This window comes from Luteimonas sp. TWI382 (assembly GCF_039674545.1).
Classification (GTDB): domain Bacteria; phylum Pseudomonadota; class Gammaproteobacteria; order Xanthomonadales; family Xanthomonadaceae; genus Luteimonas.
In genome coordinates this window covers 1-57,671 of the sequence record NZ_JBDJNS010000022.1, presented here as the reverse complement: position 1 = coordinate 57,671, position 57,671 = coordinate 1, and the positions used below count along the sequence as shown (strand labels likewise).

The 57,671-nt window shown below is 68.6% G+C and carries 44 protein-coding genes, 1 other RNA gene and 1 pseudogene (1 of these 46 running past the window's edge); 14 read left to right on the top strand and 32 right to left on the bottom strand.

The window, feature by feature from the left end; all coding sequences use genetic code 11:
- From ABE505_RS13255 to ABE505_RS13240, 4 genes are all read left to right on the top strand, one after another.
- Positions 1-560: the 3' end of a methyl-accepting chemotaxis protein gene (locus tag ABE505_RS13255; RefSeq protein WP_346452875.1), read on the top strand. The gene continues 1,804 nt to the left of window position 1, outside the view; 560 of the gene's 2,364 nt are visible here — the last part of the coding sequence; its start codon lies beyond the left edge, outside the window; it ends in the stop codon at positions 558-560.
- A 134-nt stretch (positions 561-694) separates the two neighbouring features.
- The gene (locus tag ABE505_RS13250) at positions 695-1,564 is read left to right on the top strand and encodes a CheR family methyltransferase (protein WP_346444853.1); all 870 of its coding nucleotides are present in this window, start codon (positions 695-697) and stop codon (positions 1,562-1,564) included.
- A gap of 2 nt (positions 1,565-1,566) precedes the next feature.
- Positions 1,567-2,154 carry a chemoreceptor glutamine deamidase CheD gene (gene cheD / locus ABE505_RS13245; RefSeq protein WP_346444921.1) on the top strand — a complete coding sequence of 196 codons (588 nt, stop codon included), beginning with the start codon at positions 1,567-1,569 and terminating at the stop codon, positions 2,152-2,154.
- The gene (locus ABE505_RS13240) at positions 2,154-3,230 is read left to right on the top strand and encodes a chemotaxis response regulator protein-glutamate methylesterase (protein WP_346444923.1); all 1,077 of its coding nucleotides are present in this window, start codon (positions 2,154-2,156) and stop codon (positions 3,228-3,230) included. The genes cheD and ABE505_RS13240 overlap by 1 nt, the downstream gene beginning before the upstream one ends.
- 105 nt (positions 3,231-3,335) lie before the next feature.
- Here the strand turns inward: ABE505_RS13240 and ABE505_RS13235 are convergent, their stop codons facing one another.
- The 11 genes and pseudogenes from ABE505_RS13235 to ABE505_RS13185 form a co-directional block, all read right to left on the bottom strand.
- On the bottom strand, positions 3,336-4,304 hold the full coding sequence (locus tag ABE505_RS13235) for a DUF1684 domain-containing protein (protein WP_346444855.1): 969 nt from the start codon (positions 4,302-4,304) through the stop codon (positions 3,336-3,338).
- Between the two features lie 5 nt (positions 4,305-4,309).
- Positions 4,310-7,303, bottom strand: coding sequence for a TonB-dependent receptor plug domain-containing protein (locus ABE505_RS13230; RefSeq protein WP_346444857.1), 2,994 nt, complete (start codon positions 7,301-7,303; stop codon positions 4,310-4,312).
- A 130-nt stretch (positions 7,304-7,433) separates the two neighbouring features.
- Positions 7,434-8,612 carry an OsmC family protein gene (locus ABE505_RS13225; protein ID WP_346444859.1) on the bottom strand — a complete coding sequence of 393 codons (1,179 nt, stop codon included), beginning with the start codon at positions 8,610-8,612 and terminating at the stop codon, positions 7,434-7,436.
- Positions 8,613-8,822: 210 nt separating this feature from the next.
- Positions 8,823-11,415, bottom strand: a pseudogene (locus ABE505_RS13220) (bifunctional aconitate hydratase 2/2-methylisocitrate dehydratase).
- Between the two features lie 41 nt (positions 11,416-11,456).
- On the bottom strand, positions 11,457-11,858 hold the full coding sequence (locus ABE505_RS13215; protein WP_346444863.1) for a type II toxin-antitoxin system VapC family toxin: 402 nt from the start codon (positions 11,856-11,858) through the stop codon (positions 11,457-11,459).
- Entirely contained in the window at positions 11,855-12,109 is a 255-nt protein-coding gene (locus ABE505_RS13210; RefSeq protein ID WP_346444865.1) for an AbrB/MazE/SpoVT family DNA-binding domain-containing protein, read from the bottom strand. Before ABE505_RS13210 ends, ABE505_RS13215 begins: the two co-directional genes overlap by 4 nt.
- A gap of 148 nt (positions 12,110-12,257) precedes the next feature.
- Positions 12,258-13,685, bottom strand: coding sequence for a porin (locus tag ABE505_RS13205; protein WP_346446275.1), 1,428 nt, complete (start codon positions 13,683-13,685; stop codon positions 12,258-12,260).
- A 225-nt stretch (positions 13,686-13,910) separates the two neighbouring features.
- Positions 13,911-14,687, bottom strand: a complete 777-nt coding sequence (locus ABE505_RS13200) for an ABC transporter permease (protein ID WP_346444869.1) — start codon at positions 14,685-14,687, stop codon at positions 13,911-13,913.
- Complete coding sequence (locus ABE505_RS13195) at positions 14,671-15,462, bottom strand: ABC transporter ATP-binding protein (RefSeq protein WP_346444925.1); 792 nt, start codon at positions 15,460-15,462, stop codon at positions 14,671-14,673. The genes ABE505_RS13200 and ABE505_RS13195 overlap by 17 nt, the downstream gene beginning before the upstream one ends.
- Positions 15,463-15,518: 56 nt before the next feature.
- A complete protein-coding gene (locus ABE505_RS13190) occupies positions 15,519-16,544 on the bottom strand; it encodes an ABC transporter substrate-binding protein (RefSeq protein ID WP_346444871.1) in 1,026 nt (341 codons plus the stop codon).
- A gap of 55 nt (positions 16,545-16,599) precedes the next feature.
- Positions 16,600-17,709, bottom strand: coding sequence for a 4-oxalomesaconate tautomerase (locus tag ABE505_RS13185; protein ID WP_346444873.1), 1,110 nt, complete (start codon positions 17,707-17,709; stop codon positions 16,600-16,602).
- Positions 17,710-17,817: 108 nt separating this feature from the next.
- Here ABE505_RS13185 and ABE505_RS13180 point away from each other — a divergent pair, with 108 nt between their 5' ends.
- From ABE505_RS13180 to ABE505_RS13165, 4 genes are all read left to right on the top strand, one after another.
- The gene (locus ABE505_RS13180) at positions 17,818-18,735 is read left to right on the top strand and encodes a LysR family transcriptional regulator (RefSeq protein WP_346444874.1); all 918 of its coding nucleotides are present in this window, start codon (positions 17,818-17,820) and stop codon (positions 18,733-18,735) included.
- Between the two features lie 149 nt (positions 18,736-18,884).
- A complete protein-coding gene (acnA, locus tag ABE505_RS13175) occupies positions 18,885-21,644 on the top strand; it encodes an aconitate hydratase AcnA (protein ID WP_346444876.1) in 2,760 nt (919 codons plus the stop codon).
- 172 nt (positions 21,645-21,816) lie between these two features.
- Positions 21,817-23,496 carry a long-chain fatty acid--CoA ligase gene (locus ABE505_RS13170; protein ID WP_346444878.1) on the top strand — a complete coding sequence of 560 codons (1,680 nt, stop codon included), beginning with the start codon at positions 21,817-21,819 and terminating at the stop codon, positions 23,494-23,496.
- Between the two features lie 168 nt (positions 23,497-23,664).
- Entirely contained in the window at positions 23,665-24,582 is a 918-nt protein-coding gene (locus tag ABE505_RS13165) for a crotonase/enoyl-CoA hydratase family protein (protein ID WP_346444880.1), read from the top strand.
- Positions 24,583-24,600: 18 nt separating this feature from the next.
- Here ABE505_RS13165 and ABE505_RS13160 read toward each other — a convergent pair whose 3' ends face one another.
- From ABE505_RS13160 to hrcA, 16 genes are all read right to left on the bottom strand, one after another.
- On the bottom strand, positions 24,601-26,733 hold the full coding sequence (locus ABE505_RS13160; protein WP_346444882.1) for an ATP-binding protein: 2,133 nt from the start codon (positions 26,731-26,733) through the stop codon (positions 24,601-24,603).
- 1 nt (position 26,734) lies between these two features.
- Positions 26,735-27,826: a two-component system response regulator gene (locus tag ABE505_RS13155; RefSeq protein ID WP_346444884.1), complete on the bottom strand. Its 1,092-nt coding sequence runs from the start codon at positions 27,824-27,826 to the stop codon at positions 26,735-26,737.
- Positions 27,827-27,922: 96 nt separating this feature from the next.
- Entirely contained in the window at positions 27,923-29,443 is a 1,521-nt protein-coding gene (gene lysS / locus ABE505_RS13150) for a lysine--tRNA ligase (RefSeq protein WP_346444886.1), read from the bottom strand.
- Positions 29,444-29,672: 229 nt separating this feature from the next.
- Positions 29,673-30,801 (bottom strand): peptide chain release factor 2 gene (gene prfB / locus ABE505_RS13145; protein ID WP_346444888.1). Its coding sequence is split into 2 segments (ribosomal slippage): positions 29,673-30,725 and positions 30,727-30,801, totalling 1,128 coding nucleotides; the frame shifts between segments, so codons are not numbered across the junction.
- Between the two features lie 93 nt (positions 30,802-30,894).
- Positions 30,895-32,229, bottom strand: a complete 1,335-nt coding sequence (locus ABE505_RS13140) for a hypothetical protein (protein WP_346444890.1) — start codon at positions 32,227-32,229, stop codon at positions 30,895-30,897.
- A 314-nt stretch (positions 32,230-32,543) separates the two neighbouring features.
- Complete coding sequence (gene recJ, locus ABE505_RS13135; RefSeq protein WP_346444892.1) at positions 32,544-34,271, bottom strand: single-stranded-DNA-specific exonuclease RecJ; 1,728 nt, start codon at positions 34,269-34,271, stop codon at positions 32,544-32,546.
- Entirely contained in the window at positions 34,268-35,227 is a 960-nt protein-coding gene (locus ABE505_RS13130) for a phosphoglycerate mutase (protein WP_346444894.1), read from the bottom strand. The genes recJ and ABE505_RS13130 overlap by 4 nt, the downstream gene beginning before the upstream one ends.
- A 4-nt stretch (positions 35,228-35,231) precedes the next feature.
- Complete coding sequence (greA, locus tag ABE505_RS13125) at positions 35,232-35,708, bottom strand: transcription elongation factor GreA (RefSeq protein ID WP_183426838.1); 477 nt, start codon at positions 35,706-35,708, stop codon at positions 35,232-35,234.
- Complete coding sequence (carB, locus tag ABE505_RS13120) at positions 35,705-38,989, bottom strand: carbamoyl-phosphate synthase large subunit (RefSeq protein WP_346444896.1); 3,285 nt, start codon at positions 38,987-38,989, stop codon at positions 35,705-35,707. The genes greA and carB overlap by 4 nt, the downstream gene beginning before the upstream one ends.
- A 1-nt stretch (position 38,990) precedes the next feature.
- The gene (carA, locus tag ABE505_RS13115; protein ID WP_346444897.1) at positions 38,991-40,112 is read right to left on the bottom strand and encodes a glutamine-hydrolyzing carbamoyl-phosphate synthase small subunit; all 1,122 of its coding nucleotides are present in this window, start codon (positions 40,110-40,112) and stop codon (positions 38,991-38,993) included.
- Between the two features lie 131 nt (positions 40,113-40,243).
- Entirely contained in the window at positions 40,244-40,978 is a 735-nt protein-coding gene (gene dapB / locus ABE505_RS13110; protein ID WP_346444899.1) for a 4-hydroxy-tetrahydrodipicolinate reductase, read from the bottom strand.
- 1,182 nt (positions 40,979-42,160) lie between these two features.
- Positions 42,161-42,715: a hypothetical protein gene (locus ABE505_RS13105; RefSeq protein ID WP_346444901.1), complete on the bottom strand. Its 555-nt coding sequence runs from the start codon at positions 42,713-42,715 to the stop codon at positions 42,161-42,163.
- Between the two features lie 171 nt (positions 42,716-42,886).
- Positions 42,887-44,014 carry a molecular chaperone DnaJ gene (gene dnaJ / locus ABE505_RS13100; protein ID WP_346444902.1) on the bottom strand — a complete coding sequence of 376 codons (1,128 nt, stop codon included), beginning with the start codon at positions 44,012-44,014 and terminating at the stop codon, positions 42,887-42,889.
- A 114-nt stretch (positions 44,015-44,128) separates the two neighbouring features.
- Entirely contained in the window at positions 44,129-46,054 is a 1,926-nt protein-coding gene (gene dnaK, locus ABE505_RS13095) for a molecular chaperone DnaK (protein ID WP_346444904.1), read from the bottom strand.
- 122 nt (positions 46,055-46,176) lie between these two features.
- Positions 46,177-46,707, bottom strand: a complete 531-nt coding sequence (gene grpE, locus ABE505_RS13090; RefSeq protein WP_346444906.1) for a nucleotide exchange factor GrpE — start codon at positions 46,705-46,707, stop codon at positions 46,177-46,179.
- Between the two features lie 105 nt (positions 46,708-46,812).
- Complete coding sequence (gene hrcA / locus ABE505_RS13085) at positions 46,813-47,898, bottom strand: heat-inducible transcriptional repressor HrcA (RefSeq protein ID WP_346444908.1); 1,086 nt, start codon at positions 47,896-47,898, stop codon at positions 46,813-46,815.
- Positions 47,899-48,015: 117 nt separating this feature from the next.
- Here hrcA and recN point away from each other — a divergent pair, with 117 nt between their 5' ends.
- A complete protein-coding gene (recN, locus tag ABE505_RS13080; RefSeq protein ID WP_346444910.1) occupies positions 48,016-49,683 on the top strand; it encodes a DNA repair protein RecN in 1,668 nt (555 codons plus the stop codon).
- A gap of 124 nt (positions 49,684-49,807) precedes the next feature.
- Here recN and fur read toward each other — a convergent pair whose 3' ends face one another.
- Complete coding sequence (gene fur, locus ABE505_RS13075) at positions 49,808-50,212, bottom strand: ferric iron uptake transcriptional regulator (RefSeq protein ID WP_241946076.1); 405 nt, start codon at positions 50,210-50,212, stop codon at positions 49,808-49,810.
- 126 nt (positions 50,213-50,338) lie between these two features.
- On the opposite strand from fur, the gene bamE reads away from it, so the two are divergent.
- The gene (bamE, locus tag ABE505_RS13070; RefSeq protein ID WP_346444912.1) at positions 50,339-50,722 is read left to right on the top strand and encodes an outer membrane protein assembly factor BamE; all 384 of its coding nucleotides are present in this window, start codon (positions 50,339-50,341) and stop codon (positions 50,720-50,722) included.
- A gap of 8 nt (positions 50,723-50,730) precedes the next feature.
- On the opposite strand, the gene ABE505_RS13065 is transcribed toward bamE, so the two are convergent.
- A complete protein-coding gene (locus ABE505_RS13065; RefSeq protein ID WP_346444927.1) occupies positions 50,731-51,009 on the bottom strand; it encodes an RnfH family protein in 279 nt (92 codons plus the stop codon).
- The gene (locus tag ABE505_RS13060; protein ID WP_346444914.1) at positions 51,006-51,440 is read right to left on the bottom strand and encodes an SRPBCC family protein; all 435 of its coding nucleotides are present in this window, start codon (positions 51,438-51,440) and stop codon (positions 51,006-51,008) included. Before ABE505_RS13060 ends, ABE505_RS13065 begins: the two co-directional genes overlap by 4 nt.
- Positions 51,441-51,478: 38 nt before the next feature.
- Here ABE505_RS13060 and smpB point away from each other — a divergent pair, with 38 nt between their 5' ends.
- Positions 51,479-51,979 (top strand): SsrA-binding protein SmpB, encoded by a 501-nt coding sequence (gene smpB, locus ABE505_RS13055; RefSeq protein WP_047135116.1) that lies wholly within the window; start codon positions 51,479-51,481, stop codon positions 51,977-51,979.
- Positions 51,980-51,991: 12 nt separating this feature from the next.
- Here smpB and ABE505_RS13050 read toward each other — a convergent pair whose 3' ends face one another.
- Entirely contained in the window at positions 51,992-54,103 is a 2,112-nt protein-coding gene (locus tag ABE505_RS13050) for a CHASE domain-containing protein (RefSeq protein WP_346444929.1), read from the bottom strand.
- A gap of 329 nt (positions 54,104-54,432) precedes the next feature.
- Here ABE505_RS13050 and ABE505_RS13045 point away from each other — a divergent pair, with 329 nt between their 5' ends.
- Positions 54,433-54,708 carry a hypothetical protein gene (locus ABE505_RS13045; RefSeq protein ID WP_346444917.1) on the top strand — a complete coding sequence of 92 codons (276 nt, stop codon included), beginning with the start codon at positions 54,433-54,435 and terminating at the stop codon, positions 54,706-54,708.
- Between the two features lie 437 nt (positions 54,709-55,145).
- On the opposite strand, the gene ssrA is transcribed toward ABE505_RS13045, so the two are convergent.
- Positions 55,146-55,498: a transfer-messenger RNA gene (gene ssrA, locus ABE505_RS13040) on the bottom strand.
- 375 nt (positions 55,499-55,873) lie between these two features.
- On the opposite strand from ssrA, the gene mntP reads away from it, so the two are divergent.
- A complete protein-coding gene (gene mntP, locus ABE505_RS13035; protein WP_346444930.1) occupies positions 55,874-56,464 on the top strand; it encodes a manganese efflux pump MntP in 591 nt (196 codons plus the stop codon).
- 109 nt (positions 56,465-56,573) lie between these two features.
- Complete coding sequence (locus ABE505_RS13030; RefSeq protein ID WP_346444919.1) at positions 56,574-57,071, top strand: hypothetical protein; 498 nt, start codon at positions 56,574-56,576, stop codon at positions 57,069-57,071.
- Positions 57,072-57,671 lie beyond the last annotated feature (600 nt).

The following is a 57,671-nucleotide window of genomic DNA, read 5'->3' as shown; positions in this document are numbered from 1 at the left end:
TCAACGCCGCCGTCGAGGCCGCGCGTGCCGGCGAACAGGGCCGCGGTTTCGCAGTCGTCGCCTCGGAGGTCCGCACCCTCGCCCAGCGCAGCGCCAATGCCGCCAAGGAGATCAAGGGCCTGATCGACGACTCCACCGGCAAGGTCGCCAGCGGCGCCGCGCTCGCGGGCCAGGCCGGTCGGACCATGGCCGAGATGGTCGCATCCGTGCAGCGCGTGACCGACATCATGGCCGAGATCTCCGCCGCCTCGCAGGAACAGGCCGCCGGCATCGAGCAGGTCAACCAGACCATCGTGCAGATGGACGAGACCACCCAGCAGAACGCCGCGCTGGTCGAGGAAGCCTCGGCCGCCGCGCGTGCCATGGAGGAGCAGGCGACAGGCCTGGCCGACGCGATCTCGATGCTGCGGATCGAAGGACAGGCCGTGGCCGCACCCGCGGTGCAGGCGACGCGGTCCTCCCCGCCGTCGCCCCGCAAGCCGGCACCGGCCGCGCCGCGTCCGGCGACACGCGCCCCCGCCGCGCCCGCCCTGGCCGAGGCCGACTGGGCGGAGTTCTGATCGACGCCGCCGACACGTGACACGCACAAGGCCCGGCCCTGCGCCGGGCCTCGTGCGTGGTGGCACCGATCGCGATCAACTTCGTCGGCGCTGCGCCGATAACCCCATCGAGTCTTTCTGACGCGCCAGTCGCCATGAGTGCCGCTTCCCTGCCCCATCCTCCAGGCGATGCACGCCAGTTCGTGTTCGCCGACCGCGATTTCCGCCGCGTGTGCCAGCTGATCCACGACCGTGCGGGGATCGCGCTGGTCGCCAGCAAGCGCGACATGGTCTACGGCCGACTGTCGCGGCGGCTGCGTGCGCTCGGACTCGACGACTTCGGCGATTACCTGGCGCTGCTGGAAGGCGATCCCGACGGCGAGGAATGGCAGGCGTTCACCAACGCGCTGACCACCAATCTGACCGCGTTCTTCCGCGAACCGCATCATTTCGAGACCCTGGGCACCCAACTGCAACGGGCCGGATCGGGCCGCAAGCCGCTGGTGCTGTGGTCGTGCGCGGCCTCGACCGGCGAAGAGCCGTACTCGATGGCCATCACCGCCTGCGAGGCCTTCGACACGCTGCAGCCGCCGGTGCGCATTGTGGCGACCGATATCGACACCCAGGTCCTGGCGACCGCGCGCCAGGGCGTCTATCCGATCGAACGCGTCGCCGCGCTCGACGCGGACCTGCGGCGCCGCTTCTTCCAGCGCGGCACCGGGCCCAACGCCGGCAAGTGCCGGGTGCATCCGGCACTGCAGGCGCTGATCGAGTTCCGCCCGCTGAACCTGCTGGCCGGCCGCTACGATGTCGGCGGCCCGTTCGATGCGATCTTCTGCCGCAATGTGATGATCTACTTCGACAAGCCGACCCAGCGCGCCATCCTGTCGCGGCTGGTCACGCATATGGACGCCGAGAGCCTGCTCTATACCGGGCATTCGGAGAACTACCTGCACGCCGCCGACCTGATCCAGCCCTGCGGCCGCACGCTGTACCGGCGCCACTTCGCGGCAACCGCCCCGTGAGCATGCCGCCCAGCGATGCGGTGATGCGCTACCGGGACCCGCAGTTCCAGGTGCCGGCGGCCAAGCTGCTGCCCACCCAATACCTGGTGGTGGACGACGGCACGGCGCTGGTCACCGTGCTCGGCTCGTGCGTGGCCGCGTGCATCCGCGACCCGCTGCTGCACCTGGGCGGCATGAACCACTTCCTGCTGCCCGATGGTGGCAATGGTGACGGGGCGCCGGCGCGCTACGGCAGCTATGCGATGGAGGTGCTGATCAACGAGCTGCTCAAGCGCGGCGCCAGCCGCCGTCGCCTCGAGGCCAAGGTGTTCGGCGGCGCCAACGTGCTCAAGGGCTTCACCAACAACCCGGTGGGCACCCGCAACGCCGAGTTCGTGCGCGGCTACCTGGACGCGGAGCACATCCCGGTAGTGGCCGAGGACCTGCAGGGCATCCATCCGCGCAAGGTGTGGTTCTTCCCGCAGACCGGCAAGGTGATGGTCTACCGCCTGCCGCACGCGCACGGCGCCGAAGTGGCGGCCACCGAATCGGCCGTCCGTGCCCGCCTGGCGCGCGCGCCGGTCGCCGGCGATGTGGAGCTGTTCGAATGATGCCGGTCCGCGTGCTCATCGTCGACGACTCGGCGGTCGTACGCCAGTTGCTGACCGAGGTGCTGTCGTCCGATCCGCAGATCGAAGTCGTGGGCAGCGCGGCCGACCCGCTGCTGGCTCGCGAGAAGATCAAGCGCCTGCATCCCGATGTGCTGACGCTCGATGTCGAGATGCCGCGCATGGACGGCTTGGTGTTCCTCGACAATCTGATGCGCTTGCGACCGATGCCGGTGGTGATGGTGTCCTCGCTGACCGAACGCGGCGCCGACATCACCTTGCAGGCGCTGGCACTGGGCGCGGTGGACTTCGTCGCCAAGCCGCGGCTCAACGTTGCACACGGGCTGGAGGCCTACGCCCAGGAGATCACCGCGAAGGTCAAGGCGGCTGCGCGCGCCCAGGTCCGCACCGCGCCGCGTCCGGTATCGCGTGCGGCGGTCGGTCCCGCCGCACCGGCCGAGCCCACCGCCACGCCGGTCGCGCTGCGCTACCGCACGACCGACCGACTGATCGCGATCGGCGCGTCCGCTGGCGGCACCGAGGCGATCCGGGTCGTGCTCGAGGCGATGCCGCCCGATGCGCCGGCGATCGTGCTGACCCAGCACATTCCTGCCAGCTTCAGTGCGCCATTCGCCGAGCGCCTGGACCGCCATTGCGCAATGCTGGTGCGCGAGGCGCGCGACGGTGAGACGATCCTGCCCGGGCATGTCTACCTGCCGCCGGGCGACCACCACCTGCGGGTGCTGCGCGATGGCGCCCGCTGGCGCTGCCGGCTCGACCCCGGCCCGCCGGTCAACCGACACCGGCCCGCGGTCGACGTGCTGTTCCGCTCGGTCGCGCAGGCCGCGGGCGCCAATGCGGTTGCGGCGATCCTCACCGGCATGGGCGATGATGGCGCCCGCGGGCTGCTCGAACTGCGTGAAGCCGGTGCTGCGACGCTGGTGCAGGACGAAGCCAGCAGCGTCGTCTGGGGCATGCCGGGCGCTGCCTGGAAGCTGGGCGCCGCGCAGGAATGCCTGCCCCTGGACCGCATCGCCCAGCGCCTGCTCGCATTGACCCGGCACGAGACGGTCGACTGACACCGCCGGCACCGCAGCGCTCGCCCTGCGGGCATGACGACCGGCCCCACGCCGCAATGCGCCCAAGATCGCTGCGCGCCCCCCCGGCGCGGGATCAACGCCGGCTCAATGCGGCGCGCCGGCATAGGCCTTTTCGCCGGCCAGCACCGCCAGCCGGACCATCTGGCCGTTGGCATCGCGCTGCGCGAGGCGATTGCCCGGCGGCGGCAAGGGACAGGTGGCGTAGGCGGTGTACGCGCACGGCGGGTTGTAGGCGCGGTTGAAGTCGACGACGACGGTCGCATCGTCGGCGACGGGGCCGGTCTGCAGATAGCGGCCGACCGCGTAGGTGTCCCGCCCACTGGTCCGATCCTGGAAGTTGAGACTCAGGCCCTGCTGTGGATCGCCCAGCGCCTCCAGCCGCCAACGGTGTCCATCCTTGTCGAATTCCACATAGCCCGGATTGGGCGTGTCGTGGATGTCGCCGATGATGTTGGCGATCGGCAGGGTCGTGCCCGGCGGGTGGGCCACGAACCGGGCCTGCACCCGCCAGGCCGGATCGGGCTCGAAGAAGTCCAGACCGGCGAACTGCCGGCGCGCCGGCGCATCGGCGTGCCGCACCCGCAGGCCGAGCCGATCGCCGCGGCGGATCAACGAAATCCGGCCCTTGCCCTCGTCGTATCCCAGCTGGGTCCCGCCGTCCCGGCCTTCAGGCTGCAGCGCCACCTCGCCCTGCAGGGGGCGGCCATCGACGGTGACCATCGCGTCCTGGTCAGCGGTGAAGTAGATGCCATCGGCCCGCCGCTCCAGTTCGCCCAGGTGCGGCGGAGCGATGGCCAGGCGGATGTCGTCCTGCGCGCCGCCGCCGACACGCTGTCTGTCGGCCTCGACCCAATGCAGGCCGATGAGGCGCGTCCAGCCATCGGGCTTGTTCAACGCATCGGCGCGCTCGCGCACCCACGCCGCATGCGCCTGGCGAAACTCGGGCGCGGTGTCCACCGAGGCGATCGGCGCCATGCCAGGATCGTCCGGGCGGTCGCAGGCGACGAGCGCCGGGAGCAGCAGGGCCGCGAGTGCGAGCGGACGCGTTCTCATGGTGGTCACCAGGTCCTTGAAATGCCCAGATGCAGATAGCGGCCGTAGGATTCGTGCAGGGCCGTCAGATAGTGGCCGGCGGCGTTCAGCGGCGGCGACGTGTCGAACAGGTTGCGTGCGCCCACGTCCACCGTCGTGCCGGCGAGCGGCCCGCGGGTGAAGGCATGCGCCACCGACAAAGCCCAGCGCTGGGTGGACGGTACGACGAACGGGCTGCGATCGGCATACGCACCGGCGGTCACGCTGCCGATGTAGTCGTCGCGCAGCCGCACCGTCCAGCCGGCATGCTGCCAGAGCAGCGTCGCGCTGCCGCGCCATTCCGGCTTCGCGCCATTGATGCCCACTTCGTTGGCCGCGCCCAGGTTCGCGGCGACGATGTCCAGCGCGCCGCTGTCGATGGCCTCGGCCACCTGCTGCACTTCGATCGGCTTGTGCTGGGTGTAGGCCTTGAGGCGGCTGACGTCGAGCAGCAACGCGAAGTCGCCCCACGCCGTCTCGCGGAACCGCCAGGCCAGGCGGTAGTCCACCCCGGACGCGGTCAGCGGTTGCCGGTTGCGATAGGTGTCGTACACATGGGTCACGACACCGGCCGGCGCGATGCCCGAGCCCTCGAACAGCGCGATGTCCTCGGCGGTCACCGGGGCGCGGACCACGTTCGGGTTGCTGCGGCCCTCGACGACGCGCAGATACGCGTCGTAGAGCACCTCCTCGCCCATGGTGCCGATCGGATTCTCGACTTCGATCCGCCAGGCGTCCACGCTCAGACGCAGATGGCCCAGCCCCGGCCGCAGGAACCGCGGCTCGAACACTGCGCCCCACGACGATTGCCGGGTCGTCTCCGGTGCGACATCGTCGCCGTAGGCCGTGACGGCGCTGACCGACGGCTTGACCTGCGATCCGTTGCTGTAGGCGTTCAGGCAGGCGGTGTAGCCGGGATGCGCGCCCTTGACCACCAGCGCGTGGCAACGCACGGCGTCGTTGTTGAAGCCGAAACCGTAGGTCGGCGGCGCGTTCACCAGTTCCAGGCCGGGGGCGCGGAAGCCGCCGCTGATCGAGCCGCGCAGCAGCAGGCTGTCGTTGACGCCCCACGCCGCGGCGATCTTCGGTTTGGCCACATCGCCGGCATCGCTGTAGTCCTCGTAACGCCCCGCGATCTGCAGGTCCAGCGAGCGCACGAGCGGGACATCATGGACCGGTGCGACCAGCGGCACCGCCAGTTCGATCAGCGCCGACGTCACATTGCGGCTGCCGCGCACGTCGGGCCGGGCACTGTGGGTGAAGAAATTGCTCTGGGCAACGGTCCCGGTGTACCAGTCCACGTACGGTGTGCTGCCATCGATGCTCCGGTCGCGATCGTCGAAGCGACTTTCGTAGCGGTACTCCACGCCCGCCGCCAGGCCGATGTCGCCGGCATACCAGGACAGCAGGTCGGGCCGGTCGAGCTTGAAGTCCCACAACGCCAGTTCGGCCATTCCCTCGCGGGTCGCCTCGCCGATGAACGCGGCGGTGTCGGAGGGCGTGGCATCCCCGACCCGGATGCTGGCCGGGTCGCCACCGCTGAACGGGTTGTAGGCGCTGGCATCGGTGCGGTTCACCGCGTCGATGAAGGCATCGGTGAATCCACCCTGCTGTCGATCGGTGCTGCGCGCCCGGGAATACAGCAGCGCGGTTTCCCAGTTCCAGCCCGAATCGGTCCAGCCGCGCAGGCCGAGCAGCGCTCGCGATTGCGAGTTGTCGACCCGGACCCGGCGGATGCCCGAATCGGCGAACTGGTAGTTGAGCAGCCGGATCGCGTCCGCACCCCGCAGGGCGTCCGGCACCCAGTAGGCATCGGGCCGGATGTGCAGCAGGAAGCCGTCGCCGCCGAACCCCGCCTCGCTGCTGACCCAGGATTGCGATTGCGCGCGGTAGTAGCCGAATTCGCCGAACAGCTGACGGCGGTCATCCAGGTCGAACCGTGCCGTGGCGAAGACGTTGCCCTTGTCGATCGCAGGCGCGGTCGTGATGCCCGGCTCGGCGCCGGCGTCGTAGTGGTAGCGGGTCGGCACCTGACCCGGCGCCAGGGCGCCGGTGGCCGGGTCGATGTGCCAGCTGCCGGTGCGCCGGCCATCGACATAGGTATCGAAATGGCCCCAAGGCGTGCGGGTGGTGAAGCCGGTGGTGCCGTCGGGATCGGGGACGCGGGTGCCGTCGGCCAGCACGCGGCGGCCGTCGGTCGCGGTGAACCAGGCGTCTGAATTGTGCTGCGCGGTGCGGGTGGACACCCCATAGAGCACCGATACATTGCCGCGGCCGCCGGCGAAATCGCGGCCGACGTAGCCCTCGAGCGACAGGTCCTCGCGGTGGCCGTCCTGGACCGCGCCATAGCGCAGCGTGATACCACCGCCGTCCTCCAGGTTGGTCGGCGTGATCAGGTCGGTGACGCCGGCGATCGCATCGGCGCCATAGATGGACGCCGCCCCGTCGAGCAGCAGATCGATGCGCTCCAGGCCGAAGGTCGGGATCGCATTGGCGTTGTAGGTGGTGTTGTCCCCGCTGTTGCTGATCGGATGCTGCACGGTGCGGCGGCCGTTGATCAGCAGCAAGGTGTACTTGGCGCCGAGGTTGCGCAGATTGATGGCCCCTACGTCGCCACGCGCGACATTGGAATTGCGCCCGGCGTTGGTGGTGCCCTTCTCGGTCACGGCGACGTCGCCGAACTGCGGCAGACTGCGGAACAGTTCGTTGCCGTTGGTCGCGCCCGTGGCCTGGATCTGGGCCCGGTCCACCGTCGCCACCGGCAGCGCCGCGGCGGCGCCGCCACCGACGATCCGCGAGCCGAGCACCGAGACCTTGTCGAGCAAGCGCGCAGTAGGTGCGGACGCCGCGTCGTCGGCCTGCACGCTCGTCGACAGCAGCACGCACAACGCCAGTGCCAGGCGGCCGCGCGTCGGCGCGGGCACGCGCGCGCCGCGGGCGGCGGCTGTCGGGACAGGATGGGCGCGGGCGCAACGGTGCATCGGGGACCCCGTGGTTCGATGGAAGGACGACGCCGCTCGGCGGATCACACACGCTCGTGCGTGCGCGATCCGGGCGCGTCGAATGCTCTGGTTCTGATGGCGTGCGACGCACGCCGCTCGGGAACGCTAGCTAGCGCGGCGTGTGCACGAACGCGCCGCGCACGATGCTGCCGTCCAGCGTCTGCGCATCCTTGACCAGGTTGTAGAGCGGACAGGTCGCCTCGACCGCCTGGCGCAGGGCGTCGATGTCCTGGGCGGATGCAGGCGATGCGATGGTCGCGGTGTAGCGGAGGTTGCGAAACCGCGCCGGCGTGCTGACGTTCGCACCGAAACGCGGCCCGAGCTCGCCGTCCACGGTCAGTTCCAGGGTGTCGAGCAGCACATTGCGGGTGGCGGCCTGCACTTCGAAGATATGCGTCAGGCAGGTCGCGGTCACGCCCAGCAGGTGTTCCTCCACGGTTGGCGCAAGCCCGTACCCCAGCAGGTCCGGCGCGCTGTCATGCAGTTGCTGGTGGTCGCCGTCCTCGCCCAGGAACACCCGGCGCAGGCCGGTATGCGGCTCGACGTGCGCACGTGCGACCAGGGCGCGCGGCGGCGCGGTGCGGTCCGCCTGGGCACGCTTGCCCAGCACGGCGGGCCGCTTCTCTTCGGTGATGAAATCGCGCAGGCCGGGCGGCAGCCCGGCTTCGCGCTGCGCCGGCGAGCGCGTGTAGCGCACCTCGGCATGGCCGACCTGCTGCGGGCGGGTCACCAGGTCGATCGCCGCCGACTGCGCATGGACGGCCTGGCGGAGCGATTCGAGCTGCGCGGCGTCGGCCGGCGAGTCGATGTAGGCCACGTAGGACAGGTTGTTCGGATAGGCCAGAGTCTCGCTCTTGCGCTCGGGCACGCTCGTGAACACCACGTCCAGCGCATCGATCGGAACGTTCTGCGCCGCGGCCTGCACGATGTACTCATCGGCCACCGCACTGGCCAGCGTGCCGACCAGGGAATCCCAGGATCCCGCGCCCAGGTCGTAGCCGGCATAGTCGCGACCGCTGTCGCTGATGGACTGATACTCACCGGTCGGCCCCAGGCGCAGGCGGCGGACGCCCGACCGGCTCTCGGCGACGACCTTGCCATGCAGCGCGGTGGGCGCGGCGTCCTGCGCCTGCAGGGCCTGGATCGCCGCACGCTTGGCGCTCAGGTACGCGCGCAGCGGCGAGCCGCTCGCATCACTTGCCAAGGCGCGCGGCGCCGCCGCCAGCAGCACGATGCACAGGCCCGCGGCGACGGCCCAGGACGGAGAGACGAGACGCGCGATGGACATGGGCAAGCGTTCCTGCGGCAACGAAGTGGCTTGCACTCTTTCACGATGCTGCGCCGCACGAAAACAACGATTCGGCATGTCCTGAGTCCGGCCTGCGATTGACCGCGACCGCGCTGCTGCGCCGCGGCGCCCAGGGATGGCGCGCGCATGAAAAAACGCCGCGCCCGTGTACACGGGCGCGGCGCTGGAGGAACGGGCCGAGGTTGGGAATCAGGCGGCGGTCTTGCGGCCGGCGTCGACGTACTCGGTGATCCGGTCGAAGTTCATGTACCGATAGATCTCGGTGGCCGACGCGTCCAGCACACCGACCTCGGCCATGTACTCGGCACGGGTCGGGATCCGGCCCAGGCGCGAGCAGATCGCCGCCAGCTCCGCCGAACCCAGATACACGTTCGAGTTGCGGCCCAGGCGGTTGGGGAAGTTGCGGGTCGAGGTGGAGAACACGGTTGCGCCCTCGCGCACCTGCGCCTGGTTGCCCATGCACAGCGAGCAGCCCGGCATCTCCATGGCGCGCACCCGCCGCGCCGAAGGTGCCGTAGTGGCCTTCCTTGGTCAGCTCGGCGGCGTCCATCTTGGTCGGCGGCGCCACCCACAGCTTGGTCGGGATATCGCGCTTGCCTTCCAGCAGCTTCGACGCCGCGCGGAAGTGGCCGATGTTGGTCATGCACGAACCGATGAACACCTCGTCGATCTCGACCCCGGCGACCTCCGACAGGAACTTCACGTCGTCCGGATCGTTCGGGCAGGCCAGGATCGGCTCTTGGATATCGGCCAGGTCGATCTCGATGACCGCTGCGTACTCGGCATCGTCGTCGCCCTTGAGCAGTTGCGGGTCGGCCAGCCACGCCTCCATCTTCTCGATGCGGCGCTGGATCGAACGCGGATCCTGGTAGCCCTCGCTGATCATCCAGCGCAGCAACGCGATGTTGCTGTTGATGTACTCGATGATCGGTTCCTCGTTGAGGTGCACCGTGCACCCGGCGGCCGACCGCTCGGCGGACGCGTCCGACAGCTCGAACGCCTGCTCGACCTTGAGATCGGGCAGGCCTTCGATCTCGAGAATGCGACCGGAGAAAATGTTCTTCTTGCCCTGCTTGGCCACCGTCAGCAGTCCGGCCTTGATCGCGTAGAGCGGAATCGCATTGACCAGGTCGCGCAGCGTCACGCCCGGCTGCATCGCGCCCTTGAAGCGCACCAGCACCGACTCGGGCATGTCCAGCGGCATCACGCCGGTGGCCGCGGCGAACGCGACCAGGCCGCTGCCGGCCGGGAACGAGATGCCGACCGGGAAGCGCGTGTGCGAGTCACCACCGGTACCGACGGTATCGGGCAGCAGCATGCGGTTGAGCCAGCTGTGGATCACGCCGTCGCCGGGACGCAGCGAGATGCCGCCGCGGGTGGAGATGAACTCCGGCAGCGTGTGATGGGTCTTGACGTCGACCGGCTTCGGGTATGCCGCGGTGTGGCAGAACGACTGCATCACCAGGTCGGCCGAGAAGCCCAGGCACGCCAGGTCCTTGAGCTCGTCGCGGGTCATCGGACCGGTGGTGTCCTGCGAGCCGACCGAGGTCATCTTCGGTTCGCAGTACGTGCCCGGACGCACGCCCTGCCCTTCGGGCAGGCCGATCGCGCGGCCGACCATCTTCTGCGCCAACGAAAAGCCCTTGCCATTGTCGGCCGGCTGCTGCGGCAGACGGAACAGATCGGTCGGGGCTAAGCCCAGCGATTCGCGCGCCTTCGCGGTCAGCCCGCGGCCGACGATCAGCGGAATGCGGCCGCCGGCGCGCACCTCGTCGAACAGCACCTGGGACTTGACCTCGAACTCGGCGATCGTCTCGCCGTTCTTCAGCGCACGGCCCTCATAGGGGCGCAGCTCGATCACATCCCCCATCTCCATCTGCGAGACGTCGAGCTCGATCGGCAGCGCACCGGCGTCTTCCATGGTGTTGTAGAAGATCGGCGCGATCTTCGCGCCCAGGCACACGCCGCCGGCGCGCTTGTTGGGGATATAGGGGATGTCGTCGCCGGTCCACCACAGCACGCTGTTGGTCGCCGACTTGCGCGAGGACCCGGTGCCGACCACGTCGCCCACGTAGGCGACCAGGTGGCCCTTGTGCTTGAGGTCGGCAATGACCTGGATCGGACCGCGCTTGCCGTCTTCTTCCGGCACGAACGGCGCGTCGTCGCGCTTGTTCTTGAGCATCGCCAACGCGTGCATCGGGATGTCGGGACGCGTGGTCGCGTCGGGGGCCGGCGACAGGTCGTCGGTGTTGGTCTCGCCCGGCACCTTGAACACCGTCAGCGTCATCGACGCCGGCACTTCGGGCCGGCTGGTGAACCACTCGGCCTCGGCCCAGCTGCGCAGCACGGCCTGGGCGTTGGCGCTGCCGGCCTTGGCCTTCTCCTCGACATCGTGGAAGGCATCGAACACCAGCAACGTGTGCTTGAGGCCATCGGCAGCGATCGTGCCAACGGTGTCGTCGTCGAGCAGTTCGACCAGCGGATGCACGTTGTAGCCGCCGAGCATGGTGCCCAAGAGCTCGGTCGCGCGCGCGCGGTCGATCAGCGGGTTGTGTTCGGTGCCCAGCGCAATCGCGGCCAGGTACGAGGCCTTGACCTTGGCGGCATCGTCGACGCCGGCCGGCACGCGGTGCGTGAGCAGGTCCAACAGGAACTCGGCCTCGCCGGCCGGCGGGTCCTTGAGCAGCTCGATGACCTCGGCGGTCTGCTGCGCATTGAGCGGCAGCGGCGGGATGCCCAGCGCTTCGCGCTCGGCAACGTGGTGGCGGTAGGCTTCCAACATGCGGGCAACTCCAGAGTCTTGCGGTACCGGGATAACCGGTCTCAGGCCGACGGTACGATCAGCTTGAGACCCTTGAAATACGTGCGGAAAAACGCGTCATCGCGCGTGATCAGACCATTGCACTGCAACAGCGCGTGCGCGCCGACCAGGAAATCGCGCGCCGCGCGGCCCAAGGTGTCGCCCCGCTGCCAAGAGCGACGCTGCATCTCGCCGGCACGCAGCGCCGACTTGGCCTCGATCGCCGAGAAGCGCACGCCCATGTCCTCGAGCACGGCCATGGTCTCGGCGCCGTCGCGCAACGCGCCGCAGATTTCGGCCAGCGCCACGTCGCAGACCACCACTGGACCGGCGCTCAGGTACTGGCGCAGACAGGCCTCGGCCGCATCGGCATGCGGGCCGTCGGCCAGCAGGTCCACCAGCACCGGGGCGTCGACGGCGATCACGGCGTGGCGTCTCCATCAGCGATGTCGGGGTCCTGGCCGCGGACCGCACGCATCGCCGCATCGGTGTCGCCGAAGCCTTCAAGCTTGAAGCGGCCGCGCGCGCGCGACACGGCATCGTCGACGCTCTTGCGCAGCACGATCCGGCTGCCTTCCAGCTCGACCTTCAGGATCGTGCCCTTGCTCAGGCCCAGCGCATCGCGCACCGGCTTGGGCAAGGTGATCTGGCCGCGCTCGGCGACAGTGGCTTCCATGGCTCGCCTCCTGGAAAGTATGCGCGAATTATACATACCTGACTGCGCATACTCCAGCATTGCCCGGCCCGGGCGCATGCATCGCCCCCAACGCAAACGGGCCGGGTGCAAACGCCCCCGGCCCGTTCGGCATCTTGCGGGGGACGCCTCAGAACGCGAGCTGGAAGCGGGCGTTGAGCGTCGTGCCGCGGTCCTGGCCCTGGTACTCGCCGCTGCGGTTGTCGGTCTCCCAGCGGATCGCGTCGAGCATGACCCGGCTGAAATCGTTGAGGTACCAATTCACGCCGACCGTCAGCGCGTCGCCGGTGCCGCCGGCCGGCAACTCGCGGTAGTCGACGTTCTCGTAGCGCGCCTTGAGCTCCCACGCGCCCGGCCCACCGGCGGTCACCGGCTGTGCGACCTTGACGCGGCTCCAGGTGCCGGTGCGGGCCGCGAACGCCGGGCTGGCGCCCGACAGGAACCAGCCGGCCGACAGCGCCCAGGCCTCGTGCGCCACGTCGAAGCGCCCCGCCCCACCGAATCCCGCGACCTCGCGCCGTCCCCACTCGCCGTACCCCCAGAACGGTCCGCGCACCCCGAGCAGTTCCAGCCCGTAGCCTTGCCCGTGATCGGCGCCGGCCAATGCGCCGGGCGCGATCTTGACCAGATCGTTGAGATGCCCGGCGATCGCCGAGCTGCGGAACACCCCACTGCTGCCCGGCGCGATGTCCTCGTAGAACCCCCACGCTCCCAGATGCAGCAGCCCGCCCGCCCCCTTCACCGGATTCCAGTGCGCGCGGCCAGCCAGCGTCATCGAGTCGTTGCTGTTGCCGACGTTGTTGAGGTCGTTGCCGGCGATCGACAGGCTTGCGTGCCAGTCCTCTCCGTAGACGCGCTCGGTCAATCCCACGCCGAACAGCCCGCGTTGCGGCGCGATCTGCGTGCCGACGACGTTGCGGTCCGGGAACGGGGTATTGCCGGTGCCGCTGGCGCCGTCGATACCGCGGTCGTTGAGGCGGTTGCCGACCGTCAGCTCGGCCTGCCGACCGAACAGCGTATGGCCGATGGTCACGTACGCCGACTTCCAGGCCACGCTGTTGTCGGCGAAGTCGCCCTCGACCGCATAACCGAGCGCACCGTAGCTGCCCTCAAAGCCCATGCGGACCGACCGGATCTCGGTGCCGGTGATGTTGCGGGCATCGAAACCGGAGCCGTGTGTGCTGGAGGTGTCGACGAACACCCGACCGCGCGGCCGGAACGTGATCTGGCCGTCGGCGCTGGCGAACTGCGGCGCGCCCTTCGACCAGCTCACCGCCGGTGCCTTGGCCTGCGCGGCTTCGATCTTCGCCACGCGTTCGGCCAGCACGGCCTCGGTGTCGGACGTGGCCCTGACGTCGACCGCGGGCGGCGCGGCGGCCACGCCGGACGCGGGGCCCGCTTCCAACGCGGACAAACGCGCCTCGAGCCGGCGGATCTGCTCGGCCTGCTGACGGACGAGATCCTCCAGCGCGGCCGGCGCCGTCTGCGCGGACGCGGCCGAGGTGGCGAGCAGCAGGCCGACGGCCGTGGCCAGCAGCGTGGGACGGGGGCGGAACATGGAAGGCATCGGGCGATCTCCGGGCGCGGCGGGCCAGACGGCGACCGGACGGCGAGTGCCGACCGGCGCCGGCGGACGGCCGCAGGCGGGCCTGCCGCGACGGCGGCAGACAGGACGGATGGGAAGAGGCGCCGGTGCCGCGAACGCGGCGACCGGCGCGGCGCACCCGGACGTGGGGAACGGGTGTCGATGGGCCGCCCGGCGCGTCGCGCCAGGCGGCGAGGCTCAGCTGGTGGCTTCGCGCGAGGCGTTCGGACGCCAGGTGATCAGGCGGTTCTCGGCGACGTCGAGCACCGCGTCGATGATCAGCACGAACGCGGCCAGCAGAATGATGCCCGCGAACACACCGACGGCATTGAAGTTGCCCTCGGCCTGCGCGATCAGGTAGCCCAGGCCGGCCGACGCGCCGAGATACTCGCCGATGATCGCACCGACCACCGCAAAGCCCACCGAAGTGCGCAACGACGACAGGATCCAGCTCGCCGCGGCCGGGAAGTACACATGACGCAGCAGCGCGCCACGGCTGGCGCCCAGGATCCGGGCATTGGCCAGCACCACCGGGTTGACCTCGCGCACGCCCTGCATTGCGTTGAAGAACGTGATGAAGAACACCAGCGTGACCGCGAGTGCGACCTTCGACCACAGCCCCAGGCCCAGCCACAGCACGAAGATCGGCGCCAGCACCACGCGCGGGATGGCGTTGAAGCCCTTGATGAACGGGTCGAGGATCCGCGCTGCACGCCGGCTCAGGCCCAGCCACACGCCGCCGGCGACACCGAGGGCGGTGCCGATGATGTAGCCCAGCGCAGTCTCGGTCAGGGTGATGTAGACATGGGTGTAGAAGCTGGTATCGGCCAGCCAGGTGAACATCTGCCGCGCAATGTCGAACGGCGCGGGAAAAAAGAACGGGTCGATGACCTTCGCCGACACGCCGGCCTGCCAGCCGCCGAAGACGACGACGACGAGCATCACCTGGATCAAACGGTCAGTCTTGGCGTGCATAGCTCTTCTCCACTTCGCCGCGCAGGCAGGCCCAGATATCGCGGTACAGGTCGGTGAAACGCTGGTCGAGCTTGATCTCGGCCACGTTGCGCGGTCGCTCCAGTTGCACCGGAAAACTCTCGACCACGCGGCTCGACGGGCCCGACGACAGCACCACCACACGGTCGCCCAGCGCGATCGCCTCTTCCAGGTCGTGGGTGATCAGCATCACCGCGCGCCGGTCCTCCTGCCACAGCCGCAGCAGCTCGTTCTGCATCAGGTGCCGGGTGTGGATGTCGAGCGCGGAGAACGGCTCGTCCATCAGGATGACCTTTGGCTCGACGATCAGCGCCTGCGCCATCTGCACGCGCTTGCGCTGGCCGCCCGAGAGCTGATGCGGGTAGCGGTGCTCGAATCCCGACAGACCGACCTTGGCCAGCCAGGCGCGGGCCTTGTGCTCGCGCTCGTCCTGGGCCACGCCGCGAAAACGCAAGCCCAGCTCGACGTTCTGCAGCGCGGTCTTCCAGGGCAGCAGGGCGTCCTGCTGGAACAGGTAGCCCACGCTCTCCTGCACGCCGCGCACCGGCTTGCCATCGATGTGGATGGTGCCCGCCGACGGTGTCAGCAGGCCGGCGACCGCGTTGAGGATCGTGCTCTTGCCGCAGCCGGTCGGGCCAACGATGGCGAGAAACTCGCCGTCGGCGACCTGCACGTCGACATCGCGCACGGCGGTGAACTCGCCGAAGGACATGGTGATGTTGTCGATCGCCACGGTCGGGCGGCTCTGGATCGGCATCGGATCGACTTCCCGCAGTCGGGCAACACTGGCGACAGCCATGGAACCTCCTGGCGTTACTGGGCCGGATCCGCGAGAGCGCGGTCGACGAAGGCGTTGGTGTAGGTCTTTTCGAGATCAATGTCGGCATTGGCGACATCGGTGTTGAACTCGCGCAGCACCGTCAGCGGCGTCTGCAGATCCTCGGGATTGAAACGACCGTCGCGGGTGAAGATCGCACGCGCGGCCTCGACCGCCTTGGCGTAGATCTCGCGGTCGCCCGACACGTACTTGTCAGGCAGTGCGGCGACGATCTCTTCGGCCGAATGGTCGGCGATGAACGCCAGCGCCTTCTGCTGCGCGCGGACGATCTTCTCGGCCACCTCGGGGCGCTTGTCGAGGAACGCCTGGTCGGCATACATCACCGATGTGGGGTAGATGCCGCCGTAGACCGCGCGGGCGCCCGCGTCGCTGCGCGCGTCGAGGATGATCTTGCCCACGCCCCGTTCGGCGATCAGCGTCGCCGCCGGATCGTAGTTGACCAGCAGGTCCACCTTGCCCTGGTCGAGCGCGGCGACCGCGGCGGCGCCCGAGCCGACGCCGATGATCGAGATGTCGTCGACCGGGATGCCGTGCTGGGCCAGGAAATGCCGGACGAAGAAGTCCGACGACGACCCCGGCGCAGTGATCCCCACGTTCATGCCGCGGATCGAAGCCGGATTGGCCGGATCGAACGTGCTGTCCGGACGGCCCGCCAGCACCAGCCCGGAGTTGCGCGACAGCAGCACGAAACCGACCACGTTCTTGTGCTTGGCCTGCATCTGGATCGTGTGGTCGTAGAAGCCCACCGCGACATCGGTGGACCCGGCGACCAGCGCCTGCAGGACCTTGGACCCGCCCTGGGCGAAGTTCTCGGTGCGTACGTCCAGCCCGACCTCATCGAAATAGCCATTGGCGTCGGCGATGAAGAACGGCAGGTTGTTGAGGTTGTAGGAGCCGACGCTGATGCGGACGGACTCGGTGCCCTCGCCGCCGCGGCCGGTACAGCCGGCCAGGCAGACGAGCGCCGCCGCGCATGCGGCGAGAATGAAACGCTTGTACATCGATCCCTCCCAGGATGGTGATGGTGCGGTCCGGGCGGCGCCCGGCAGGTTCAGGTCATGCAGCCGAACTCCATGGCGCAACAGCGTCCTTCCGCGGGTCCGCACTGGCGAACACGCGGCCTTCGAACAGGCGTCGTGCCGTCCTGACGACACTGGCGACGATCGGGGCATCCGTGCCGGGTCTGTGCAGCGCCACGTCCAGCCGGCCGCTGGGGTGTTCGAGCGCAACGTCGGCGGGCAGCGCCAGCGGGCCGGCCATGCGTTGTGCCAGGGTGCCCGGCGTCACGCACGCCGTCGAGATCCCGACCGCGCCGGTGATCGCAAGCGCGCTGTGGCACTGGTGCGGCATGAAGTACCGCACCTGGAGCGTGCCCCCGGCGCGCGGCGGCAGCAGCAGCACCGGCTTGGGGATCACCCGGTCGGCGGCATCGGCGATGCCCATCCGGCGCCCCGCTTCGATCCGGATCCGCTCCAGGCGCGCCAGCATCGCGGTGTCGGCGTTGAGTGCGGACACGCTCTCCTCACCGGTCACGCCAAGCGCCGATCCGGCCAGCATCACCATCGGCATGGCGCAGTCGATGCAGCTCACCTCGACACCATCGATCCATTCGCTGGCCTCGCCGGTGGGCAGCAGTTTGCCAGTCCGCGCGCCGGCCGCATCGAGGAACGCCAGCGAGATCGGCGCCGCGGTGCCCGGTGCGCCGGCGATCGCGGTGTCGCCGCGGTAACTAACCCGGCCATGGGGCGTCTGCACCGTCGCCAGCACCACCTTGCCGGTGTTGACGTTGTGGATACGCACCAGCGTCTGGGGATCGGAGGCGGCGACCATGCCCGATTCGATCGCGAACGGACCGACCGCGGCCAGCATGTTGCCGCAGTTGGGCGTGGTGTCGACCACCATCTGGTCCGGCCGGACCTGCGCGAACAGGTAGTCGATGTCCGCATCGGCGCGACTGGCCGGGCCGACGATCGCGACCTTGCTGCTCAGCGCGTTGCCGCCGCCGATACCATCGATCTGCAGCGGATGCCCGGCGCCCATCAGGTCCAGCAGCAGCCGGTCGCGCTGGGCCGGATCGCCCGGCAGGTCGGAGGCCAGGAAGAACGGCCCCTTGGAGGTACCACCCCGCATCAGGACGCACGGCAGGCTGTAGAGATCGTTGGACATGGGTCGGCCAGATTGATATCTATATCGAATCAATAATTCGATTCGTTCCGATCTTGTCATGGGCCGAATTGATCTGTGAATTGCTTTCTTTTGGAAGATTGATTCGATATGAGCATCAATTGCGAAATCCTCGACCTGCGCGCCTTCCTGCTCGTGGCCGATACCCGCAGCTTCCATCGCGCCGCCGAGGCGCTCCACGTCTCGCAGCCGGCGCTGAGCCGGCGCATCCAGAAGCTCGAGCATGCCGTCGGCGCACCGCTGCTCGAGCGCACCACGCGCAGCGTGGCCCCGACCGCAGTCGGGCAGAACCTGCTGCCGCTGGTGCGCCGGATGATCGAAGAGTTCGACGGCTCGCTGTTCTCCTCGCGCGGCGTCGACGACGGCCGCGGCAGCCAGGTCACGATCGCCTGCCTGCCGACCGCCGCGTTCTACTTCCTGCCCAGCGTCATCGCCCGCTTCCACGAGGACCACCCCAACGTCCGCTTCCGGATCCTCGACATTCCCGCCACCGAGGGCCTGCAGGCGGTCGAGCGCGGCGAGGTCGAGTTCGGGGTGAACTTCATGGGCGCGTCCGACCCGGAACTGGAATTCGACGTGCTGGTCGAGGATCCCTTCGTACTCGCCTGCCGCCGCGACCATCCGCTGGCGAAGAAGCGCCGCGTGAGTTGGCACGATATCGCCCACCACCCGCTGATCACCGTGCATCGCACCAGCGGCAATCGCACGCTGCTCGATGGCGCGCTCGCGCGTGAGAACCTCAAGTTGAGCTGGTTCTACGAAGTGACCCACCTGTCCACCTCTCTGGGTTTGGTGGAAGCCGGTGTCGGGATCTCGGTCCTGCCACGAATGGCCACGCCGCAGGAGGAACACTCCATCCTGGTGACCCGCGAGATCGCGCCCCCCGTGGTGTCACGTACGATCGGTATCGTGCGGCGGCGCGGCGCGATGCTGTCGCCGGCGGCCGAACGGTTCCTGCAGATGCTCAAGAGCACCTGGCAGGACCCGGCCACGGCCCCGCGGCGATGACACGCCCGCCACGCCGTGCGGTCTAGGCTGACCGGATCGACACGGTGACGTTCCAACCAAGGCACCGGCCCCGGCGCCGAACCGCACGTCAGCACGCCACGACCAGCCCGGCTGGGTCACCGCCAGCAACCGCGACAGGAGCCTTCCGCATGACCGATTCCTTTTCCACGCGCGCCGATCTCGACGTCGGCGGCCGGCGCTACGCCTATGCCAGCCTCCCGGCGCTGGCGGCGAAGTTCGACATCGCCCGCCTGCCCTATTCGATGAAGATCCTGCTCGAGAACCTGTTGCGCCACGAGGACGGCGAGACGGTGACCGCGCGGCATATCGAAGCGGTCGCGAACTGGCAGGCCAAGGCCGAGCCCGACACCGAGATCGCCTTCATGCCCGCGCGCGTGGTGCTGCAGGACTTCACCGGCGTGCCGTGCGTGGTCGACCTGGCGGCGATGCGCGATGCAGTTGTGCGTCTGGGCGGGCGCCCCGAACAGATCAACCCGCTGATCCCGTCCGAACTGGTCATCGACCACTCGGTGCAGGTCGACGTGTTCGGCCGGCCCGACGCGCTCGATCTCAATGGCAAGATCGAGTTCGAGCGCAACAAGGAGCGCTACGGGTTCCTGCGCTGGGGCCAGAAGGCGTTCGACAACTTCAAGGTCGTGCCGCCCAACACCGGCATCGTCCACCAGGTCAACCTCGAGCACCTGGCCCGCGTGGTCATGACCGCCGAGCGCGAGGACGGCACCCTGTGGGCCTACCCCGATACCGTGTTCGGCACCGACTCGCACACCACGATGATCAACGGCATCGGCGTGCTGGGCTGGGGCGTGGGCGGCATCGAGGCCGAGGCCGCGATGCTCGGCCAGCCCTCGTCGATGCTGATTCCGCAGGTCGTGGGCTTCAAGCTGACCGGCCGGCTGCCCGAGGGTGCGACCGCGACCGACCTGGTGTTGACCGTCACCCAGATGCTGCGCAAGCACGGCGTGGTCGGCAAGTTCGTCGAGTTCTTCGGCGACGGGCTGCAGCATCTGCCGCTGGCCGACCGCGCCACGATCGGCAACATGGCGCCCGAGTACGGCGCGACCTGCGGCATCTTCCCGATCGACGCCGAATCGCTGAGCTACCTGCGGCTGTCGGGCCGCAGCGAAGCGCAGATCGCCCTGGTCGAGGCCTACGCCAAGGCGCAGCAGCTCTGGCACGAGCCGGGCGCGCCCGAAGCCGAGTACAGCAGCGTGCTGACGCTGGACATGGGCGACGTGCGGCCGTCGCTCGCCGGCCCCAAGCGTCCGCAGGACCGTGTGCTGCTGGAGGATGTGCAGCAGAACTTCGCCGACAACGTCGGTGCGCTGACCGCGCGCCGCGATGCCGCCAACGACGCGCAGATCGACCGCTTCGAGAAGGAAGGCGGCGGCCAGCCACAGGCCGAGCGCCTGGCCGCCCGGCCGGTCTCGAAAATCACCCTCGACGACGGCGAGCACGAGCTCACCGACGGCTCGGTGGTCATCGCCGCGATCACCTCCTGCACCAACACCTCCAACCCGGCGGTGATGCTCGGTGCCGGCCTGCTCGCGCGCAATGCGGCGGCCAAGGGCCTGAAGGCGGCCCCGTGGGTCAAGACCTCGTTGGGCCCCGGCTCGCTGGTGGTCACCGACTACCTCGAAAAGGCCGGCTTGATGGACGACCTGCAGACGCTCGGCTTCTACGTCGTCGGCTACGGCTGCACGACCTGCATCGGCAACTCGGGCCCGCTGCCCGATGCGGTGTCCAAGGGTATCGCCGAGAACGACCTCGCGGTCGCGGCGGTGCTGTCTGGCAACCGCAACTTCGAGGGCCGCATCCACGGCGAGGTCAAGATGAACTACCTTGCCTCGCCACCGCTGGTGGTCGCCTACGCGATCGCCGGCACCGTCGACATCGACCTGACCCACGACCCCCTGGGCAAGGACCCGGACGGCAATCCGGTCTACCTGCGCGACATCTGGCCGTCGAACAAGGAGATCGGCGACTTCATCGCACGCACGATCGGGCCGGAGATGTTCGCCAAGAACTACGCCGACGTGTTCAAGGGCGACACCCGCTGGAACACCATCGAGTCGCCCGACGGCGAGTTGTATGCCTGGGACGAAGCCTCGACGTACATCAAGAACCCCCCCTACTTCGCGGGCATGACGATGGACGTGGGCAGCATCGACGACATCCACGGCGCGCGCGTGATGGGCCTGTTCGGCGACTCGATCACCACCGACCACATCTCGCCTGCCGGCAACATCAAGAAGGACTCGCCTGCCGGCCGCTTCCTGCAGTCGCGCGGCGTCCAGCCCGCGGACTTCAACAGCTACGGCTCACGCCGCGGCAATGACGACGTGATGGTCCGCGGCACCTTCGCCAACATCCGCATCAAGAACCTGTTCTTCGGTGGCGAGGAAGGCGGCAACACGCTGTACTTCGGCAAGGGCGAGCCGGAGAAGCTGGCGATCTACGACGCGGCGATGAAGTACCGCGCCGACGGCGTCCCGCTGGTGGTGTTCGCCGGCAAGGAGTACGGCACCGGTTCGTCGCGCGACTGGGCGGCCAAGGGTACCAACCTGCTCGGCGTCAAGGCGGTGATCGCCGAAAGCTTCGAGCGCATCCACCGCTCCAACCTCGTCGGCATGGGCGTGCTGCCGTGCCGGTTCCAGGACGGCGAGAATGCGCAGACGCTGGGACTCGACGGCACCGAGACGATCGACATCACCGGCCTCGACGATGGCCGCGCCAAGCGCGCCCAGGTGGTGGCGACCAAGGCCGACGGGCGCGAGGTCCGTTTCCAGGTCCACGTGCTGCTGCTGACCCCGAAGGAAGTGGAGTACTTCCGCCACGGTGGCCTGCTGCACTACGTGCTGCGCCAGCTCGCCGCGAAGAAGGCCGCCTGAGTCCGGCCCCGGCCCAAGCCCCGCCCGCCGCAACGCGGCGGGCGTTGCGCGTGCGCGGCGCAGCTGCCGCGCCGCGCCTTGCCTCCCCCAGAAAGCCTGTGCTCCAATCGAACGCGATTGCGCAGGTACGCTCACCGCTTCGAGTGACGGCCTTCATCAGGGAGAAGACCGAATGACCGACCAACGCCCGTGGCTGGCGAACTACCCTGCGGGCATCCCCGCCGAAATCGATCCCAACGAGTACCCCTCCGTTCCGGCGGTCCTCGACGAGGCGATCGCGAAGTACCGCGACAAGCCTGCGTTCTCCAACATGGGCAAGACGCTCACCTACGGCGAACTCGACACCTACAGTCAGCAGTTCGCGGCCTACCTGCTGGGCGAGCTCAAGCTCAAGAAGGGCGACCGTGTCGCGGTCATGATGCCCAACTGCCTGCAGTACCCGATCGCCATCTTCGGCATTCTGCGCGCCGGGCTGACGGTGGTGAACACCAATCCGATGTACACCGCCCGCGAGCTGCGCCACCAATTGGTCGACTCCGGCGCCGCGGCGATCCTGGTCATGGACAACTTCGGCAAGACGGTCCAGGACGTCATCGCCGATACCCGCATCCAGCAGGTCGTGACCACGGGCCTGGGCGACCTGCTCGGCTTTCCGAAGGGTGCGATCGTCAATCTGGTGGTCAAGCACGTCAAGAAGATGGTGCCCGACTACACCATCCACGGCGCGATCCGCTTCCGCGAGGCCCTCGCCCGCGGCCGCAAGCACACGCTGCCCGAAGTCGCGATCGCGCACGAGGACATCGCGTTTCTGCAGTACACCGGCGGCACGACCGGCGTGGCCAAGGGGGCGATGCTCACCCATCGCAACATGGTCGCCAACATGCAGCAGGCGGCGGCCTGGCTGGGCACCGACGCCAAGCGCGGCGAGGAACTGATCGTCACCGCGTTGCCGCTCTATCACATCTTCGCACTGACCGCGAACTGCCTGGTGTTCATGGAGTTCGGCGGCCACAACCACCTGATCACCAATCCGCGCGACATGCCCGGCTTCGTCAAGGAGCTCAAGGGCATCCGCATGACCGCCATCACCGGCGTCAATACGCTGTTCAACGGCCTGCTCAACACCCCCGGTTTCGACCAGGTCGACTTCTCGCGGCTGCACCTGAGCCTGGGCGGCGGCATGGCCGTCCAGCGCGCGGTGGCCGAGCGCTGGAAGGCCGTGACCGGGACCACGCTGGTGGAAGCCTACGGCCTGACCGAGACCTCGCCGGCAGCCTGTATCAACCCGATGACGCTGGCCGACTACAACGGCTCGATCGGCCTGCCGGTGCCCTCCACCGAGGCCTGCATCAAGGACGAGAACGGCGCGCAGTTGCCGGTCGACGAGGTCGGTGAGCTGTGCATCCGCGGTCCCCAGGTGATGAAGGGCTACTGGCAACGCCCGGACGACACCACCGAGGCCATCGATGGCGAAGGCTGGTTGCACACCGGCGACATGGCGCGGATGGATGCCGGCGGCTACTTCTACATCGTCGACCGCAAGAAGGACATGATTCTGGTCTCGGGGTTCAACGTCTATCCCAACGAGATCGAGGACGTGATCGCGATGATGCCGGGCGTGCTCGAGGTCGCGGCGATCGGTGTGCCCGACGAGCGCTCGGGCGAGGTGGTCAAGGTCGTCATCGTGCGCAAGGACCCCAGCCTCACCGCCGACCAGGTCAAGGCCCACGCCCGCGAGCACCTGACCGGCTACAAGCACCCGCGGGTCGTCGAATTCCGCAACGAGCTGCCGAAGACCAACGTGGGCAAGATCCTGCGCCGCGAACTGCGCGAAGCCGCCCCTGAGGCGTGACCGCGGTCACACTTTCGACACGATATTCGTCGCAAAGTGTCTGCAAGCCATTGAAGCCATTGCCCTGACGGCCCGATGCGCGCATAGAGCGCGGATCGGGCGATTCAGCATCCACGCGGGTCTGCGCCGGCGCCCGACGGTTCGGACCCCGTTTCAGGGGATTTTTCAATGCAAACCATCGAGTCCATTCGTCGCGAAGGCACTGCTGCGCCGTCCTTCCTCCGCCAGCACCACGACGCCTCCAACGACGCGCACTGGTGCTTCATGCATGCGCAGCCGGCCAGTCCCCAGCCTGACTACCGGCCCTGCTTCTCGCTCGGCCTGCTGCGCGAACTGCGGCTGTTCGCCCAGGCGAGCATCGAGCAGATCTCCGAACGCGCCAGGCTCGCCCCGGCGCACCTGTCGCACATCGTTGTGGCCTCCGATGCCCCCGTGTACAACCTCGGCGGCGACCTGCAGTTGTTCGTCGAACTGATCCGACAGCGCGACCGCGCGGCGCTGACCCGCTACGCCCGCCAGTGCGTGGACAATATCCACCTGCTGCAGACCCGGTTGCATCCCAACGCCCACACCATCGCGCTCGTCCAGGGCGATGCGCTGGGCGGCGGCCTGGAGCTCGCCCTGGCCTGCCGCACCATCGTCGCCGAGCGCGGCGTTCAGATGGGCTTTCCGGAGGTGTTGTTCGGCCTGTTCCCGGGCATGGGCGCCTACTCGCTGCTGGTCCAGCGGGTGAGCCCGCAGGTCGCCGAGGAGATGATGCTCGGCGGCACCATGTACAGCAGCGAGGACCTGCACCGGCTCGGCCTGGTCGATGTGCTGGTCGAGCCTGGGGAAGGCGTGCATGCGGTCCACGAGCAGATCCGCAAGCAGCGACGGATCGCCACTGCGCGGCTGGCGTTGCACCGCGTCCGCGACGGCGCCCATCCGATCCCGCTCGCCGAACTGGTCCGCATCACCGACATCTGGGTCGATACCGCTCTGCAACTCGAGGTGCGGCATCTGCGGACGATGGAGCGCCTGGTCCGCGCGCAGCAACGCCTGCAGCCCGCTTCGGCCGAGGTCGAACGCACCGCCGTCGGCGGCTGAGCGCCTCCGCCCCCCGGGTCAGACGGCGTCTGACCCGGGCAGGTCGGCCCGCGGCAAGTCGCCGCGCACCCGCAGCGCCTCCAGCGCCTGGTCGAGCGCCCGGTCCAGCCCTTGTAGCAGCAGCCGCCATTCGATGGCCAGACGGTCGGACGGCATCCGCATGCCGCGCGCCGCCTGCGCCTCGAGCTCGGCGGCGCCGAGGTTGGCGGCCGTGCCCTTGAGCGCATGGCACAGGTCGCGGACCTCGTCCCATCGCCCCGCATTCGATGCGCCCGCCAGGTCGACCAGGCATTTGCGCGCGTCGCGCGCGCATTCGGACACGAAGCGCCGAATGAACGCCTCGTCGAACCCCATCTCCCGCATCTCGTCGATGACCGGCGTCGACAACCGATCCACCCGCGGCCGCAGGTCGGACGTGCGTCGTCCCGCCTCCACGCCCGGCGCGATCTCGGCCAGCGTTTCGAGCAGCCGCTCGATGACCACCGGCTTGGTGAGGTAGGCGAACGCGCCCGCGCGTCGACAATTCTCCTGCGCCTCGGCGGTGGCATCGGCGGTCAGCACGATGAACGGTGTGCGCCGGCCGCTGCCCGCCTCGATGACGCGGGTCTGCCGGAGGATATCCAGGCCATCGGCACCGGGCATGTGCAGATCGGTGATCACCGCGTCGAAACGCTCGCGCTCGAGCGCATCGAGCACCGCTTCGCCATCGTCCACCAGCAGCGGGCGATGGCCCGCGCGCTCGAGCAGGCGGCGCAGCACCATCAGATTGGCCGACTGGTCGTCGGCGACCAGCACGCGCAGCGGCGCGACCCGGGCCCGATGGCGCACGAAAGGATCGGCGAACGCGATCACGTTGCCGTCGCCCACCCTGCGCGACGGCGCTTGGCCGGCGACGCGGCCGAACGGCAGCTCCACCCAGAAATGCGAGCCCTGCCCCGGCTGGCTTTCGGCCTGGATGCTGCCGTCCATCTGCTCGGCGAGGCCCTTGGCGATCGTGGTCCCCAGGCCCGTGCCGCCGTAGCGTCGCCCGAGCCCGGAATCGACCTGCTCGAAGGCATCGAAGATGCGGATCAGCGCATCGGGCGCGATGCCGATGCCGGTGTCGCGGACCGAGAACCGAACCCGCACCCGCTCCGGACCGGCCTCGACCATGGAGATCGCGAGTGTGACCTCGCCGCGCTCGGTGAACTTGATCGCGTTCGACAGCAGATTGACCAGGATCTGCCGCAGGCGGTTACTGTCGCCATGCAGCGTGGCCGGCACGTCGACGGCGATCGACGAGGTCAGCGCCAGGCCCTTGGACTGCGCGCTCGGCCCCAGCATGACCTCGATGCCGTGCACCAGGTCCGAGAGCGCGAACGCGGCGTCGTTGCGCTGGAACTTGCCGGCTTCGATCTTGAACAGGTCCAGCACGTCGTCGACCAGCGCCTGCAAGGCCTTGGCCGAGGTCTGGATGACCAGCGCGCTCTCGCGCTGCTCCGCGCTCAGCGGGGTCGTGACCAGCAGTTCCGACATGCCCACGATGCCGTTGAGCGGCGTGCGGAACTCGTGGCTCATGTTGGCCAGGAACCGGCTCTTGGCTTCGCTCGCGGCCCGCGCGGCGGCCGTGGCGTCGGTGAGCGCGCGCAGCAGCGAGCTCAGATAGAGCGGTACGGCGACCAGCCCGGCGAGCAGGCCCAGCGCCAACGGCAGGTTGTGCTGGTACCAGTACGGGGTGGACGCGATCGCGATCGCGAACGTGGTCACCGCAAAGCCGATCGCGGCGTACAGGTAACGCGGCCCGAATCGCAGGCCGTTGCCGACCGTGACCCACATGATCACCACGTACAGCCAGGCCAGCAGGTCGCCGAGCAGGTACAGGCCCACCCCCATCAGGCTGTAGTCGGCCAGCATGCCGAGCACCCGGCGCGGGTGCGAGACACCGGGGCGCCACAGCAGCCAACCGGCGATGCCCAACGCGACCGCGACCTCGACCGCCAGGTAGGCCTCCGACAGGCGCAGCTCGCGCTCGACATCGGCATGGCGACCCACCACCAGCTGCAGGTAGGCATAGATCACGCAGAGCATGACCAGGCGCACGGCCGCCTGGCCATGCTCGCTGTCGGGCCGCCCTGCCAGGCGGCTGCCGATCCAGCGGACGACGCGCCTCACGTCATTGCAGCCGGGTGGCGGTCCGGTCCAGGCGTGCGCAGATCTCCTCCAGCCGCGCCCGGTTCGACAGCAGCGCCTCCACGCAGCGCGGATCGAACGCGCGTCCACTGTTGTGCCCGATGTACTCGAGCGCCTCGTCCATCGACCAGGCGCGCTTGTACGGGCGACGCGACACCAGCGCGTCGAACACATCGGCCACCGCGACGATCCGCGCCTCCAGCGGGATCTGCTCGCCCGACAGCCCATCCGGGTAGCCGCTGCCGTCGAAACGCTCCTGATGGCGCAACGCGATGGTCGCGCTGAGCTGGACGAACCGGTTGTGGCTGTCGCTCAGCAGCTCGTAACCGATGCGCGGATGCTGGCGCATCACCTCCAGTTCGGCCTCGTCCAGCGGCCCGGGCTTCATCAAGATCGCATCGGGCATCGCGATCTTGCCGATATCGTGCAGCGGCGCGGCCAGTTCGATCATCCGCACCTCGTCCTCGAACAGCCCCATCGCCTCGGCGACCATGCCGGCGACCGCGGCCACGCGCTCGAGATTGGCGCTGGTGCTGGCATCGCGATAGGCGATCGCGCGCGCCAGCCGGGTCAGCGTCTCGCGCTCGCGCTCCTCGACCTCGTGCATGCTGCGCAGCAGGCGCTGCTCGAGCGACAAGGCCCGCTGCTTGACCGACTCGGCCTGCTGGCGCAACTGCAGCAGGTTGCGGCAGCGGGCGCGCAGTTCGCGCGGGCGCACCGGCTTGACCAGGAAATCGATGACGCCGGCATCGAGCGCCGCCTGGCGGATCGGCTCGTCACCGACCACGGTGACCAGCACGACCGGCACATCCCGGTGCGGGGGCAGCTTGCGGAAGCGGCGGGCGAACTCCAGCCCGTCCATGCCCGGCATCCGGTAGTCGAGCAGCAGCAGATCGGCGCGGTGGCTGTCGCACCAGCCCAGCGCCTGCTCCGGATCCTCGAAGTCGAAGACATCGAGCTCGGGGCTGATGTCCTCGAGGATATGCCGCAACATGGTTCGCGCGGACGTCTGGTCGTCGACGATCACGATGTTCAACGCAGGCCCCTTCTGGCGGTGCGCAGATACCGGTGGCATCGCGCTTGAGCGATCTTAGCGCGCCCTGCCAGGAACGGGGGGAATCCTATTCAGCGACGCATCGAGGCGCCGCCGGCGGAGGCATCCGGGCCGGCCTCAGGCCTCGGTCTGCGGGCGCATGTACGGGAACAACAGCACGTCGCGGATCGACGACGACCCGGTCAACAGCATGACCAGCCGGTCGATGCCGATCCCCAGGCCGCCGGTCGGCGGCAGGCCGACCTCGAGCGCGCGGATGTAGTCGGCATCAAAGTGCATCGCCTCGTCGTCGCCGCCCTCGCGGGCGTCGACCTGGGCCCGGAAGCGCGCGGCCTGGTCCTCGGGATCGTTCAGCTCGGAAAAGCCGTTGGCGATCTCCTTGCCGCCGATGAACAGCTCGAAGCGGTCGGTGATGCCGGCTTCGGTGTCCGATTCGCGCGCCAGCGGCGAGACCTCGACCGGGTAATGGGTGATGAAGGTCGGCTGAATCAGGCCGGTCTCGACGGTCTTTTCGAAGATCTCCAGCAGCAGCTTGCCCCAGCCATAGCCCGGCTTGACGTGCACGCCCAGGCGCACGCAATGCGCGGCCAGCGCCTCGCGGTCGCGGCAGTCGGCAACAGTGATCTGCGGATTGAGTTCGCGCACCGCCTCCTCGAGCTTCCAGCGGCGGAAGGCCGGGCCGACGTCGATCGCATGACCGTCCCATTCCAGCGCGGTCGTGCCGACCGCCTGCACCGCCACGTCGCGAATCAACGCCTCGGTCAGGTCCATGACCTCCTCGTAGGCGACATAGGCCTCGTAGAGCTCGAGCATCGTGAACTCGGGGTTGTGCCGCGTGGACACGCCCTCGTTGCGGAAGTTGCGGTTGATCTCGTAGACGCGCTCGAATCCGCCCACGACCAGGCGCTTGAGGTAGAGCTCGGGCGCCACGCGCAGGTAGAGGTCCAGGTCCAGCGCATTGTGATGCGTCGTGAACGGCTTGGCCGCCGCGCCGCCGGCCAGGTAATGCATCATCGGCGTCTCGACCTCGAGGAAGTCGCGCGCATCGAGCCACTGGCGGATCGCCGCGACGATGCGCGAACGCTTGACGAACACCGCGCGCGCCTCGGGCGAGACGATCAGATCGACGTAGCGCTGGCGATAGCGCTGCTCGACATCCGACAGTCCGTGCCACTTGTCGGGCAACGGCCGCAGCGACTTGGTCAGCAGGCGCAAGCTGTCGGCCTTGATCGACAGCTCGCCGGTCTTGGTGCGCATCAGCGTGCCTTCGGCCGCGACGATGTCGCCCACGTCCCAGCCCTTGAACGCCTCATAGCGCTCGCCCAGCGTCGTCGATTGCAGGAACAGCTGGATCCGGCCGCTCACGTCCTGGATCTGCGCGAACGCGGCCTTGCCCATGACCCGCTTGGCCATCAGGCGGCCGGCCACCGCGACCGGTGCGCCTTCGGCGTCCAGTGCCTCGCCCGTCCACCGCTCGGCATCGGCATACCGCGCCTGCAGCGCGCCGGCCTCATCGCGGCGGCGGAAGTCATTGGGAAACGCCACGCCCTGCCCGCGCAGCGCGGCCAGTTTGCCGCGACGCTCGGCGATCAGGGCGTTGTCGTCGGCGGGCTGGGGGCTGTCGGGCTGCTGGCTCATGAGGGTCTCGGAAAATCAGGTGTAGGCCGCGGGTCAGCGCGGCAGGAACGGATCAGGACAGGACGGCGCCCGGCGGGGTGGGGTCATGTCCGCAGACGCGGGACGCTCTGGACGTGGACCGCCTGGACGCGGCGTCGACGCCTCGCTGCGCCGGGCACACGCCCGCGGTGCAGCGCACCTGCGGCCGGACCGGCGGTGATCGGCGCCGATCCGCAGCAGGCCAAAGCACTCAGTTGGCATCCACGCGCTTGGCCCCCGCCTCCAGGCCGGACTTGAGCGCCGCCTCGACGAACTCGTCCAGGTCGCCATCGAGCACCTTCTGGGTATCGCTGCGCTCCACGCCCGTGCGCAGATCCTTGATGCGGCTCTGATCGAGCACGTAGTTGCGGATCTGGCTGCCCCAGCCGATGTCGGACTTGGTCGCTTCCAGCGCATCCTTCTCGGCGTTGCGCTTCTGCAGCTCCAGCTCGTAGAGCTTGGCGGCGAGCATCTTCATCGCGCGGTCGCGGTTGGCGTGCTGGCTGCGTTCGGTCTGGCAAGCGACGACGGTATTGGTCGGCACGTGGGTGATGCGCACCGCCGACTCGGTCTTGTTGACGTGCTGGCCGCCGGCACCGGACGAACGGTAGACATCCGTCCGCAGGTCGGCCGGATTGATCTCGATATCGATCTTGTCGTCGACCTCCGGGGACACGAACACCGAGGTGAACGAGGTGTGCCGGCGGTTGTCGGAGTCGAACGGCGATTTGCGCACCAGCCGGTGCACGCCGATCTCGGTCTTGAGCCAGCCGTAGGCGAAGTCGCCCTCGACCCGGAACGTCGCCGACTTGATGCCCGCCACTTCGCCGCCCGAGACTTCCATCAGCTCGGCTTTCCAGCCGCGGCTCTCGGCCCAGCGCAGGTACATGCGCAGCAGCATCTCGGCCCAGTCCTGGGCTTCGGTGCCGCCGGCACCTGCCTGGATGTCGACGAACGCGGCGGCCGAGTCCATCTCGCCGGAGAACATGCGCTGGAACTCCAGCTTGTCGACTTGGCCGGCGTGCCCTTCGATATCGGCGACGACCGCCTGCGCGGTGTCCTCGTCGTTCTCCGACTCGGCCAGTTCCAGCAATTCGGCCGCCCCGTCCAGGCCCTCGGTCAGGTCACGGATGCCGTTGACGGTCTTGTCGAGCATGGCGCGCTCGCGGCCCAGGGCCTGCGCGCGCTCGGGATCGTTCCAGACAGTCGGGTCTTCGAGCTCGCGCTCGACTTCTTCTAGACGCTCGCGGCGGGCGTCGTAGTCAAAGATACCCCCTCAGCGCATCCAGCCGACCGCGAAGGTCGGCGATGCGCTGGCGAACAGGATTGAGTTCGATCATGGTGCGGTGGGACTCGCGTAAAGAGCCGGGGATTCTAGCAAGCCGCGCACCCGGCAGTCCCGGCCGGCGCACAGCACCGGCCGGGATGTCGCCTCAACGGCGCTCGAGCAGGATGCGATACGGGCCACCGGCGTCGCCATCGATCGCCGAAGCCTCGACCACGTAGCGGCCGGGCTGGAGCCGCTGGACGATCCGGGCATCGAGCCCACCGGCACCGTCGTCGTCGCTCGCCACCTCGTTGCCGTCCTTGGTCAGCGACAGGTAGCTGTCGATCTGGCTGGAACGCATCTCGATCGCGTAGTCGCCGGCGCTGCGGACCTCGAACGACCAGCGGTCGGTCATGCCGGGCAGCAGCGCGGTCTCGGCCGGGCGGCCGATCGTCAGCGTGCCACCGCCAGCCCCCTCAGGCACCGCGGTCGCGGTGAGCGACAGGGTGTAGGGGCCTGCGCCAGGCGTCGCGCTGTCGGCCTGGAGCGTGTAGGTACCGGCTTCGAGCAGCATGCCGATGCGCGCATTGAGGCGCTCGCCACCGTCGTCGTCCTCCTTTTGCACGCCCTGGCCGGACAGCCGCATCAGCGGGTCGATCTCGTCGCTGCGCATGTCCAGACGGACCACCCGACGCTCGGGCAGCGTGAAGCGGTAGGTGTGCGGGCGACCGGCGTACAGCCCCGTGACCGTCGACCCGACCGCGAGCTCACCGCCTTCGCGCAGGTCCCCGGTCTCGAAGGTCGAGGTGGTGACGCTGATGCGGTAGGCGCCACTGGCGCCGTCGCTGCCGTACCGCTTGGCGGTCAGGCGATAGCGACCCGGCGCCAGGCGCAGCGTCAGACGCGCATTGCTGCCCTCGCCGCCGTCGTCGTTGGTGACCGAGACGCCGGGCCCGTCCAGCGCCAGGACCGCATCGAAGTCGTCGGACATCATGTCGATCGTGTAGATCCCGTCGCGGTCGATCTGCAGCGGCAACTCGCGCTCGCCATCGGTCCAGTCGCCGATGGTCGCACCGACGCGAAGCGCCTGGCCGTTGTAGGTATCCACACGCGAGGAGATCAGCGTGTAGGGGCCATACGACGAGGCATCGGTGCCGCTGACGGCGATGGTGTAACGGCCCGCACGCCGGGCGCGGATCGTCAGCGACGAGGTCTCGCCACGGTCGTTCGACGACGCGATCAGCTCGTTGTCCAGGAAGGCCGCCAGCCGCGCGCGCAGCGCACCGGTGACCTTGAACGTCGCGACCTCGCCCTCGCGCAGGTCCACGCGGTAGAGCTGGCTACGCGAGCCATCCTGGTGGTTGAGACTGGAGCGGCTGGTGATCTCGCCGCGCACTTCGCCGCCGATCGACAGCGGCGCGGGGTCGTTGGCCTGGGCCTGCACCCAGGCGGGCGCGATAGCGAGCGCGATCGCCAGCGAAAGCGTATGGACGGTTTTCAAGCGAATCTCCCTTCGACAATAGAGGCGTCCTGCGCAATCGCGGACGCGGCGGCGCATTCTCGCACCCGTTCAGGGAAAAAGGGATCACGGATCCGCCTGGGGCGGAAGGCGGCCAATTCCCCGGCAGCCGATGGACGCTCGACTGTGAAGATGGGGCCATCCAGCCCCTCGTCAAACCAAAACCGGGATCCAAAACCGGGGTCAGAGTGCAATTTCGTCCCGCGAAATTGCACTCTGACCCCGGTTTTTGGGGGCTTGAGGCGACAGGCCTGCTCCGACGTGCGCAGGTCACGTCCGCCGCCGATGCCGTCTCCTCAGCCCGCGATCGGCTCCCGGTGCTCGACCAGCAACTGCACCGCATCGCCGCCGCGGTAGTCATCGGGCGCGAGCCGGTAGACGATGCGCTCGCGCGGCGCCGGTGCGACCTCGCGCCAGGCGCCGAAATGGATCGCATCGACGGTGGCCGGGCGGCCATCGAGCCGCAGGCTGAGCTTGAGGTGCCGCCCTCCGACCACCCGCCAGTCCACAACCGCGAACTCGCCGTCGAACAACGGCTCGGGGAAGCCCTGCCCCCAGGGGCCGGCGTCGCGCAGGTGCGCGGCGTGCACGATGTCGAATTCGCCGGGCCCGAGCGCACCGTCGGTGACGATCTCCGCCCGCAGCAGCGCCGGATCGAGCATCCCCGCGACCGCCTGCCCGAAGGCGCGCTCGAACGCCGGCAACGCCTCCAGCCGCAGGCTCAGGCCCGCCGCCATCGCATGGCCGCCGAAGCGCTCGATCAGCCCCGGCTGCGCCACATCGACCGCGGCCAGCACGTCGCGGATATGCAGGCCCGGGATCGAGCGCGCCGAGCCGCGCAACTGGTCGCCGCCCGGCTCGGCCGGCGCGAATGCGATCACCGGCCGATGCAGCGCATCCTTCATCTTCGAGGCCACCAGGCCGACGACGCCCGGATGCCATTGCGGATCGTGCAGGCAGACCCCGATCGTCGCGGGATCGACCGGTGGCCGGCTGGCGACCGCGGCCTCGGCATCATCGAGCATCGACTGCTGCACCGCGCGGCGCTCGGCGTTGATCGCGTGCAGCGTCGCCGCCAGCGTGTGCGCCTGGGCCGCGTCGTCGGTGAGCAGGCATTCGATGCCGATCGCCATGTCCTCCAGGCGCCCGGCGGCATTGATCCGCGGCGCGACGCCGAAGCCGATGTCGCCGGTGGTCAGGCGCGCCGCCTGCCGCCCCGACACGTCGATCAAGGCCTGCAGGCCGGGGCAGCCCTGGCCGTTGCGCAGCCGGCGCAACCCGGCTGCGACCAGCGCCCGGTTGTTGACGTCCAACGGCACGAGATCGGCGACCGTGCCCACCGCGACCAGATCGAGCAGGCTCGACAGGTCCGGCGCCGCACCTGCGAAGGCGCCAACCTCGCGCAGGCACCGACGCAGCGCCAGCAGCACATAGAAGATCACGCCGACGCCGGCCAGTGCCTTGCTCTGGAACCGGTCGCCGGGCAGGTTCGGATTGACGATCGCATCGGCCGGCGGCAGCGCCTCGCCCGGCAGATGATGATCGGTCACCAGCACCTGCCAGCCGCGTGCTTTCGCTGCCGCGACGCCGGCGTGGCAGGCGATGCCATGGTCGACGGTCACCAGCAGCGCCGGCGCCAATGGCGCCAGTGCATCGACCAGCCCGGGCGACAGCCCGTAGCCGTGGACGATGCGGTTGGGCACAGCATGCACGACATTACGCGCACCGAGCATGCGCAGCCCGCGCACCGCGACCGCACACGCCGTCGCACCGTCGCAATCGAAATCGCCCACGACCAGGATCCGCCTGCCCTGCGCGATCGCATCGGCGAGCAGCGCCGCCGCCGCATCGATGTTCGACAGCGCGTCGGGCGGCAGCAGCCCGGCCAGACGCGGCTGCGCGGCCTGCAGGTCGTGCGCGCCGCGCGCCGCGTAGATGCGCCGCAGCAGCGCCGGCACCGTCTCCGGCCAGTCGCCGCCAGGCGCGCTGTCGCGACGGCGGATCGTCGGTGGCGGACGCGTCATCGCTGCGCCGCCGTGGCCGGCCCATGGGGACGGCGCCAGACGCGCAGGCGGTGCCAGCGGCGCAAGGTCAATACCAAGCCGTCCTCGTGGTCGAGGACCAGCGTGTCCAGCCGGCCACCGGCCAGCGCCGCGAGTGCCGGCCGCAGCCAGTCGGCCTGCAACTGGCGCAGGTCCCGCAGCCCGCCCAGGTCGATCAGCAAGGCCTCGCGCAGCGCGGGCCACGCGGACGGCAGCGGCTCGACCTCGGTCGCGATCGCCGCGAGCGCGCGCAGCGTCGCATCGTCGGTGAGCACGTGTGCCTGCGGGCTGCGGGGCGCCGTGGAGACCTCAGGCAGCGGGCCACCGCCCCAGAACCACAGCGCATTGACCGGCGGTCGCCCGGCCGCCGCACGCGCGGCATTCCAGGGATGGGTGTGCAGAAGGATCTGGGCCTCGTTCGCCAACGCCCGCCAGCGCCGCCCCTGGGCGCCGCCGTCGTCATGATCTGCCAGATCGGTGCCCAGCGCCTCGGACGGATCGACGGACACCGGCAGCGCAGTCTCCCGGGGCAGCCGCAGATACCAGCGCGACGGCGCGGGTGCGTCGAGCGCGAAGCCAGCATCGGCAAACATCGGCTGCAGTGCCGGCAGCAGCGCGTCGACATCGGCCTGCACCAGCCCCAGCGTATCGCCGTGGCCCATCAGGCGCACACCGTTGATGTCGGGCTGCAGCCAGGCCGGGTCAGCGCGCAGCCAGGCACTGTCCGGCGCCCCCGCATCGCCGACGTCGACCTGGCGCGACAGCGCCGCCAGCGGCCAGCCGCCCCCGGGAAGATCGACGTGCCGCGCAAGCTGCGGCCGCCGGCCCGACGCGGCCGTGCTGCGATCGGCACGGCCCAGCGCACGCACGATGTCCGGCTGCCAGCGCTGCGCGCCGAAACGCGCAGCGGCGGGCAGCAGGAACGTCGCCGAGGTCATCGGGTCAGCCGAGATACTCGACGCTGACGATGTCGTAATCGCGGGTACCGCCAGGCGCGTCGATACTGATGCTGTCGCCTTCGTGCTTGCCGATCAACGCACGTGCGACCGGCGATGAAATCGCGATCAGGCCCTGCTTGATGTCGGCTTCGAGGTCGCCGACGATCTGATAGCGCTTCTCTTCGTCGGTCTGCGCATCGGCGATCACCACCGTCGCGCCGAACACCACCTTGTCGCCGGCATTGAGCTTGGCGACATCGATGACATCGGCATGCGACAGCTCGCTCTCGAGCTGCTTGATCCGGCCCTCGATGAAGCTCTGCTGCTCGCGCGCGGCGTGATACTCGGCGTTCTCCTTCAGGTCGCCGTGCGCGCGCGCCTCGGCGATCGCATCGATGACCGCCGGCCGCTTGACCGACTTCAGCTCCTCGAGTTCCTCGCGCAGGCGCTGCGCGCCGCGCGTGGTCATGGGTGCCCTCATGGCGTCCCTCCTGTGCTTGGGTTGGATGGCGACGCGCCGCCGTCGAGCCGCGCGTGCAGGTCCTGCAGGGCCCACACCGGGCCGCTGCCGCGATAGTCCAGCGAGTGCAGCAGTGCGCGGGCGCCGGCCACCGTGGTCGAGTACGTGACCCGGTGCTGCAGCGCCTCGCGACGGATCGAGAACGAGTCGGAGATCGCCTGCTTGCCTTCGGTGGTGTTGACGATGTACGCGATCTCGCCGTTCTTGATCAGATCGACGATGTGCGGGCGGCCCTCGACCACTTTGTTGACCTGCTCGCAGGCGATGTCGTGCTCGCGCAGCCACTTGGCGGTGCCGGCGGTGGCGACGATCGCATAGCCCTTGGCCGCCAGATCACGGGCGACCGGCAGTACGCGCTTCTTGTCCGGGTCTCGCACCGAGACGAAGACCTTGCCGCTGGTGGGCGGGGTGCGGATGCTGGCCGCCTCCTGCGCGCGCGCGAACGCCGCGCCGAAGCTCTCGCCCACGCCCATGACCTCGCCGGTCGAGCGCATCTCCGGTCCGAGGATCGGGTCGACGTTCTGGAACTTGGCGAACGGGAAGATCGCTTCCTTGACCGAGTAGTACGACGGCACGATCTCGGTCGTGGCCCCCTGCTCGGCCAATGTCTTGCCGGCCATGCAGCGCGCCGAGATCTTGGCCAGCGGCAGCCCGATCGCCTTGGACACGAACGGCACCGTGCGCGAGGCGCGCGGATTGACCTCAAGCAGGAAGATCGTCTCCACGCCCGCATCGTCGGTCTGCACCGCGAACTGGGTGTTCATCAGGCCGACGACCTTCAGCTTGCGGGCCAGCGCCGCGACCTGCTCGCGCAGGCGCGCCTGCACGTCGCTCGACAGCGAGTACGGCGGCAGTGAACACGACGAGTCGCCCGAGTGCACGCCAGCTTCCTCGATGTGCTCCATGACGCCGCCGATCAGCACATTGCCTTCACGATCGGCGATCACATCGATGTCGACCTCGACCGCATTGTCGAGGAAGCGGTCGAGCAGCACCGGCGAATCGTTCGAGACCTTGACCGCGTCGCGCATGTAGCGCGCCAGGTCGGCATCGGCGTGCACGACCTCCATCGCCCGGCCGCCGAGCACGTAGCTCGGCCGCACGACCAGCGGGTAGCCGATCTCGCGCGCCAGCACCAGCGCCTCCTCGGGATTGCGCGCGGTGCGGTTGGGCGGCTGCTTGAGGCCGAGCTCGTCGACCAGCTTCTGGAACCGCTCGCGGTCCTCGGCCAGGTCGATCGAGTCGGGCGAGGTGCCGATGATCGGCACGCCATTGGCCTCGAGCGCGCGCGCCAGCTTGAGCGGCGTCTGCCCACCGTACTGCACGATCACGCCCTTGGGCTTCTCGATCTCGACGATCTCCAGCACGTCCTCGAGCGTCAGCGGCTCGAAGTACAGACGATCGGAGGTGTCGTAGTCGGTGGAAACGGTCTCGGGATTGCAGTTGACCATGATCGTCTCATAGCCGTCCTCGCGCAGGGCGAGGGCGGCATGGACGCAGCAATAGTCGAACTCGATGCCCTGCCCGATCCGGTTCGGCCCGCCGCCGAGCACGATGATCTTCTCGCGGCCGCTGGGATTGGCCTCGCACTCGTCCTCGTAGGTGGAGTACAGATAGGCGGTGTCGGTCGCGAACTCGGCCGCGCACGAGTCGACGCGCTTGTAGACCGGGCGCACGCCGAAGGCGCGGCGCAGCGCGCGCACGGCCTGCTCGTCGGTGCCCAGCAACTGCGCCAGGCGCGCATCGGAAAAGCCCATGCGCTTGAGCGCGCGCAGCCGACGCTGGTCGAGCGCGTCGATGCCGTTCGCCGCGACTTCGTGTTCGGTTGCGATGATCTCCTCGATCTGGTCCAGGAACCACGGATCGACGTACGACAGCGCGTGCACGTCCTCGACCGACAGGCCGGCGCGGAATGCGTCGGCCAGGTAGAACAAGCGCTCGGGGCCCGGCTCGCGGACTTCGCGGCGCAGCGTCGCCAGGTCGCCCTCGTCACTGAGGTCCAGGCCGGTCGGATCGAAGCCGACCTTGCCGGTCTCAAGACCCCGCAGCGCCTTGTGCATCGACTCCTGGAACGTGCGGCCCATCGCCATGACCTCGCCGACCGACTTCATCTGCGTCGTCAGCCGGGCATCGGCGGTGGGAAACTTCTCGAACGCGAAACGCGGGATCTTGGTGACGACATAGTCGATCGACGGCTCAAACGAGGCCGGCGTCTTGCCGCCGGTGATCTCGTTCTTCAGTTCGTCGAGCGTGTAGCCGACCGCCAGCTTGGCCGCGACCTTGGCGATCGGGAAGCCGGTCGCCTTGGAGGCGAGCGCCGAGGAGCGCGACACGCGCGGGTTCATCTCGATCACCACCACGCGACCGGTCGTGGGGCTGATACCGAACTGCACGTTCGAGCCGCCGGTGTCGACGCCGATCTTGCGCAGCACTGCGATCGATGCGTTGCGCAGGCGCTGGTACTCCTTGTCGGTGAGCGTCTGCGCCGGCGCGACGGTGATGCTGTCGCCGGTGTGCACGCCCATCGGATCGAGGTTCTCGATCGAGCACACGATGATGCAGTTGTCCGCGGTGTCGCGGACCACCTCCATCTCGAACTCCTTCCAGCCCAGCACCGATTCCTCGACCAGCACCTCGCCGACCGGCGACAATTCGAGGCCACGCTTGATGATCTCCTCGAATTCCTCCCGGTTGTAGGCAATGCCGCCGCCCGAGCCGCCGAGCGTGAAGCTGGGCCGGATGATCGTCGGATAGCCGACCTTGGCCTGGATCTCGATCGCCTGCTCGAAGGTGCGCGCGACCTCGGCCTTCGGGCACTCCAGGCCGATCTCCTGCATCGCCACCCGGAACAGCTCGCGGTCCTCGGCCATGCGGATGGCTTCGCGCTTGGCGCCGATCAGCTCCACGCCGTACTTGTCGAGCACACCGTTGTCGGCCAGGTCGAGCGCGCAGTTGAGCGCGGTCTGCCCGCCCATCGTCGGCAGCAGCGCGTCGGGCTTTTCCTTGGCGATGATCTTCTCGACCGTCTGCCAGTTGATCGGCTCGATGTAGACCGCGTCCGCGGTCTCCGGGTCGGTCATGATCGTGGCCGGGTTGGAGTTCACCAGCACCACGCGGTAGCCCTCCTCGCGCAATGCCTTGCAGGCCTGGGCACCGGAGTAGTCGAACTCGCAGGCCTGGCCGATGACGATCGGCCCGGCGCCGATGATCAGGATGGTCTTGATGTCGGAACGCTTGGGCATGTCAACGCGCCTCCATCAGCGCTACGAACTGGTCGAAGAGCGGCGCCACGTCGCGCGGCCCCGGCGACGCCTCGGGATGTCCCTGGAACGAGAAGGCCGGCGCATCGGTCAGCGCGATGCCCTGGTTGGTGCCGTCGAACAGCGAGCGGTGGGTCACGCGCACGTTGGCCGGCAGCGTCGATTCGTCGACCGCGAAGCCGTGGTTCTGCGAGGTGATCATCACCCGGCCGCCATCGACGGCCTGCACCGGATGGTTCGCACCATGATGGCCGTGCGGCATCTTCATGGTCTGCGCGCCGGCCGCGAGCGCCAGCAGCTGGTGGCCCAGACAGATGCCGAAGGTCGGCACCTTCTTCTCGACGAAGGTGCGGATCGCCTCGATTGCGTAGTCGCACGGTGCCGGATCGCCCGGGCCGTTGGACAGGAACACGCCGTCGGGCGCCAGCGCGAGCACCTCGCTGGCCGGCGTCTGCGCCGGCACCACCGTCAACGCGCAGCCGCGCTCGGCGAGCATGCGCAGAATGTTGTGCTTGACGCCGTAGTCGTAGGCCACGACCTTGAACTTCGGCGGCGCCGACACGAACACGTTCGCGTCCAGGTCGAGCTGGCCATCCGACCACGCGTAGCGTTCGGCCGTACTGACCACCTTCGCCAGGTCCATGCCCTTCAGGCCCGGGAACTTGCGCGCGGCCTCGAGCGCCTGCTCCACGTTCACCTCGCCGGCCATCAGCGCGCCGTTCATCGCGCCGCGGTCGCGCAGCAGACGCGTCAGCTTGCGGGTGTCGATGCCGGCGATCGCGACGATGCCGCGTGCGCGCAGCCACTCGGGCAGCGCCACCTGGCTACGCCAGTTGCTCGGACGGCGCGGCACGTCGCGCACGATCAGCCCGGCGGCCCACACCCGATTGGCCTCATCGTCCTGGTCGGTGCAGCCGGTATTGCCGATGTGCGGATAGGTAAGCGTCACCAGCTGGCGCGCATACGACGGATCGGTGAGCACTTCCTGGTAGCCGGTCATTGCGGTGTTGAACACCGTTTCGCCGACCGACAGGCCAGGAGCGCCCACGGAAACGCCCTCGAACACGGTGCCGTCTTCAAGGACGAGAATTGCGGAATCTGTCACGTGGTCTTCGCCTACGTCAGGTTGCAGGAAACCGCCAGAGCGGCGGCAGCCGGTCCGGAGGCGAGAGGTTCAGGCGAGCGAGAATTGTACCGACGCCGGCCCCGCTGCGCCAGCGCGGCGAACGCGACCGGTCACGTCGCGGTCGTCTCGCCTGCCCCGAGGAGCTCGGCGATCGCATAACGGCGCGGCGCGCGCCCGGCCAGCCGCGCCGCCACATGCAACGCGCCGGCCGCGAAGATGTCGCGATCGCCGGCCCGGTGGACGAGCTCGATGCGCTCGCCGCGGGTCGTGAACTGCACCAGGTGCTCGCCGACGATGTCACCGGCCCGGATCGAGGCGTAGCGCGGGCGGGCGCCCTGCCCTTCGGCGGCCGCGCCCAGCGTCAACGCGGTCCCCGACGGCGCATCGAGCTTGCGCGTGTGATGCGACTCGACGATGTCGCAGTCCCAGCCCGGCAGCATCGCCGCCGCGCGCGCGACCAGGTCCTGCAGGACCGCGACCCCGAGGCTGAAGTTCGACGCCCACAGCACCGGGATCCGTGCCGCGGCGGCGTCCAGAGCGGCGCGCTGCGCCTCCGACAGCCCGGTGGTGCCCGAGACCAGCGCCGCACCACGTCGCTCGCACAGCGCCAGCAACGCATCGAAGCCTGCCGGCAGGCTGAAGTCGATGGCGACATCGAAGGTCGGCGCCCCACCGAGCTCGGCGGCGCCGAAATACGGCACACCGCCGATCACCCGCTGGCGCGGCGCGCTGCCCGACACCGCCGCCACGACGGCCACTTCGTCACACGACGCGGCCAAGCGCAGCACGGCCTGCCCCATCCGGCCGGATGCGCCATGCACCAGCACCCGGACAGGCGCGCTCATCGGGCCACCGCCATACACAGCAGCGGGGTCGAAACGGCAAGACGATCGGGGCGCGTTCTCATGTCCGCATTCTAGCGTCGAGGTGGCAGTGCGGTCGGCCGTCCCGGGAGGAAACGGCCACGCACCGTTTCCGGGACTGAGCGTTCCACCAACAAGCCAGGTGCTGCACCTCGCGCGGGGCCTGAGGCGCTGCCGACGCAAACCGCTGCGCAGGTCAAGTCCGAGCTTGCCCTGCCCAGGCGATGCATGGCGATTTTTTCGCCACCATCATCGCGCCGCGCCAATCGAGGGCCGCCGCCGCTTATCCACATCTTTGTGACCAGGCCATCCACACCGGCTGTGGACGACCGCGACCGGAGGCGACCTGGCGCGGTCGTCACGTCGCGAACACGTCGCCACGCTCGCCCACCCCGAGGCGACAACAGGCGATGCATCCGCGGCTGCGCGGGTCAAGCCCGGATTTTTCGGCGGCCCGCCTGGGTGGCGAAAATTTCACCAACCAAAATCCCCCCGCCTGCAAAGCGGCCGCGCGATGCTTATCCACATCTTTGTGACCAGACGATCCACATCGCTTGTGGATGATCGCTCTGGATGCCGCGATCGCGGTGTCGTCAAGAGGGCGAGGGGCACACGCCCCGCCTTCGGTTCGATCGCAACCCCGTGTCTGCAATGCCATCGATCGGTGCGTTGGATCGTCATATCGCGCAGCTGCGGACACGCCGTCCGGCGCGCAGGCGATGCGCGTGGTGTGCAGACAGATCCGATTGCGCGAAGCAAGCCCTGCGTTGGGCCGTGGATCAGCATGTGGCGATTAAATGACCAGCCAACAACACACGCGATCGCAAGCGGGTCGGCGCGGCTTATCCACATGTTTGTCGTCATGCCATCCACATCGGCTGTGGATACTGATCGGGCTAGTCAGCGCGCCCCCAACCGTCAAGCGGCCTCCCGCTTGAGACCAGCGCATCATGCGGCGACCCGATGGCCTGTTGCCAGCAAAGACTGGGGCCGGCAGGACCCGCCGAGCGATACGCCGTCAGCGGCGGTCGGCGTCTCGGCAACCGGACGGCAAGGCGGGTCGGCGGCCCGCGCCTTGCTGAAGACGCCATGGCCCGTTCGCGCGCTCCCTCCCGGCCCGCCGCCATCGCGCTGCGGGACGCTGGCGCCGATCTCGTGCCCGGATCACTGGACGATGCCGATGTCCTGGCATCGGCGATGGCGGGCGCGCATGGCGTCTTCAGTGTGATGCCGGCCGATCTGTCGGCCGAGAACGAGGTGCGGCATGGGCCGCAGGTTGCCGATCTGGCGGCAGCGCACGAGGTCGCTCACTTCGTCTACTCGTCGGGTGCGAGCGTCGGCGACGTACCGACCGGGGTGGCGCGCTTCGACGCCAAACCGCGGATCGAGGCCCACATCCGCGCATTGCCCCTTGCGGCCACCATCGTGCGGCCGACGACCCTCTTGGACATGCTGGTGCGCCCCGGCGCTGGGCTCGACCAGGGGCGAGGGGTGTCGCTGATCCACCGCGCGCATCCGATCCAGCTCATCGCGGTGCAGGACCTCGGCAAGATCGTCGCCGCCCTGTTCGCCGACAGGACGCGATTCGCCGGCAAGACGTTGAAGATCGCCAGCGATCGGGCGACAGGTCGGGCGTTGGAGGCAGCGTTCTCGCACGCTGCCGGCAGACCCATCGCCTATGCGCGATTCCCGGACGAGGTCCTGGCGGCCAATGCCCACCTGGCACACATGGCCGCGAGTCTGGAGAACGGCCCGCTCGCAGACCGCGTCGATCTCGATCTGATGCGCGCCCTCAATCCCGAACGCGTCTCGCTGCGTGCCTGGCCATCAGGCGCGGGGCGCGCGCAACTCGACAACGTCCTGCGCGGCGGTCCTGCGCGCGCGACGCGATCAGGACGTCATGCGCTCCCAGAACCCCTTGACGCCGTCCATGAAGGTGCTCGACTTGGGCGAATGCCGGCGTGCGTTCTCCGTGGTGAACGTTGCCTCGAAGCGTTGCAGCAGATCGCGCTGGTCGGCGGTGAGATTGACCGGCGTTTCGACGAAGATCTTGCAATACAGATCGCCGACCGAGCGGCTGCGCACCGACTTGACACCCTTGTCGCGCAGGCGGAACACCTTGCCGGTCTGGGTCTCGGCCGGAATGCGGATCTCGGCCTCGCCCCCGAGCGTGGGCACGCGGACCGTGTCGCCGAGCGCGGCCTGCGAGATGCGGATCGGCACCTCGCAGTGCAGGTCGTCGCCGTCGCGCACGAAGATGTCGTGCGGCCGCACCCGCACTTCCACATACAGGTCGCCGGGCGGCGCACCGGCCGGACCGGCCTCGCCTTCACCCGACAGCCGAATGCGATCGCCCGAATCGACGCCGGCAGGGATCTTCACCGACAGCACCTTCTCGTCTTCGACCCGACCGGCACCGCGACACGTCTTGCAGGGATTGGCGATGACCTGGCCGTGCCCGCCGCAATGCGGACAGGCCTGCTGCATCGTGAAGGGCCCGCGCTGCATGCGCACCTGACCGCGACCGGCGCAGGTCGAGCAGGTCTCGCGCTTGCCGTCCTCCGAGCCGCTCCCGTTGCAGTCCTCGCACCCGGTCAACGTCGGCAGCTCGATGCGCTTCTCGACACCGGCGACCGCCTCCTCGAGATCGAGCTCCATCACATAGCCCACGTCGGCACCGCGACGCGGGCCGCTGCGTCCGCCGCCGCCGAAGATGTTGCCGAAGATGTCGCCGAAGATATCGCCCATGTCCGGGCCGAACCCCGGCCCGGCATTGCCGCCGCCCATGCCGTGCTCGAACGCCGCATGTCCGTGCTGATCGTACATCCGGCGCTTGCCGCCGTCCGAGAGCACCTCGTAGGCCTCCTTGCACTCCTTGAACGCAGCCTCGGCGGCGGCATCTCCCGGGTTGCGGTCGGGATGGTGCTTCATCGCGCAGCGGCGATACGCCTTCTTCAACTCGTCTTCGCTGGCGGTGCGGGAGACGCCAAGGACGTCGTAGTAGTCGCGTTTGCTCATGAGGCCGTGATTCGTAATGCGTGATGGGTGATGCGAAGCGTCAGTGCGTGAGCGCGTGAGAAAGAAGCGGAGCCGAGCTCCGCTTCTTTCGATCACGCATCACGACGCCAGCGATTACGCCTTCTTCTCGTCGTCCTTGACCTCGGTGAACTCGGCATCGACCACGTCGTCGGACTTGGGCGCATCGCCCTGCCCACCGACGTCGCCACCGCCCTGCTGGCCGGCCGCGGCAGCAGCGGCGAACAGCTGCTGGGAGACTTCCTCGAGCTTCTTGGACTTGGCCTCGATCTGCGCCTTGTCGTCGCCCTTCATCGCGGTCTCGACCTCGGCGATCGCAGCCTCGGCATTGCCGATCACATCGCCGGGCACCTTGTCGCCGTTGTCCTTGATCGCGCTGCGGGTCGCGTGCACCAGCGCATCGGCCTGGTTGCGCGCGGCGACCAGCTCCTGGAACTTGCGGTCGTCCTCGCGGTGCGCCTCGGCATCGGCGACCATCCGCTGGATCTCGTCATCCGACAGGCCCGAACCGGCCTTGATCTCGACCTTCTGCTCCTTGCCGGTCTTCTTGTCCTTGGCCGACACGTGCAGGATGCCGTTGGCATCGATGTCGAACGACACCTCCACCTGCGGCATGCCGCGCGGCGCCGGGTCGATGCCGGTCAGGTCGAAGCGCGCCAGCGACTTGTTGAAGCGGGCCTGCTCGCGCTCGCCCTGCAGCACGTGCACGGTCACGGCCGACTGGTTGTCGTCGGCGGTGGAGAAGGTCTGCGAAGCCTTGGTCGGGATCGTGGTGTTCTTTTCGATGATCTTGGTGAACACGCCGCCCAGGGTCTCGATGCCCAGGCTCAGCGGGGTCACGTCGAGCAGCAGCACGTCCTTGACGTCGCCGGCCAGCACGCCACCCTGCACCGCCGCACCGATCGCGACCGCCTCGTCGGGGTTCACGTCCTTGCGCGGCTCCTTGCCGAAGAAGTCGGCAACGGCCTGCTGCACCTTGGGCATGCGGGTCTGGCCGCCGACGAGGATGACCTCGTTGACGTCGGACGCGCGCAGGCCGGCATCGTTGAGCGCGATGCGGCAGGGCTCGATCGAACGCTTGATCAGGTCCTCGACCAGCGCTTCGAGCTTGGCGCGGGTCAGCTTGATGTTCAGGTGCTTCGGACCCGAGGCGTCGGCGGTGACGTAGGGCAGGTTGACCTCGGTCTGCTGCGACGACGACAGCTCGATCTTGGCGCGCTCGGCCGCATCCTTCAGGCGCTGCAGCGCCAGCGGATCCTTGCGCAGATCGATCCCCTGATCCTTCTGGAACTCCTCGACCAGATAATCGATGACGCGGGCATCGAAGTCCTCACCGCCGAGGAACGTGTCGCCGTTGGTGGCCAGCACCTCGAACTGCTTCTCGCCGTCGACTTCCGCGATCTCGATGATCGACACGTCGAACGTGCCGCCGCCCAGGTCGTAGACCGCGACCTTGCGGTCGCCGCCGCTCTTGTCCAGGCCATAGGCCAGCGCGGCCGCGGTCGGCTCGTTGATGATGCGCTTGACGTCGAGGCCGGCGATGCGGCCGGCGTCCTTGGTCGCCTGGCGCTGGCTGTCGTTGAAGTACGCCGGCACCGTGATCACCGCCTCGGTGACCTTCTCGCCCAGGTAGTCCTCGGCAGTCTTCTTCATCTTCTCGAGGATGCGCGCCGAGACTTCCTGCGCCGACAGCTTCCTGTCGTCGCTGGTCGCGACCCAGGCATCGCCGTTGTCGTGCTCGAGGATCTTGTAGGGGACCAGGCCGATGTCCTTCTGGACCTCGGCGTCCTTGAACTTGCGGCCGATCAGACGCTTGACCGCGAAGAACGTGTTGTGGGGGTTGGTGACGGCCTGGCGCTTGGCGGAGGCGCCGACCAGCACCTCGCCGTCCTTGGTGTAGGCGACGATCGACGGCGTCGTGCGGTCGCCTTCGCTGTTTTCGATGACCTTGGCCTTGCCGCCGTCCATGATCGCCACGCACGAGTTGGTCGTGCCGAGATCGATGCCGATGATCTTTGCCATTGCAATGCTTCCTCTAGGAAATGTCGTTGTGCGGGGACGGCGGCGTGGCCGTCGATGCGGGGTATCTGGGGGCGCGCAACACAGCGTTCAAGCGGTGTGACGCGCGATGGCGCGGCGCGCGCTCAGTCGGCCTTGGCGACCACCACCATCGCCGGGCGCAGCAGGCGCTCGTTGAGCAGGTAGCCCTTCTGGAAGACCTGGGCGACCGCGCCCGGCGGCACGCCCGGCACCTCGACGATGCTCATCGCCTGGTGCTGCTCGGGGTCGAAGGCGTCGCCGGCCGCCGGGGCGACCACGCGCAGGCCATTGCTCTCGGTCGCCTTGACCAGTTCGCGCAGGGTGAGTTCGACGCCGGCGCGCAGCGGATCATTCTCCGGCGCACTCGCCAAGCCGGCCTCGAGCGCATCGAACACCGGCACCAGCGACGAGAGCAAGCGCTCATTGGCGAACCGGCGTGCGGTCTCGATCTCGCGCGCCAGGCGCTTGCGTTGGTTTTCCAGGTCGGCGCGCTCGAGCAGGCTCTGTGCGCGCACCTGCTCGAGTTCGGCCTTCAGCAGCTCGACCTGTTCGGTCAGCTGGGCCTCGACCGGCGTGGCCTGGTCGTCGGACTCGTGGATTTCGGGGTGCTGCGTCTCGTGCTGTTCCTGGGTCATGTCCGGTTCCGGGGCGGGCGTCTGGCCGCCGACCCGCCCAGCTATGGGGCTGGCCGCCGCGGTTTCAAGCCACGGCCGGGGAATTGGCGCGTCGCGCCTGGCGGCTCAGGCCGCGTCGGGCGTACGGCCCGCGGCGCCCTCGCCCGCCGACGGGTGAGCGCCGAGCGCGGCGCCCAGCAAGTCCGCGGTCGCCTGCACCACCGGAATCACCCGGTCGTAGGCCATGCGGGTCGGGCCGATCACCCCCAATACGCCGAGTGTCCGTCCGCCCGCCGCGTACGGCGCGGTGACCAGCGACACGCCCTCCAGCGGCGCCAGGCCGGTTTCCTCGCCAATGAAGATGCGCACGCCCGGCGCGTGCAGGGTGCGCTCGAGCAACTGCAGGATCTCGCGCTTGCGGGAAAACGCCTCGAACAATTCGCGTAGCCGGTCCAGGTCCGAGAGGTCCTGCACCCCGATCAGCCGGTTCTGCCCGGCCAGCACCATATCCTCGTCGGCCGGCACCAAGGCCTGCTCGGCCAGCTCCATCGTTTGCGCGAGCAACGCTTCCATCTCGTCGCGGGCATGGCGCAGTTCTTCGACCAGCGTCGCCCGCACCGCGGCCATCGGCCGGCCAGCGCAATGCTGGTTGAGGTAGTTGGCCACGCGCTCGAGCTCAGCGGCGTCGAAGCTGCGCCGGGTCTGGAAGATCCGGTTCTGCACTTCGTGGTCGGCGAAGACGATGATCGCCATGACCCGCTGACCGTCGAGCGGCACGAAATCGATGTGCCGGAACGCCAGTTGCTCGCGCCGCGGCACCGAGACCACCCCGACGAAGCGCGTCATCGCCGAGACCAGTTCCGAGGCGCTGCCCAGCAGCGACTGGTGCCCGCCGGCCCCGGTCAGCTCCCCGCGCAAGCGCAGCAGCTCCTGCTCGCGCAGCGGCTTGACCTGGAGCAGCGAATCGACGAACACCCGGTAGCCCTGCGCGGTGGGCACGCGCCCGGCCGAGGTGTGCGGGGAGCTGAGCAGCCCGGCCTCCTCCAGGTCGGCCAGGATGTTGCGGATCGTCGCCGGGCTCACGTCCAGCCCGGCATGCCGGGCGAGCGTCTGCGAACCGACCGGCTCGCCGTCGCGGATATGCCGCCCGATCAGCGTGCGCAGCAGCTGGCGGGCGCGCGGATCCAGCGGATGGCGGACATCGGACGACATGCGGGCGGTATACGGCGCCGCCGCCACCGATGCAAGCGCGGTCTTAGCCGATGAGACGCGCAGGGGCTATCAAGCCGCCGCTACACGACCGCAGGCTGCCAAGGCACAATTCCACCGATGCTCACCCACCTTGCCATCCGCAACTTCGCCGTCGCCACCGCCACCGACCTTGAGTTCGGACCGGGGTTGACCGTCATCTCCGGCGAGACCGGTGCCGGCAAGTCGCTGCTGGTCGATGCGCTGGGCTTCCTGTCCGGCCAGCGCGCCGACAGCGGCATCGTCCGCCACGGCGCCGAGCGCGCCGAGCTGCACGCCGAGTTCGCGCTGGACGATGCCGCCCCGGCGCTGCGCTGGCTGCGCGACAACGAGTTCGACGAAGGCGCCACCTGCCAGTTGCGCCGCACGCTGCGCGCCGACGGCGGCTCGCGGGCCTGGATCAACGGCCGCCCGGCGACGATCGCCCAGCTCTCCGAGCTCGCCGGACGTCTGGTCGAGATCCACGGCCAACATGAACACCAGGCGCTGCTGGCGCGCGGCAGCCAGTTGGCGCTGCTCGATGCCCAGGCCGGCAATGGCACCCTGCTGGCCGCGGTCCGCGGCGCCGCCCAAGACTGGCGCGCGTTGCAGGGCGAGCGCGAGGCGCTGATCGGTATCGGCGATGTCGGCGAGCGCCGCGACTGGCTGCGCCATCAGCTCGACGAACTGGAAGGCGAGCGGCTCGAGCCCGAGGCGATCGCCGACCTGCACGCTGCCCACCGCCGCCATGCGAACGCGGCGGGCCTGATCCAGACCTGCGACGCGGCGCTGGCGCGGATGAGCGGCGAGGATGCGGTCGGCCTGCCGCAGGCCCTGCACGCGCTGCGCCACGACCTGGGCCGCATGCGCGCCCATGAGCCCCGTCTGGGCGAGGTCGATGCGATGCTCGACGCCGCCTCGATCCAGCTCGACGAGGCCACCCGCCTGCTCGGGCAGGTCCGCGACGACCTCGATATCGACCCGGCCGAGCTCGAGTTGCTCGAGCAACGTCTGGGCCGGCTGCACGACCTGGCGCGCAAGCACCGGGTCACACCCGAGGAGCTGGGCGAGGTCCGGCAGCGGCTGGCCAGCGAACTCGAGCAGCTCGACGGCGCCGGCGAACGTCTGGCGCGCCTGGACGACGAGATCGACGCCGCACTCGCGCGCTGGCGCACCGCCGCCGACCGCCTGGGCGCAGCCCGCCGCAAGGCCGGCAAGGCGCTATCGAAGGCGACGACCGCCCTGATCCACGAGCTCGGCATGGGCGGCGGGACGTTCGACATTGCATTCGAGCCGGTCGAGCACGACCGGCCCGACCCCCAGGGCGCCGAGCGCATCGAATTCATGGTCTCGGCCAACGCGGGCCAGCCACCACGGCCGCTGCGCCGGGTGGCCTCGGGCGGCGAGCTGTCGCGGATCTCGCTGGCGATCGAGGTCGCGGCGCTGGGCCACGACGCGGTGCCGACGATGGTCTTCGACGAGGTCGACTCGGGCATCGGCGGCGCAGTCGCCGACATCGTCGGCCACAAGCTGCGCGCCCTGGGCGCGAGCCGCCAGGTGCTGTGCGTGACCCACCTGCCCCAGGTCGCCTCCAAGGGGCATGCGCACTATCGGGTCCACAAGGTCACCAGCGGCGGCGCGACCGAAAGCCGCGTCAGCCTGCTCGAGGCCGACGCCCGGACCGAGGAACTGGCGCGCATGCTCGGCGGCGTCGAGGTCAGCAGCGAAGCCCGCGCCGCCGCCCGCAAGCTGCTGCAGGGCATGGTCTGACGGGACGGACCTGCGCCCCAAGTTCCGCCCCAAGAACGCATGCACACCTGGCATGCCATCGACCGGCGACATGCGGCACCAACACCGACCATCGCCGGTGGCGCGGTAATCGGGTTCGGACGTCTCAGCGCTTCTTGCGGACGTACAGCACCAGCGAGTGGTCCTCGAGATGGTAGCCGTAGCGCTCGGCGATCTCGTGCTGCAGCTTCTCGATCTCGGCGCTTTCGAACTCGATGATCTTGCCGGTGTCCACGTCCACCATGTGGTCGTGGTGGCCGCCGCGGTCGAGTTCATACACCGCGTGCCCGCCCTCGAAATTGTGCTTGAGCACCAGGCCGGCGGCCTCGAACTGGGTGAGCACCCGATACACCGTCGCCAGTCCGATCTCGTCGCCCTGCTCGAGCAACTGCCGGTAGATGTCCTCGGCGGTCAGGTGCTGGCGCGGCGTGCGCTGCTCCAGCAGGTCCAGGATCCGCATGCGCGGGTGAGTGACTTTCAGTCCTGCCTTGCGCAGGTCGAGCGATTCCATGAAGTGTCTCCGAGTACAGGCCGGCATTCACTGGCGGTTGAACGCCGGCTGCCTGAATCGCGGTGGCGGCGTGGGCGCAGTGTATCATCGGCCCGGTCTCCGCAGCCCCGGCCCGTGCCCTCCGCCATGCAGAAAGTCATTCTCGTCTCGGCCCTCGTCCTGGCCACCAGCGGCTGCGCCCTGGTCTACAAGCAGCCGATTTACCAGGGCAGCCTGATCGAGCAGTCCGCGGTCGAACAGTTGCAGGTGGGCATGGGCAAGCCACAGGTCGAGGCGCTGTTGGGCTCGCCCGCGATCGCAGACCCGTTCCACCACCAACGCTGGGACTACACCGCCACCCAGCGGGTCGGCCGCAGTGGTCAGACCGAGGTGAAGAACTTCACGGTCTACTTCGAGAACGACCAGCTCGCGCGCTGGGAAGGCGACTACTTCCCCAACCGCGACCAGGAGCTGGCCGCGGAGATGCGCAAGTTCGGCAACCTGCCCAAGGAGCGCGGCAAGCGCCGCTGACGGACGCCTCAGTCTGCGTCGCGCTTCGCCGCGCGGCGCCTGCGTGCCTCTTTCGGATCCACTTGCAATGCACGCAGCAGCTCCAGCCGATCGCCGTCCGCCAGACGCGCACGGGTGTCCACGCGCACGCCGTACACCGCATAGCCGGCAATGCCGTCCAGCACCGCGGGATCTGGCAGCGCGGACAGCGCCATCGCGACATCGGCGCCGTCGGGTAGCGTGAGCGTCCAACTGCGGTGCGCACGGGGCTGCGCGTCGACGACCTCGATCCGCATCGTCGCGCTCAGCCGGCCGGCTCGCGCTCGGCGACCCGGATGAAGTCGTTGACCATGCGATCGGCGAGCCCGCGGAAACCCAGCGTGAGCGCCGGCAGCATCAAGCGGCTGCTCGGCTCGAACTCCAGCGACAGCGACACCTTGCACGAGCTGGAATCCAGCGCCCGGAACGTCCAGCGCCCGTGCAGCGACTTGAACGGGCCGTCCCGCAACTGCATGTCGATGGCATCGGGCGGCGAGAGCGTGTTCTCGGTCGTGAACCAGGTCCGCAACGCACCCAGGCCCAGATCCAGCCGGGCGACGATGCGGTCCTCACCCGATTCAATGACCTGCGCCGAATCGCACCAGGCGAAGCGGCGCGGATAGGCGGCAATATCGTTGACCAGCGCGAACATGCGCTCGGCCGGTTGCCCGACAAGGGCGCTACGTTCGATCTTGGGCATGACTCGCCTGGAGGACGTGCTTCGAGGACAATGCGGGAATGAGCAAGAAAAGCGGCAAGGCCAAGGATAAAGCAAACAGCACCGGCACCATCGCGCTGAACAAGCGCGCGCGCCACGAATACCATCTCGAGGACCGCTACGAGGCCGGCCTGGCGCTGCAGGGCTGGGAGCTCAAGGCCATCCGCGCCGGGCGCGCCAACATCGGCGAGAGCTACGCCGTCATCCGCCACGGCGAACTGTTCCTGTTCGGCGCCCAGATCACCCCACTGATCCAGGCGTCCACGCACGTCGTCGCCGACGCCCATCGCACGCGCAAGCTGCTGTTGCACCGGCGCGAGATCGATGTGCTCGTCGGCCGCGTGCAACGCGACGGCTACACCGTCGTGCCGACCGCGCTGTACTGGAAGGGCAACAAGATCAAGGCCGAGATCGCGCTGGCCAAGGGCAAGCAGAAGCACGACAAGCGCGAGACCGAGCGCGAGCGTGACTGGGCCCGCGACAAGCAGCGGCTGCTGCGCCGGCACAACAAGGACGCCTGACCAGCCGATGCCTCAGCGCGGTGACGGCTCGGTCGCGCGCGCCAGCGTGAAACGGAACGTCGCGCCCTGCCCCGGCGCACCTTCGGCCGAGATCGTGCCGCCATGGCGCTCGACGATGCGCTTGACCGACGCCAAGCCCACGCCGTGCCCCTTATATTCGTCCTCGCGGTGCAGCCGCTGGAACGGGCGGAATAGCTTGCCGGCGTAGTCCGCGTTGAACCCCGCGCCGTTGTCGCGCACGAAGAACGCCCCGTCGGCGCCGCGGCCGAACTCGATCCTGGCATCGGCGGTATCGGCGGTGAACTTCCACGCGTTGCCGAGCAGGTTCTGCAAGAGGTTGCGTACCAATGCCACATCGCCCTCGGCGGTCAGCCCCGGCGCGATGACGACCTCGACCTGGCGCGACGGCTCGGCATGGCGCAATTCGGCCACCACCTCCTCCGCCAGACGGCTCAAGTCCAGCGGGCTGCGCTTGAACTCGCCGCGGCTGATGCGCGACATCTTCAGCAACGCATCGATCAGCGCATCCATCCGCGCGGCCGCATTGCGCACCCGCGCCAGGTAGTCCTGCCCCTGCGCATCGATCGCACCGCCGTAGCGCTCGGCCAGGATCCGCCCGAAGCCGTCAATGCTGCGCAGCGGCGCACGCAGGTCGTGCGAGACGATATAGGCGAACGACTCGAGTTCGTGGTTGGCCTGGGTGAGTTCCCGGGTCCGCTGCTCCACGCGCGATTCGAGCGTGCGGTTGAGCGCGTGCACCTGCGCCTCGGCGCGCAAACGCTCGGTCACGTCGTCGACCTGCACCAACCGCGTGACCTCGCTGTCGGACTCGCCCAGCACCAATGTCGAGGCCAGGTGCACCTGGCGGATATCGCCATCGCACCGGCGCAGGCGCCGGGTACTGCGATGCACCCCCTCGCGCAGCGCCTGCATCTCCTGGGTCCGCGTGACCTGGTCCTGCGCGTCGACAAAGTACTCACTCAGCCGCGTTCCGGTCATCGCCGCCTGCTCCAGACCCGCGATCTGCGCCATCGCCGGATTCGTCTCGACAATGGTGCCATTGCGGTCCAGCAACACCATGCCGGTCGCCGAATAGCGCATCGCATTGCGGAATCGCTGCTCGCTGCGACGGTAGGAATCGCTGAGCCGACGTGCCAGGAATTCCGCACGCGACTGCGTCCTGGCCAGCGTCAGCACCACCGCGAACAGCAGCAACGAGGCCAGCACCCCGGTCACCAGCGTGGTCTGGAGCTCGCGCATGCCGCCCGACGTCAACGGCCCGAGGTGCTGGAAGTCGTAACGCCAGGTACGGCCATACACCGTCTGGGTCAGTGAATGGAGCACCCGCCCCGAGGGGTCGGCGTCGAAGTTGCGCGTCTGCAGCACGGGCGCCTCTGCGCCATCGGTCACATCCACGATGCGGAACGCCGTATGGAGACCACTGCTCACGCCGGACCGGTCGATGAAATCCGCAGACCGGAAGGAGGCGAACACCCAGCCGATCAGCGCGTTCTCGCGCGCGGCCGGCGTCTCCGGGAACCGCGCAGTCCGGTACACCGGCCCGAACATCAACACGCCCGGCCCGCCGTCGGCGGCCATCGGACGCAGCAGCATCGGCGCGCTCAGGCGGACCTGTCCGCTGTCGCGGGCGGCCTCCATCGCCGCCCGACGCAACGGCTCACTGTACTGGTCATAGCCGATCATCGTGCGCGACCCCGGATTCTCGGGTTCGAAATAGACGATCGCGCCGTACTTATCGCGTGCGCCGCGCGGCGTGACCAGGAACAGGCCCTCGCCCTGCGCCCGGCGACGCAGCTGCAGCTCGGCCAGTCCACGCGGGTCCACATAGGCGACGTAGCCCAGCCCCACCATGCCCGGCAACTGCCGGGCGATGTCCAGGCCCTCGACATAGCCGCGCCACTGCCGCGTGGTCGGCATGTCCGCCGCCGCACTGTGCAGCGCCACCCCGCCCCGGATACTCAGTTCGTACTGCAGCAGGCGCTGGCGGACCGCATCGGCCAGGCGTTCGGCCTCGGCCACGAAGCTGCCCTCGGCCAAGCGCCGCTCGCGCTCGCTCGCATTGCGTGCATACAGCGCCACCATCAGCAGCGCGCCGAGCAGCACCAACCCCGCGAGCCCATACCCACGGCGCAGACGCGCCCGCAGGGACGCGGGGCTAAAGCGTTGAAAAGGCGAAGATCCAGCCATCGCGACAGGATAACGGCCTGGCGAGGCGAAGGCAGCGCCCCTAGGCCAGACAACCCGGCGTAGACAGGAAACTGCCGGGGAGGGCCGGGGTCCCGGGACTGTCCGACCGGCCGAACACGCCAGCTGCATGGCCCCCCGATCCCAACCGCGCTGAGCGCGGAACCGCACCGACCGGGCGCACGCCGGCTGCTAGCCTGGCAGCCCCAAGGGGCGCTGGACGCGGCCCCTGGCTTCAAGAGCCCTCAATGCACCGCTTCTCCATCGAAATCGATGCCATCGGCGATCAGGAGTCGGATCTGCTCGAATGCCTGACCCGGATCGACCTGCAGCAGCCATTGGATCCCGACGCCTCATCGCTCGTCGACCGACTCATCGACAGCGGCCTGGTCGATCGGGCGCCCAATGGCCAATTGGCGTTGACACTGGCCGGCATCGATCGCTGCAAATCGCTCCACCTGCGGGTCTCCTCCGACCGCGCAGCCCGTGGCGTGCTCGATGCGCGTGGGCGGCGCGGCTCCTAGACCGACATGCCACGACGCGCAACCCAATGCATGCCGAATGAACTAGGATTGGGCTTGCCATGTCGGCCGAGAAGGAGCAATGGAATGAAGAAATCGTCTGTCCGCACAATAGCTGCATTCGCGCTGTTGTTTTCAGTTGGCGCCGTCTCAGCAAGTGCGGTCTATGAGGTTTGGGGACATGGGGCGACTTGGGAGCAGGCCCGCAACGATGCCCGTGCAAAGGGTGTCCAACTGTGCGTCAGTGAAGGCTACTCGGGCGCGACATTCGAGGAGGTACAGACATACGACTCTGGCGGCGGGTCCATCACTTACGGGCTCGCAGAGTGCTACTGAACGGATCGCCTAGCCAGTATCGATAACGATACGGATAAAAAAGGCCGGGAAGCGCGTTCCAACGCGTTTTCCCGGCCTTCTGCGGTCTTGTGGAGACCGATTTTTGGTGGAGGTGGCGGGAGTCGAACCCGCGTCCGAAGGCACTCCATCCCCGGTACTACATGCTTAGCACACCGTTGGATCTCGCCCCGGAACAGCACGGTGCGCGAAGCGCATCCCGGGACCAGCCTGTCAGTTCAACCACGGCAGACAGGCGGCCGCCGCGGCTGGTTCCTGTGATGATGACCCTACATCCACGAGCACAGGCACAAGTGGGTTCGGGGCTTACGCCTTAAGCGGCGAGAGCGTAGTTGTCGTCGTTGGCAACTAAAAGTTTGCCGCTGGATTTACGAGGAAAGCTGCCCCCTCGGCATGCACCAGGTAATTTCGCGACCCCCGTCGAAGCCATGGCACCCCCGGGAAATCAGAACTTACGCTGATGCACGCAGTATAGGGGCGCCGTGTTGCGATGCAAGCGCACTGCGCCGATACGCGACGGCAAGTTCATCGGCCAGTCCGACCGCCTCGCGCACAACGCAATCGTTCCAACTATGAGAATTGTCATCGGCTATAACGTCGCATCGTTCGATCTGTGCTGTTAGCATGCGCGTCCCCTTGGGGAGTAGCCGGCTTCCGCACTGCGGAAGCGCCCGCGTCAACACACTCGGTCCATTGCGATCGTGGCGCGTGCAACCAGTCCAGGTTGGCGAGACCAGCGGTGTACCGGCATCACGCGGGTTGGGCGTGCCGGCATGCCGTCGTCGCGCTTGCCCGGCCCCGATCGATACTCACGATGTCCTTGGGTTCTATCCTCCTGATCGGCTTCGCCATGTCGACCGACGCCTTCGCCGCCGCTGTCGGCAAGGGTGCGGCGATGCGACGCCCCCGCTTCCTCGAGGCGCTGCGCGCCGGTGTAATCTTCGGCACGATCGAGGCGCTTACGCCCGTGATCGGCTGGGCTCTGGGCCTGGCTGCGGCCGCCTATGTCACCGCCTGGGACCACTGGATCGCCTTCGCGCTGCTGGGCCTGCTCGGCGCGCGCATGATCCGCGCCGGCCTGCGCAAGGACGCCGAGACCGAGGCCGTCGACCCACCTGCGCGCCACGGCTTCTGGAATCTTGCCGCAACGGGCTTCGCCACCAGCATCGACGCGATGGCTGTCGGCGTGGGCCTGGCCTTCCTCGACGTCAACATCGCCGTGGTGGCCACCGTCATCGGCATCTGTACGCTGGTCATGGTGACCACCGGCATCATGCTCGGACGCGTCCTGGGCGCGCTTGCCGGCAAGCGCGCCGAGATCATCGGCGGATTGATCCTGATCGGCATCGGTGCGGCCATCCTCTATGAGCACCTCGGCGGTGGCGGCGGCCTGCCTGCGTTATAGGCCCGCCGCGTCATCCCTGCGCGCGGGCAGCGAGCCCGGGGCGTCCGGTTCACGGCAGCCACACGACGGCTCTCCGAAGCTCGAATGATCGCCAGCCGGAGCGTCCTCGATGAAAGTCCGCCGCGTCTACAGCACCGATTCCCTGCCCGCCGCGCAGACCGCCATCCGCGAGGTGCGCGACGCAGGCATCGAAGACGATGCCATTTCGGTGATTGCCCGGTCGGACATCGAACTCGAAAGCGTGCCCGAGCATCAGAAAGAGGCGCCCACCGACTTCAAGCACGCCGCGATGCGCGGGGCCGGCCTGGGCGGCGCGACGGGCCTGATCGCAGGCTTGGTGGCGGTCGCCGTGCCCCCGCTGGGTCTCACGCTTGCTGGCGTCGCCTTGACCACGCTGGGCGGTGCGGCTGTGGGCACCTGGGCGTCGTCGCTGGTCGGCGCCTCCCTGCCCGATCCGGTGCGGCGCACGTTCGAGGACGAGATCGAGGCAGGCCGCATCCTGATCGTCATCGATGGTGAAGGCGATGCGCTCGCGCGTGCCGAGGCTGCGCTGCAGGCCGCGGGTGCACGGCATCTGCCGTATGAGGACGCGTCGGCGTTGAGTTGAGGGCGGGAAGATTGGCGGAGAGAGTGGGATCGGATCAACTCTGACCTAACCCACTGATCTCAATGCAGAACTCAAATCAGGATGTGTCCTGTTTTGTGTCCCGTGATGATAGCGAGCCTCGTGCTGCATGGCTGTTGCGACTGTTTTGATGGTTGGCATGCAGTCATGTGGCGGCCCAAGTGTCAAAACGTCGAGCGTTTTTGACTAATTCTCACAAATGTGAATTGGGGCTCGTTTTCAGGCATTGCGAAAGCTTCCAGAGATGCTTCGCTGCAAGGGTCACTCCTTCTAATTTCCGGATTCCCCATGCCTCATGACCCACAAACCCAAATCGCCAGTCGGATTCTCGCTGGCCACATCGAAAATGCTCGCCGCCTCCCGGCCTCAGAACGCTCCGCTGACATCAAGCTGGCGTGGGAGCTTGCGGGTGAGCTGCTCCAACACCGCGCCGCTCAGTCGCCCTGGCTAGACCACTCGCCACCAGAAGGCAGGGCGGTCTCAAGAATCAAGTGCAACACGTGATTTGAAGTCGATGATTTCCCTCTCCATCACCTGGGCTGGTGTTGCCCAGCCGAGCGTCTTGCGCGGTCGCCCGTTCAT

Excerpts from the sequence above, each read along its gene's own strand:
- ABE505_RS13250 (WP_346444853.1), top strand. The coding sequence starts at position 695 with ATGAGTGCCGCTTCCCTGCCCCATCCTCCAGGCGATGCACGCCAGTTC.
- cheD (WP_346444921.1), top strand. The coding sequence starts at position 1,567 with ATGCCGCCCAGCGATGCGGTGATGCGCTACCGGGACCCGCAGTTCCAG.
- ABE505_RS13240 (WP_346444923.1), top strand. The coding sequence starts at position 2,154 with ATGCCGGTCCGCGTGCTCATCGTCGACGACTCGGCGGTCGTACGCCAG.
- ABE505_RS13235 (WP_346444855.1), bottom strand. The coding sequence starts at position 4,304 with ATGAGAACGCGTCCGCTCGCACTCGCGGCCCTGCTGCTCCCGGCGCTC.
- ABE505_RS13230 (WP_346444857.1), bottom strand. The coding sequence starts at position 7,303 with ATGCACCGTTGCGCCCGCGCCCATCCTGTCCCGACAGCCGCCGCCCGC.
- ABE505_RS13225 (WP_346444859.1), bottom strand. The coding sequence starts at position 8,612 with ATGTCCATCGCGCGTCTCGTCTCTCCGTCCTGGGCCGTCGCCGCGGGC.
- ABE505_RS13210 (WP_346444865.1), bottom strand. The coding sequence starts at position 12,109 with ATGGAAGCCACTGTCGCCGAGCGCGGCCAGATCACCTTGCCCAAGCCG.
- ABE505_RS13205 (WP_346446275.1), bottom strand. The coding sequence starts at position 13,685 with ATGTTCCGCCCCCGTCCCACGCTGCTGGCCACGGCCGTCGGCCTGCTG.
- ABE505_RS13200 (WP_346444869.1), bottom strand. The coding sequence starts at position 14,687 with ATGCACGCCAAGACTGACCGTTTGATCCAGGTGATGCTCGTCGTCGTC.
- ABE505_RS13195 (WP_346444925.1), bottom strand. The coding sequence starts at position 15,462 with ATGCCGATCCAGAGCCGCCCGACCGTGGCGATCGACAACATCACCATG.
- ABE505_RS13190 (WP_346444871.1), bottom strand. The coding sequence starts at position 16,544 with ATGTACAAGCGTTTCATTCTCGCCGCATGCGCGGCGGCGCTCGTCTGC.
- ABE505_RS13185 (WP_346444873.1), bottom strand. The coding sequence starts at position 17,709 with ATGTCCAACGATCTCTACAGCCTGCCGTGCGTCCTGATGCGGGGTGGT.
- ABE505_RS13180 (WP_346444874.1), top strand. The coding sequence starts at position 17,818 with ATGAGCATCAATTGCGAAATCCTCGACCTGCGCGCCTTCCTGCTCGTG.
- acnA (WP_346444876.1), top strand. The coding sequence starts at position 18,885 with ATGACCGATTCCTTTTCCACGCGCGCCGATCTCGACGTCGGCGGCCGG.
- ABE505_RS13170 (WP_346444878.1), top strand. The coding sequence starts at position 21,817 with ATGACCGACCAACGCCCGTGGCTGGCGAACTACCCTGCGGGCATCCCC.
- ABE505_RS13165 (WP_346444880.1), top strand. The coding sequence starts at position 23,665 with ATGCAAACCATCGAGTCCATTCGTCGCGAAGGCACTGCTGCGCCGTCC.
- ABE505_RS13155 (WP_346444884.1), bottom strand. The coding sequence starts at position 27,826 with ATGCCACCGGTATCTGCGCACCGCCAGAAGGGGCCTGCGTTGAACATC.
- lysS (WP_346444886.1), bottom strand. The coding sequence starts at position 29,443 with ATGAGCCAGCAGCCCGACAGCCCCCAGCCCGCCGACGACAACGCCCTG.
- recJ (WP_346444892.1), bottom strand. The coding sequence starts at position 34,271 with ATGACGCGTCCGCCACCGACGATCCGCCGTCGCGACAGCGCGCCTGGC.
- ABE505_RS13130 (WP_346444894.1), bottom strand. The coding sequence starts at position 35,227 with ATGACCTCGGCGACGTTCCTGCTGCCCGCCGCTGCGCGTTTCGGCGCG.
- greA (WP_183426838.1), bottom strand. The coding sequence starts at position 35,708 with ATGAGGGCACCCATGACCACGCGCGGCGCGCAGCGCCTGCGCGAGGAA.
- carB (WP_346444896.1), bottom strand. The coding sequence starts at position 38,989 with ATGCCCAAGCGTTCCGACATCAAGACCATCCTGATCATCGGCGCCGGG.
- dapB (WP_346444899.1), bottom strand. The coding sequence starts at position 40,978 with ATGAGCGCGCCTGTCCGGGTGCTGGTGCATGGCGCATCCGGCCGGATG.
- dnaJ (WP_346444902.1), bottom strand. The coding sequence starts at position 44,014 with ATGAGCAAACGCGACTACTACGACGTCCTTGGCGTCTCCCGCACCGCC.
- dnaK (WP_346444904.1), bottom strand. The coding sequence starts at position 46,054 with ATGGCAAAGATCATCGGCATCGATCTCGGCACGACCAACTCGTGCGTG.
- grpE (WP_346444906.1), bottom strand. The coding sequence starts at position 46,707 with ATGACCCAGGAACAGCACGAGACGCAGCACCCCGAAATCCACGAGTCC.
- hrcA (WP_346444908.1), bottom strand. The coding sequence starts at position 47,898 with ATGTCGTCCGATGTCCGCCATCCGCTGGATCCGCGCGCCCGCCAGCTG.
- recN (WP_346444910.1), top strand. The coding sequence starts at position 48,016 with ATGCTCACCCACCTTGCCATCCGCAACTTCGCCGTCGCCACCGCCACC.
- fur (WP_241946076.1), bottom strand. The coding sequence starts at position 50,212 with ATGGAATCGCTCGACCTGCGCAAGGCAGGACTGAAAGTCACTCACCCG.
- bamE (WP_346444912.1), top strand. The coding sequence starts at position 50,339 with ATGCAGAAAGTCATTCTCGTCTCGGCCCTCGTCCTGGCCACCAGCGGC.
- ABE505_RS13060 (WP_346444914.1), bottom strand. The coding sequence starts at position 51,440 with ATGCCCAAGATCGAACGTAGCGCCCTTGTCGGGCAACCGGCCGAGCGC.
- smpB (WP_047135116.1), top strand. The coding sequence starts at position 51,479 with ATGAGCAAGAAAAGCGGCAAGGCCAAGGATAAAGCAAACAGCACCGGC.
- ABE505_RS13045 (WP_346444917.1), top strand. The coding sequence starts at position 54,433 with ATGCACCGCTTCTCCATCGAAATCGATGCCATCGGCGATCAGGAGTCG.
- mntP (WP_346444930.1), top strand. The coding sequence starts at position 55,874 with ATGTCCTTGGGTTCTATCCTCCTGATCGGCTTCGCCATGTCGACCGAC.
- ABE505_RS13030 (WP_346444919.1), top strand. The coding sequence starts at position 56,574 with ATGAAAGTCCGCCGCGTCTACAGCACCGATTCCCTGCCCGCCGCGCAG.